Annotated in this window: 51 protein-coding genes (1 of these 51 running past the window's edge); 38 read left to right on the forward strand and 13 right to left on the reverse strand. The window is 42.1% G+C overall.

The window, feature by feature from the left end; genetic code table 11:
• Positions 1-50 precede the first annotated feature (50 nt).
• Both ACFSTG_RS14240 and ACFSTG_RS14245 read right to left on the reverse strand, forming a co-directional pair.
• The gene (locus tag ACFSTG_RS14240) at positions 51-1,223 is read right to left on the reverse strand and encodes a GlmU family protein (protein WP_380754507.1); all 1,173 of its coding nucleotides are present in this window, start codon (positions 1,221-1,223) and stop codon (positions 51-53) included.
• 137 nt (positions 1,224-1,360) lie between these two features.
• Positions 1,361-1,612 carry a type B 50S ribosomal protein L31 gene (locus ACFSTG_RS14245; RefSeq protein ID WP_380754511.1) on the reverse strand — a complete coding sequence of 84 codons (252 nt, stop codon included), beginning with the start codon at positions 1,610-1,612 and terminating at the stop codon, positions 1,361-1,363.
• A gap of 170 nt (positions 1,613-1,782) precedes the next feature.
• Between ACFSTG_RS14245 and ACFSTG_RS14250 the strand changes: the two genes are divergently transcribed.
• From ACFSTG_RS14250 to ACFSTG_RS14280, 7 genes are all read left to right on the forward strand, one after another.
• The gene (locus ACFSTG_RS14250) at positions 1,783-2,316 is read left to right on the forward strand and encodes a DUF4199 domain-containing protein (protein ID WP_380754515.1); all 534 of its coding nucleotides are present in this window, start codon (positions 1,783-1,785) and stop codon (positions 2,314-2,316) included.
• A gap of 3 nt (positions 2,317-2,319) precedes the next feature.
• Entirely contained in the window at positions 2,320-3,279 is a 960-nt protein-coding gene (locus ACFSTG_RS14255) for a glycosyltransferase family 2 protein (protein ID WP_380754520.1), read from the forward strand.
• Positions 3,280-3,332: 53 nt separating this feature from the next.
• The gene (locus tag ACFSTG_RS14260; protein ID WP_380754527.1) at positions 3,333-5,063 is read left to right on the forward strand and encodes a phospho-sugar mutase; all 1,731 of its coding nucleotides are present in this window, start codon (positions 3,333-3,335) and stop codon (positions 5,061-5,063) included.
• Between the two features lie 11 nt (positions 5,064-5,074).
• Positions 5,075-6,898: an ABC transporter ATP-binding protein gene (locus ACFSTG_RS14265; protein ID WP_380754552.1), complete on the forward strand. Its 1,824-nt coding sequence runs from the start codon at positions 5,075-5,077 to the stop codon at positions 6,896-6,898.
• Positions 6,899-7,207: 309 nt separating this feature from the next.
• The gene (locus ACFSTG_RS14270) at positions 7,208-7,753 is read left to right on the forward strand and encodes an RNA polymerase sigma factor (protein ID WP_380754554.1); all 546 of its coding nucleotides are present in this window, start codon (positions 7,208-7,210) and stop codon (positions 7,751-7,753) included.
• A gap of 32 nt (positions 7,754-7,785) precedes the next feature.
• The gene (locus tag ACFSTG_RS14275; RefSeq protein ID WP_380754557.1) at positions 7,786-8,316 is read left to right on the forward strand and encodes a hypothetical protein; all 531 of its coding nucleotides are present in this window, start codon (positions 7,786-7,788) and stop codon (positions 8,314-8,316) included.
• A gap of 1 nt (position 8,317) precedes the next feature.
• Positions 8,318-8,758, forward strand: a complete 441-nt coding sequence (locus tag ACFSTG_RS14280) for a hypothetical protein (RefSeq protein ID WP_380754559.1) — start codon at positions 8,318-8,320, stop codon at positions 8,756-8,758.
• A 65-nt stretch (positions 8,759-8,823) separates the two neighbouring features.
• Here the strand turns inward: ACFSTG_RS14280 and ACFSTG_RS14285 are convergent, their stop codons facing one another.
• Positions 8,824-9,495, reverse strand: coding sequence for a sialidase family protein (locus ACFSTG_RS14285; protein WP_380754562.1), 672 nt, complete (start codon positions 9,493-9,495; stop codon positions 8,824-8,826).
• A complete protein-coding gene (locus ACFSTG_RS14290) occupies positions 9,458-9,862 on the reverse strand; it encodes a hypothetical protein (RefSeq protein ID WP_380754564.1) in 405 nt (134 codons plus the stop codon). Before ACFSTG_RS14290 ends, ACFSTG_RS14285 begins: the two co-directional genes overlap by 38 nt.
• Before the next feature lie 74 nt (positions 9,863-9,936).
• On the opposite strand from ACFSTG_RS14290, the gene ACFSTG_RS14295 reads away from it, so the two are divergent.
• The 3 genes from ACFSTG_RS14295 to purL all read left to right on the forward strand — a co-directional run bounded on the left by ACFSTG_RS14295 (position 9,937) and on the right by purL (position 16,885).
• A complete protein-coding gene (locus tag ACFSTG_RS14295) occupies positions 9,937-11,148 on the forward strand; it encodes an RsmB/NOP family class I SAM-dependent RNA methyltransferase (RefSeq protein WP_380754567.1) in 1,212 nt (403 codons plus the stop codon).
• Positions 11,149-11,234: 86 nt separating this feature from the next.
• The gene (locus tag ACFSTG_RS14300) at positions 11,235-13,085 is read left to right on the forward strand and encodes an endonuclease (RefSeq protein WP_380754569.1); all 1,851 of its coding nucleotides are present in this window, start codon (positions 11,235-11,237) and stop codon (positions 13,083-13,085) included.
• Positions 13,086-13,219: 134 nt separating this feature from the next.
• On the forward strand, positions 13,220-16,885 hold the full coding sequence (purL, locus tag ACFSTG_RS14305; RefSeq protein ID WP_380754572.1) for a phosphoribosylformylglycinamidine synthase: 3,666 nt from the start codon (positions 13,220-13,222) through the stop codon (positions 16,883-16,885).
• Between the two features lie 60 nt (positions 16,886-16,945).
• On the opposite strand, the gene ACFSTG_RS14310 is transcribed toward purL, so the two are convergent.
• Complete coding sequence (locus ACFSTG_RS14310; protein ID WP_380754574.1) at positions 16,946-18,532, reverse strand: hypothetical protein; 1,587 nt, start codon at positions 18,530-18,532, stop codon at positions 16,946-16,948.
• A 402-nt stretch (positions 18,533-18,934) separates the two neighbouring features.
• Between ACFSTG_RS14310 and ACFSTG_RS14315 the strand changes: the two genes are divergently transcribed.
• The 4 genes from ACFSTG_RS14315 (at position 18,935) to ACFSTG_RS14330 (ending at position 23,817) form a co-directional block, all read left to right on the forward strand.
• Positions 18,935-20,710, forward strand: a complete 1,776-nt coding sequence (locus ACFSTG_RS14315) for an AMP-dependent synthetase/ligase (protein ID WP_380754577.1) — start codon at positions 18,935-18,937, stop codon at positions 20,708-20,710.
• 124 nt (positions 20,711-20,834) lie between these two features.
• Positions 20,835-21,917: an SGNH/GDSL hydrolase family protein gene (locus tag ACFSTG_RS14320; protein ID WP_380754580.1), complete on the forward strand. Its 1,083-nt coding sequence runs from the start codon at positions 20,835-20,837 to the stop codon at positions 21,915-21,917.
• Between the two features lie 3 nt (positions 21,918-21,920).
• Positions 21,921-22,916 carry an L-glyceraldehyde 3-phosphate reductase gene (gene mgrA, locus ACFSTG_RS14325; protein ID WP_380754583.1) on the forward strand — a complete coding sequence of 332 codons (996 nt, stop codon included), beginning with the start codon at positions 21,921-21,923 and terminating at the stop codon, positions 22,914-22,916.
• 4 nt (positions 22,917-22,920) lie between these two features.
• On the forward strand, positions 22,921-23,817 hold the full coding sequence (locus ACFSTG_RS14330; RefSeq protein WP_380754586.1) for an SMP-30/gluconolactonase/LRE family protein: 897 nt from the start codon (positions 22,921-22,923) through the stop codon (positions 23,815-23,817).
• A gap of 8 nt (positions 23,818-23,825) precedes the next feature.
• Here the strand turns inward: ACFSTG_RS14330 and ACFSTG_RS14335 are convergent, their stop codons facing one another.
• Positions 23,826-24,797 (reverse strand): type I phosphomannose isomerase catalytic subunit, encoded by a 972-nt coding sequence (locus tag ACFSTG_RS14335; protein ID WP_380754589.1) that lies wholly within the window; start codon positions 24,795-24,797, stop codon positions 23,826-23,828.
• A 157-nt stretch (positions 24,798-24,954) separates the two neighbouring features.
• Here ACFSTG_RS14335 and ACFSTG_RS14340 point away from each other — a divergent pair, with 157 nt between their 5' ends.
• The 6 genes from ACFSTG_RS14340 to ACFSTG_RS14365 all read left to right on the forward strand — a co-directional run bounded on the left by ACFSTG_RS14340 (position 24,955) and on the right by ACFSTG_RS14365 (position 32,314).
• Positions 24,955-25,707 carry a carboxypeptidase-like regulatory domain-containing protein gene (locus ACFSTG_RS14340; protein WP_380754592.1) on the forward strand — a complete coding sequence of 251 codons (753 nt, stop codon included), beginning with the start codon at positions 24,955-24,957 and terminating at the stop codon, positions 25,705-25,707.
• 158 nt (positions 25,708-25,865) lie between these two features.
• Positions 25,866-26,303 carry a MarR family winged helix-turn-helix transcriptional regulator gene (locus tag ACFSTG_RS14345; RefSeq protein ID WP_380754595.1) on the forward strand — a complete coding sequence of 146 codons (438 nt, stop codon included), beginning with the start codon at positions 25,866-25,868 and terminating at the stop codon, positions 26,301-26,303.
• 45 nt (positions 26,304-26,348) lie between these two features.
• The gene (locus ACFSTG_RS14350) at positions 26,349-28,754 is read left to right on the forward strand and encodes a 3-hydroxyacyl-CoA dehydrogenase/enoyl-CoA hydratase family protein (protein WP_380754598.1); all 2,406 of its coding nucleotides are present in this window, start codon (positions 26,349-26,351) and stop codon (positions 28,752-28,754) included.
• Positions 28,755-28,819: 65 nt separating this feature from the next.
• A complete protein-coding gene (locus ACFSTG_RS14355) occupies positions 28,820-29,173 on the forward strand; it encodes a four helix bundle protein (RefSeq protein WP_380754601.1) in 354 nt (117 codons plus the stop codon).
• Between the two features lie 41 nt (positions 29,174-29,214).
• Complete coding sequence (locus ACFSTG_RS14360; protein ID WP_380754604.1) at positions 29,215-30,405, forward strand: acetyl-CoA C-acyltransferase; 1,191 nt, start codon at positions 29,215-29,217, stop codon at positions 30,403-30,405.
• Positions 30,406-30,499: 94 nt separating this feature from the next.
• A complete protein-coding gene (locus tag ACFSTG_RS14365; RefSeq protein ID WP_380754607.1) occupies positions 30,500-32,314 on the forward strand; it encodes an acyl-CoA dehydrogenase family protein in 1,815 nt (604 codons plus the stop codon).
• Positions 32,315-32,393: 79 nt separating this feature from the next.
• Here ACFSTG_RS14365 and ACFSTG_RS14370 read toward each other — a convergent pair whose 3' ends face one another.
• On the reverse strand, positions 32,394-34,217 hold the full coding sequence (locus ACFSTG_RS14370; RefSeq protein ID WP_380754610.1) for a glycoside hydrolase family 15 protein: 1,824 nt from the start codon (positions 34,215-34,217) through the stop codon (positions 32,394-32,396).
• 94 nt (positions 34,218-34,311) lie between these two features.
• Between ACFSTG_RS14370 and ACFSTG_RS14375 the strand changes: the two genes are divergently transcribed.
• The 3 genes from ACFSTG_RS14375 to ACFSTG_RS14385 all read left to right on the forward strand — a co-directional run bounded on the left by ACFSTG_RS14375 (position 34,312) and on the right by ACFSTG_RS14385 (position 38,409).
• A complete protein-coding gene (locus tag ACFSTG_RS14375) occupies positions 34,312-36,525 on the forward strand; it encodes a bifunctional alpha,alpha-trehalose-phosphate synthase (UDP-forming)/trehalose-phosphatase (RefSeq protein ID WP_380754613.1) in 2,214 nt (737 codons plus the stop codon).
• A 144-nt stretch (positions 36,526-36,669) separates the two neighbouring features.
• Positions 36,670-36,936, forward strand: a complete 267-nt coding sequence (locus ACFSTG_RS14380) for a YtxH domain-containing protein (RefSeq protein ID WP_380754616.1) — start codon at positions 36,670-36,672, stop codon at positions 36,934-36,936.
• 111 nt (positions 36,937-37,047) lie between these two features.
• Positions 37,048-38,409 carry a M28 family peptidase gene (locus tag ACFSTG_RS14385; protein WP_380754621.1) on the forward strand — a complete coding sequence of 454 codons (1,362 nt, stop codon included), beginning with the start codon at positions 37,048-37,050 and terminating at the stop codon, positions 38,407-38,409.
• A gap of 27 nt (positions 38,410-38,436) precedes the next feature.
• Here ACFSTG_RS14385 and ACFSTG_RS14390 read toward each other — a convergent pair whose 3' ends face one another.
• Positions 38,437-39,402, reverse strand: a complete 966-nt coding sequence (locus tag ACFSTG_RS14390) for an App1 family protein (protein WP_380754626.1) — start codon at positions 39,400-39,402, stop codon at positions 38,437-38,439.
• Between the two features lie 64 nt (positions 39,403-39,466).
• On the opposite strand from ACFSTG_RS14390, the gene ACFSTG_RS14395 reads away from it, so the two are divergent.
• The 6 genes from ACFSTG_RS14395 to ACFSTG_RS14420 all read left to right on the forward strand — a co-directional run bounded on the left by ACFSTG_RS14395 (position 39,467) and on the right by ACFSTG_RS14420 (position 44,752).
• Positions 39,467-40,360, forward strand: coding sequence for a diacylglycerol/lipid kinase family protein (locus tag ACFSTG_RS14395; protein WP_380754632.1), 894 nt, complete (start codon positions 39,467-39,469; stop codon positions 40,358-40,360).
• A gap of 148 nt (positions 40,361-40,508) precedes the next feature.
• Positions 40,509-41,162, forward strand: a complete 654-nt coding sequence (locus tag ACFSTG_RS14400; protein ID WP_380754638.1) for a hypothetical protein — start codon at positions 40,509-40,511, stop codon at positions 41,160-41,162.
• A 16-nt stretch (positions 41,163-41,178) separates the two neighbouring features.
• Complete coding sequence (locus ACFSTG_RS14405) at positions 41,179-41,865, forward strand: photosystem reaction center subunit H (protein WP_380754644.1); 687 nt, start codon at positions 41,179-41,181, stop codon at positions 41,863-41,865.
• A gap of 74 nt (positions 41,866-41,939) precedes the next feature.
• Positions 41,940-43,154, forward strand: a complete 1,215-nt coding sequence (locus tag ACFSTG_RS14410) for a bifunctional alpha/beta hydrolase/OsmC family protein (RefSeq protein WP_380754648.1) — start codon at positions 41,940-41,942, stop codon at positions 43,152-43,154.
• 93 nt (positions 43,155-43,247) lie between these two features.
• Positions 43,248-43,847 carry a superoxide dismutase family protein gene (locus tag ACFSTG_RS14415; protein WP_380754653.1) on the forward strand — a complete coding sequence of 200 codons (600 nt, stop codon included), beginning with the start codon at positions 43,248-43,250 and terminating at the stop codon, positions 43,845-43,847.
• 140 nt (positions 43,848-43,987) lie between these two features.
• Positions 43,988-44,752, forward strand: coding sequence for a carbonic anhydrase family protein (locus tag ACFSTG_RS14420; RefSeq protein ID WP_380754656.1), 765 nt, complete (start codon positions 43,988-43,990; stop codon positions 44,750-44,752).
• Between the two features lie 59 nt (positions 44,753-44,811).
• Here ACFSTG_RS14420 and ACFSTG_RS14425 read toward each other — a convergent pair whose 3' ends face one another.
• Positions 44,812-46,122, reverse strand: a complete 1,311-nt coding sequence (locus ACFSTG_RS14425) for an NAD(P)/FAD-dependent oxidoreductase (RefSeq protein ID WP_380754659.1) — start codon at positions 46,120-46,122, stop codon at positions 44,812-44,814.
• Between the two features lie 119 nt (positions 46,123-46,241).
• On the opposite strand from ACFSTG_RS14425, the gene ACFSTG_RS14430 reads away from it, so the two are divergent.
• Entirely contained in the window at positions 46,242-46,736 is a 495-nt protein-coding gene (locus tag ACFSTG_RS14430; protein ID WP_380754662.1) for an RNA polymerase sigma factor, read from the forward strand.
• 5 nt (positions 46,737-46,741) lie between these two features.
• Positions 46,742-47,380: a hypothetical protein gene (locus ACFSTG_RS14435; RefSeq protein WP_380754665.1), complete on the forward strand. Its 639-nt coding sequence runs from the start codon at positions 46,742-46,744 to the stop codon at positions 47,378-47,380.
• Positions 47,381-47,460: 80 nt separating this feature from the next.
• Here the strand turns inward: ACFSTG_RS14435 and ACFSTG_RS14440 are convergent, their stop codons facing one another.
• The gene (locus ACFSTG_RS14440) at positions 47,461-48,276 is read right to left on the reverse strand and encodes a lysophospholipid acyltransferase family protein (protein ID WP_380754668.1); all 816 of its coding nucleotides are present in this window, start codon (positions 48,274-48,276) and stop codon (positions 47,461-47,463) included.
• A gap of 46 nt (positions 48,277-48,322) precedes the next feature.
• Positions 48,323-48,877 carry an NUDIX hydrolase gene (locus tag ACFSTG_RS14445; protein WP_380754671.1) on the reverse strand — a complete coding sequence of 185 codons (555 nt, stop codon included), beginning with the start codon at positions 48,875-48,877 and terminating at the stop codon, positions 48,323-48,325.
• An 85-nt stretch (positions 48,878-48,962) separates the two neighbouring features.
• Here ACFSTG_RS14445 and ACFSTG_RS14450 point away from each other — a divergent pair, with 85 nt between their 5' ends.
• On the forward strand, positions 48,963-49,694 hold the full coding sequence (locus ACFSTG_RS14450) for a peptidylprolyl isomerase (protein ID WP_380754674.1): 732 nt from the start codon (positions 48,963-48,965) through the stop codon (positions 49,692-49,694).
• On the opposite strand, the gene ACFSTG_RS14455 is transcribed toward ACFSTG_RS14450, so the two are convergent.
• The gene (locus ACFSTG_RS14455; protein ID WP_380754677.1) at positions 49,691-50,404 is read right to left on the reverse strand and encodes an RDD family protein; all 714 of its coding nucleotides are present in this window, start codon (positions 50,402-50,404) and stop codon (positions 49,691-49,693) included. The genes ACFSTG_RS14450 and ACFSTG_RS14455 overlap by 4 nt on opposite strands.
• A gap of 34 nt (positions 50,405-50,438) precedes the next feature.
• Here ACFSTG_RS14455 and ACFSTG_RS14460 point away from each other — a divergent pair, with 34 nt between their 5' ends.
• The 6 genes from ACFSTG_RS14460 to ACFSTG_RS14485 are packed head-to-tail and all read left to right on the forward strand — an operon-like array spanning position 50,439 to position 56,563.
• The gene (locus tag ACFSTG_RS14460) at positions 50,439-51,431 is read left to right on the forward strand and encodes a stage II sporulation protein M (RefSeq protein ID WP_380754753.1); all 993 of its coding nucleotides are present in this window, start codon (positions 50,439-50,441) and stop codon (positions 51,429-51,431) included.
• Positions 51,394-52,278, forward strand: coding sequence for a hypothetical protein (locus ACFSTG_RS14465; RefSeq protein WP_380754680.1), 885 nt, complete (start codon positions 51,394-51,396; stop codon positions 52,276-52,278). The genes ACFSTG_RS14460 and ACFSTG_RS14465 overlap by 38 nt, the downstream gene beginning before the upstream one ends.
• A 20-nt stretch (positions 52,279-52,298) precedes the next feature.
• The gene (locus tag ACFSTG_RS14470) at positions 52,299-53,048 is read left to right on the forward strand and encodes a hypothetical protein (protein ID WP_380754683.1); all 750 of its coding nucleotides are present in this window, start codon (positions 52,299-52,301) and stop codon (positions 53,046-53,048) included.
• Entirely contained in the window at positions 53,032-54,243 is a 1,212-nt protein-coding gene (locus ACFSTG_RS14475) for a DUF4350 domain-containing protein (RefSeq protein ID WP_380754686.1), read from the forward strand. Before ACFSTG_RS14470 ends, ACFSTG_RS14475 begins: the two co-directional genes overlap by 17 nt.
• Positions 54,233-55,231 (forward strand): AAA family ATPase, encoded by a 999-nt coding sequence (locus ACFSTG_RS14480; protein ID WP_380754689.1) that lies wholly within the window; start codon positions 54,233-54,235, stop codon positions 55,229-55,231. The genes ACFSTG_RS14475 and ACFSTG_RS14480 overlap by 11 nt, the downstream gene beginning before the upstream one ends.
• Before the next feature lie 3 nt (positions 55,232-55,234).
• Entirely contained in the window at positions 55,235-56,563 is a 1,329-nt protein-coding gene (locus ACFSTG_RS14485) for a DUF58 domain-containing protein (RefSeq protein WP_380754692.1), read from the forward strand.
• A 31-nt stretch (positions 56,564-56,594) separates the two neighbouring features.
• On the opposite strand, the gene ACFSTG_RS14490 is transcribed toward ACFSTG_RS14485, so the two are convergent.
• A protein-coding gene (locus ACFSTG_RS14490; RefSeq protein WP_380754695.1) for a cryptochrome/photolyase family protein crosses the window boundary here: on the reverse strand, positions 56,595-57,671 show its 3' portion. Its footprint extends 234 nt past the window's final position; the window shows 1,077 of its 1,311 coding nt (coding positions 235-1,311); the start codon falls outside the window, past its right edge; it ends in the stop codon at positions 56,595-56,597.

Below are 57,671 nucleotides of genomic sequence, written 5' to 3' on the forward strand. Positions count from 1 at the left end.
ACCAAATTCCAATATGATCCGAAGTTAGAAGTGAAACTCTGAACATTAAATTATTCTCTTCGCCACTGTTTCGTCTCTTCAAAAACATGTTCAAGAATGGCTTTGTCTTCTTCGGAAAATTCAATGTCCCTTCGTGCCATTACTTTTTCGGCAACTTCGAAAGCTTTGGCAGTCTTGTAAGTTACAGTACCTCCACTTCCGCCCCAGCTGAAGCTCGGGATGAAATTCCGCGGAAATCCGGCTCCAAAAATGTTGGCGCTCACTCCCACCACTGTTCCGGTGTTGAACATGGTATTAATTCCGCATTTACTGTGATCGCCCATCATCAATCCGCAAAACTGCAATCCTGTAGGTGCGAATCTTTCCGAAGCATAATCCCATAACCTCACCTCTGCATAATTATTTTTTAAATTCGAAGTATTGGTATCGGCTCCCAGGTTACACCACTCGCCCAGAACAGAATTACCCAGGAAACCGTCATGACCCTTATTGGAGTACCCAAAAATCACAGAATTATTGACCTCTCCCCCAACCTTACTATGTGGCCCCACAGTTGTAGGCCCATAAATCTTGGAGCCCAGTTTCAGGGTAGCGTGGTCACACAGTGCAAAAGGCCCTCTAACGATGCTACCTTCCATAACCTCAGCCTCTGCACCAATATAGATTGGACCTTCTGAAGCGTTTAAAATGGCACATTCCACCTTCGCGCCCTCTTCCAGAAAAACATTCTCAGGGACGATCACCTGATTAGTATTGGAAATAGGTTGACTTTTACGGTCCTGAGTTAAAAGCTCAAAATCTAACGCAATGGCCTCGCCGTTATTTTTGAAGATATCCCAGGTATGCTCAACCCTCAGGGATCTTCCCTCCATTTCAATGGTGGTGCATTTATCAAATTCAACGTCCTGGTCCTCCAGGGCGAAAAATGCTACTACATCCTCCTCATGAAAAATAGCCTCTCCCGGCTGCAGGTTGTGGACTTGTTCCACAAGTTCGGGTGTGGGAAGAAAAGAAGCGTTGATCATCACGTTCTCATCCATCTCAACCATGGGCCACTTATTAGAGAGGTGATCTTCTGTAATAGTAGAGGTGGTAGTACTAAGGAATTTCTCCCACTTTTCTCTAATGGTGAGAATACCTATCCTGATATCGGCAACCGGCCGGGTGAAGGTGAACGGAAGCAATTGAGTTCTAACTGCCCCATCAAAGAGAATATAATTCATGTCTTGATCTTTTAATGTAAAGGTAAAAGTAAACTTTAGATTAGGAAAGAAGGTAAAAACCTTTATAAGAGCTCTTTGAAATCGTTCAACAAAAAAAGCCTCCGTCAGGAGGCTTTATAATATCTTAATACAGGAAATTACTTTTTGAATTTCGCGTATTTGTTCTTGAACTTATCGATACGACCGGCAGTATCCAGTAATTTGGCTTTCCCGGTGTAGAATGGGTGAGAAGTTCTGGAGATCTCCATCTTCACTAAAGGATATTCCTTCCCATCAACCTCAATAGTTTCTTTTGTGTTCGCGGTAGATTTCGTTAAAAAAACCTCGTCATTTGACATGTCTTTAAACGCTACCAATCTATAATTTTCCGGATGGATTCCCTGCTTCATCTCTTTATTCTTTAAAATCTTGTAATTTTTTCGAGGTGCAAATTTAAATAATTTTTACAAAACACCAACTATAGAACCATATTTTTCCCGCAATTTAATCTTTTATTTTTCTCTGTAACGTTTTGTTATATTTGTTTACTCATTGGTTAACTAACCAATGTTATTCAATAATGGAAAAATCTACAAAATCTACCGGAATCACCTATGGTATTTACCTGGGTGTGTTTTTGATCCTGATGACCGCTCTGGCCTATGCCTTTGATCTTTCCCTGTTCACCAAATGGTGGTATGGGATCATTAGTTTTGCTTTACTCATCACCATAGCTGTGATTGGGGTTAAAAAAGCCAAAACTGTTCATGCCGGCAGCCACTTTTCTTTCAAAAATGCCTTTACCGCGTATTTTTTAATCGTACTGATTGGAACCTTGATCGCTACCCTGTTTAGTATCCTGCTATTTTCGGTGATCGATACTGAGGCGGCTACCACGGTTACAGAACTTACTATGGAAACCTCAAGAGCAATGATGGAAAAATTTGGCGCACCTGAGGCCAGTATAAATGAAGCCCTTGCCGAGATGCAAACCAATAATCAATTCTCTGTGATGAACCAATTGAAACGATTTGTTTTCAGCCTTGGTTTCTACCTGGTAGTAGGATTGATCATAGCCCTTATTTTCAGGGAAAAAGATCCCAACAAAATTTAATTAATGCAGATATCTATCGTCATCCCTCTTTTAAACGAAGAAGAATCTCTTACAGAACTATATAATTGGATCGTATCTGTGATGCGGTCCAATTCTTTTTCTTATGAGATCATTTTTATAGATGACGGCAGTACAGACAATTCTTGGAAGATCATCAAACAACTTTATGCAGAAGACCCCGCAGTCAAAGGGGTGAAATTCAACCGAAACTACGGAAAATCCCAGGCCTTGCACGTGGGCTTTGATAAGGCTGAAGGCGATGTGGTCATCACAATGGATGCCGACCTGCAGGATAACCCTGAAGAGATCCCGGAACTCTATTCCCTGATCATTAAAGATAATTACGACCTTATTTCGGGTTGGAAAAAAAAGAGGTACGATTCTCTCATTTCCAAGAACCTTCCCTCAAAACTGTTCAATGCGGTGGCACGGAAAACCTCCGGACTAAAGCTTCATGATTTCAACTGCGGACTCAAAGCGTACCGAAAAACAGTGGTCAAGAACATTGATGTTTACGGGGAAATGCACAGATATATCCCGGTTCTGGCCAAAAATGCCGGTTATTCCAAAATCAATGAGAAGGTGGTGAAACACCAGGCGCGTAAATATGGCCGTACAAAATTTGGGGCAGAACGCTTTATCAACGGCTTTCTCGACCTCATTACAATCTGGTTCCTCTCTAAATTCGGAAAAAGGCCCATGCACCTCTTTGGAGCCCTGGGTATCCTCATGTTCTTTTTCGGGTTTTTATCTGCTGTCTGGATAGGTGCTTCAAAACTTTACAAACTCTACCACGGCTTGCCCAACATCCTGGTAACAGATAATCCGTGGTTCTACATTTCGCTCACTACCATGGTCCTTGGGTCCCTGCTCTTCCTGGCAGGTTTCCTCGGGGAACTTATTTTAAGGAGCAGCCGCGAAAAAGAACGCTACCGCATCAGCGAAACAACCGGCCAGATTTAATTTCCTTTCCCACTTAAATCCTTATTTTTGTGGCTGACAAAAATTTAACCGCCATGAGTTATACCGATATAAAAGCTAAAGCAGAATCCTGGCTGCAACCAGTCTTTGATGAACAAACCCGAAAGGAAGTGCAGGATTTACTTCAGAATAATCCCGATGAGTTAAAAGAAAGTTTCTACAAAGACCTGGAGTTTGGTACCGGCGGGATGCGTGGCATCATGGGAGTGGGCACCAACAGGATCAACAAATACACCCTTGGTAAGAATACCCAGGGAATTTCAGATTACCTCAAAAAGCAATTTCCTGAAGAAGATCTCAGGGTGGTTATAGCCTATGATTGTCGTCACAATAGTAAAGAACTGGCCCAGGTAGTGGCAGATGTGTTTTCTGCCAATGGTATTAAAGTTTTCCTTTTCTCAGACCTTAGACCAACCCCTGAATTGTCTTTTTCAGTAAAACATCTTGATTGTCACTGCGGAATTGTATTAACTGCAAGTCACAACCCTCCCGAATATAACGGGTATAAAGTCTATTGGCAGGACGGAGGTCAACTGGTACCTCCACAGGATACTGAGATCATAGAAACTATCACCGCCCTTGGATATGATGAAATTAAATTTGAACCTAAAAAAGAACTTATTGAACTTATTGGTTCCGAAGTGGATGAGGTCTTTACAAAAGCATCAATAGAGAACGGAAGTTTTAACACTCCGGCTTCGGCTAAAGAAGATCTTGGAATAGTTTTCACCTCGCTCCACGGAACTTCCATTACCTTGATTCCCCGTGTGCTGGAACAGGCAGGTTACTCAAATCTAAAGATCGTTGAGGAGCAAAGAGAACCTAACGGCGATTTCCCGACAGTGGACTCCCCCAACCCCGAAGAGCCTGAAGCTTTACAAATGGCCCTTGAACTGGCAGAAACAGAAAAAGCAGACATTGTAATAGGAACAGACCCTGACGGCGACCGCTTAGGAGTTGCAATTAGGGATCTTACAGGTAATATGGTCCTTCTAAACGGAAACCAGACCATGTTGATCATGACCTGGTTCCTGTTGGAACAATGGGAAGAACAAGGAAAGATCAAAGGAAAAGAATTTGTGGGTTCTACCATTGTATCCACTCCCATGTTGAGAGTTATGACAGAAAGTTATGGCGTGGAATATAAAGAAGGTCTTACCGGTTTCAAATGGATCGCCAAAATGATCAAAGATCATCCAAATCTTCAATTCATTGGAGGCGGAGAAGAAAGCTTTGGCTACATGGTGGGGGATTTTGTAAGGGATAAAGATGCTGTCACCGCCACTTTACTGGTTTGTGAGATCGCTGCACAAATGAAAGCCAACGGCAGTTCCTTATACCAGAAACTTCTGGAGCTATACCAAACCCATGGATTTTACAAGGAGGAGTTGATCTCCTTAGTAAAGAAAGGAATTGACGGGGCAGAACAGATCAAACAGATCATGATAGACCTTAGAGAAAATCCTTTATCTGAGATCGCAGGGGAAAAAGTGGTTCTCGTGGAAGATTATGAAAGTTCAAAAGCCTTTGAATATGGACTTACTGAAACAAAAATGAAGGCTCTGGAAGTTCCTCGGTCTAACGTACTCATTTATTATACTGAAAATGGCACTAAGGTTGCGGCCCGCCCAAGTGGAACCGAGCCCAAGATCAAATTCTATATTAGTGTGAATGCTCCTTTAGACAAGGTGGAAAATTACCTGCAGGTTGAAAAAGAACTTTCAGAGAAGATCACCTTGATAAGATCTGAGCTTAAACTGGCGTAAGCCACATCTGAATGAATTATTTTAAGAAGATCCTTCGTTTTGCGATCCCTTATAAAAGGTTTGCTGTACTTAACATCATTTGCAATGTTTTTTACGCCCTTTTTAGCACCCTTTCTTTCCTGGCACTCATACCGGTGATACAGATCCTGTTTGATAAGACTAAGAGAGTGGCCGTTGCACCACGATGGGAAGGAATGGGAAGCATTAAAGACTATGCGGTAGACAGCTTTAATTATCAGGTCACTCAAAGGGTCAATGAAGATGAGGTGACGGCCCTGCTATTTGTTTGCGGGGTGGTGGTGGTCCTGTTCTTCTTAAAAAATCTTTTTGGTTACCTGGCTGCTTTTTTTATCACCTTTCTGCGGAACGGGGTTCTGAGAGATGTACGAGATGCCATTTATGACAAGATCCTGGTGTTGCCTGTTTCGTATTTTTCTGAAAAACGAAAAGGAGATACTATTTCCCGCATCACGGCCGATGTGAACGAGGTACAAACCTCCTTTCTTTCGATCCTCGAATTGATCGTGAGGGAACCGCTAACGATTATCTTTACCATCACTGCAATGTTATTGATGAGCCCTACCCTCACCTTATTCGTGTTTGTTTTTCTTCCCATTTCAGGATTTATCATTTCCCTCATTGGAAAGAAATTGAAAAGTCAGTCAAACCTGGCCCAGGAGGAGAATGGTCATTTTCTTTCGCTGGTGGAGGAAACCCTCTCCAGTCTAAAAATCGTGAAAGGGTTTAACGCCGAAGATAAATTCCGCAATAAATTCAGAAATTCCACACACCGACTTAAGAAGATCCTTGACAGCCTTATAAACCGGCAGAACCTGGCCTCCCCTACCAGCGAATTTCTGGGGATCTTTGTGATCGTGATCATTTTATGGTATGGTGGGAACATGGTTTTGGTGGATGGAACATTGGACGGCGCTACCTTTATTGCCTTCATGGGGCTGGCGTATAACATCCTAACGCCCGCTAAGCAAATAAGCAAAGCTACCTACAGTGTCAAAAAGGGGGATGCAGCGGCAGAAAGGATCTTCGAGGTACTCGAAACTGAGACAAATATTATCGATGCTCCCGATGCTGTGGTGAAAGAATCTTTCGAAGGGTCAGTGGAGATAGAGAATATCTCTTTTAGGTATGAAGAAGAACATGTCCTTAAAAACTTCAGTATAAAGGTCCCTAAAGGAACCACTGTAGCCCTGGTGGGCCAGTCGGGAAGTGGAAAATCTACCATTGCCAACCTGGTCACCCGCTTCTATGATGTCAATGAAGGATCAATAAAGATCGACGGGATTGACATCAGGAAGATCAGTAAAAAGTCCCTGCGCAGTTTAATGGGACTGGTAACCCAGGATTCCATTCTTTTTAATGATACAGTTAGAAATAATGTGGGACTTGGAAAAGACAACGCTTCAGATGAAGAGATCATTGAGGCCCTTAAGATCGCCAATGCCTGGGAATTCGTCAAAGACCTGCCACAAGGTCTCGAAACTAATATTGGAGACAGTGGTGGAAAACTCAGCGGCGGACAAAAGCAGCGCCTTTCCATCGCCAGGGCTGTCCTTAAGAACCCACCCATCATGATCCTGGATGAAGCAACCTCAGCTCTTGACACCGAAAGTGAGAGGCTGGTACAAAAGGCCCTGGAGAACATGATGAGAAAACGAACTTCAATTGTTATTGCCCACCGGTTGTCTACCATACAAAACGCCGACAATATTGTGGTGATGCAAAAAGGTGAGATAGTGGAACAGGGTAAACACGAGGAATTGCTGGCCAAAAGATCTGTTTACCACAAACTGGTAGAGATGCAGTCTTTTGACTAACGGACTACAAACAAAACCTTAATTAGCAGATCAGAAAAAGGTAAAAAAGAAAAAAATGGATGAAGTAGGTCCATCCATTTTTCCTATCCATCCTCGTTCTGGGACAAACGAAAAGGATTTCCAACATTTGGAGCAAAAAAGATATCTTCTTTACAAAGTGAATATACTACAAAAAATAACACAAAAAAATTTTTTGTGTATTTTATCCTGCAATTGTGTATTTCATCGATGGTTTAAGCTTTATTCGACACCGTCGTTAATTCTGAATTTCCTCTTATCTTTACCTCCGGCAAATGAAAACCAATCCCTTTGAACCTTTCTGAAGAACAGCTTTTAAGTGAACTAAAGGATCCTGAAACACGTAACCGGGCTTTTAGGGAACTACTGGTTCAATACCAGGAACGGTTATACTGGCAAATAAGGAACATCGTGAAGAACCATGAAGATGCAGATGATGTGCTCCAGAACACCTTCATCAAAATCTTCAGGAATATTGAGAAGTTCAAAGGGGAAAGCCAGTTATTTTCCTGGATGTACCGTATCGCTACCAATGAATCGATCACCTTTTTAAATAAACGCGCAAAGAACTTACAGATCACCTCAGAAGAGCTTCAGCAACAGATCATCGGGAATCTGGAGACTGATGTTTATTTTGAAGGAGACCATATTCAGCTTAAGTTACAAAAAGCCATTGCAAAGCTGCCCGAAAAACAGCAGCAGGTGTTCAATATGAAATACTTTCAGGAACTTAAGTATCGGGAAATTTCTGAAATATTAGGCACCTCAGAAGGGGCCTTAAAGGCGTCCTATCACATTGCGACCAAAAAAATAGAGGAATATTTGAAGGGAAGTTAAACCTTTAATAGAAAGAAGAGTCAAATAACCAAATGAACAAGAAAGAGTTACCATACAAAAACACTTCAGGATTCAGGATCCCAAAAGATTATTTTGAGGATTTTGAGGCCAGGATGATGCATAAGGTTAACTCTTCTGAAAGTGAGTTCAATCTAAAACAAGGATCCAATCCTTTTAAGGTTCCTTCTTCTTACTTTCAGGAATTTGAAGAGCGAATGCTCCTCAGGATCGACCCGGTAAAAAGGACCTCCAAAGTTATCTCCCTGTTTAGATCAAAAACCCTGACTTATGTTGCAGGAATAGCAGCTGTGCTGGCAATTATTTTTATCTCCACCATTTTAACGACCTCAGAAAATGTAAGTTTTGGGGATCTTGATATGGTAGCCGTTGAAAATTACCTTTTAGAAACCCTGGACATGGCAGATCCCGAGGAAATTCCTATGATAAATGAAAAAGTATTCAGTTTTGCCACCTCTAATGACCCTAATCTTGACAGAGAAGCCCTATACGAATATTTAAACGACAATGTTGAAGACCCATCTCTCCTACTTAATGACAATTAAAATGAAAAAAATTCTTTTATTCTCCTTTTTAATGTGCTTCCCTCTTATCATGACTGCACAGGAGAACGATGAACACCGGGAGCGAATCAGAGCTCTCAAGACTGCTTATATCACTGAGGGATTAAACCTCACCCCCAGGGAAGCTCAGCAATTTTGGCCCATCTATAATGATTTTACCGAGAAACGCAGAGAGCTTTATAAAAGGGAGCGTAAGGAAATAAAAGACCTGGAATGCATGACCGAAGAGGCAGCTAACAGCAAATTAAACGAATATGTGGAAATTGAACGTGAAGATTTCCTTTTGAAAAAACAATATTTCAATGATCTTCGGAAGATCTTTTCTGCTAAAAAGATAATGCAGCTTAAAAAGGTGGAAGATGAGTTCAACGAAAAGATGATGCGGGAATACCGCGCCCGAAGGGCAGCAGAAAACAACAAATAAATAATTTTAATTTTGGTTGGTTAGTTGAGTGGTCCGGAGTTCAATAATACTTCGGATCACTTTTTTTATCTAAATTTCAGTTTCGCCAGTCTGTTCTTTCCCGCAGCATAGGCTGTGGAATCATTTAGAAATCTTATCGTGTAAAAACCTTCTTCGGAAAGATTCTTCCAGGTATTACCTTCATCAGACGAATATGATATTCCGGTAAATCCAATTGCTACCAATTCTTTGGCATCACTTCCAGGCACATATCTCACACTGCTCTTATAACCAGGATCTTTCCCCTCACCAACAAGTTTCCAGGTCTTTCCACCATCTGAAGTCACTGCTTTATTGGCCTCGTTCCCTTCAGGTCTGGTGTAATCCCCGCCTATCATGAAACCGTTTTGCCCGTCGTAAAAATCTACCGAGTAAGCACCCGTTGTACTTTCCCCTTGTACGATAGGGGTATCAAAGACTTCCCAGGTTTTCCCTTTATCGGGACTAAAGAATACCCGAGATCTTATCCCGCCCGAAATGATCCAGGCCTTGTCCCCTTTTACGGCTATGTTGGAGTTACTGGCAGCGAAAGCCGCCTCACCTTCTGTTACTTCAGGTAGTTGGTCACAGGAAAGCTTATTCCAGGTATTCCCACCGTCTCGGGTAATGATCACAGAAAGACAATTCTCCACAGGATCGCCCATTGCGATACCTTCCTCATCATTCCAGAAGGTCATAGAGTCGTAGAAAATTCTCATGTGTTTCAGAATAGACCAGTTCCATTTGTCCGTCTTCACCGGTCTTATAAAGCAAAGCGGGGTTTGCGACACTCAGCATGAAAAAATCATTTGCAGTACTTGCCACAGCTCTGAATTCAGGATATATTGAATCATGCTGTTGCCGGTTTAGCCTCACCCCGTTCTCTGCGGAATTATAGATACCGTAAACGCCATTGGCCCCTGCAAAGGCAAGATCCTGCCCCATAATTTCGATGGCCCTTATGTTAAGGGAATCTTCCAGAAGGATCTCCACATCAACACTCTTATAAGGAAGTCTGTCCTGCTTTTTTTCGGTTGAATTACATGCAGTTAAACCTATAAAAAGTAAAAATAATAATCGTTTCATAACCTGAATTTGCCCGTAAAGATAGATTTTTCCGTAGTTTAAAAACCGTACCTTTGCAGCTTTAAAATATTTTTATGCGCTTATACAGAAATCTGGTCTTTGCTACCGTTGATGCCCTTGGAGAAATTTTTAATGAAGGAGCCTACGCCGATAAGGTGATCGCTAAAACCCTCAAACGCGACAAACGTTGGGGAGCAAGAGACCGGAGTTTTATTGCTGAAACTACTTACGACATTGTACGCTGGAAACGCCTTTATTCAGAAATTGCTGAAGTAAAGGCTCCCTATTCACGAGAAAACCTTTTCAGGTTATTTGCCGTTTGGGCAACCCTGAGAGGAATTGAAATTCCTGACTGGAAACAAATAGAACCTGTTCCTACCCGCCGCATCAAAGGAAAATTTGATGAGTTGAGCAAAATCAGAAAGTACAGGGAATCTGTGCCAGACTGGCTGGATGAGCTGGGAGTAAAGGAACTGGGAGAAGAGGTATGGGAGAAAGAACTTCACGCGCTCAATCAACAGGCCCCGGTCATTCTCAGAACAAATACTTTAAAAACTTCCAAAGAAAAGCTCCAGCAGGAGCTTCAAAAAGAAGGAATTGAAACCGAATTTTTGAAAGATTACCCCGATGCCCTGCAATTGAAGGAGCGGGCGAATGTATTTAGAACAGAAGCCTTCAAAAACGGCTTTTTTGAAGTCCAGGATGCCTCCTCTCAAATGGTTGCAGAATTCCTTGAGGTAGAACCGGGAATGCGCGTGGTAGATACCTGTGCAGGCGCCGGCGGAAAATCCCTGCACCTTGCTGCTTTAATGGAAAATAAAGGGCAATTGATCGCTACAGATATCTATGACAATAAATTAAAGGAACTTAAACGCCGTGCACGACGGGCCGGGGCTCACAATATTGAACCGCGGGTTATAGATTCCTCAAAAGTGGTTAAAAAGCTCTATGGAAGTGCAGACCGGGTTCTTATTGACGCACCTTGTAGCGGCCTTGGAGTCCTAAGCCGTAATCCTGACGCAAAATGGAAACTTCAACCAGAATTCCTGGAAACAATTAAACAAACCCAGGAGGAGATTCTTAAGCAGTATTCTAAAATTGTAAAAGAGGGCGGCAAAATGGTCTACGCTACCTGTTCCATTCTGCCATCAGAAAATGAAGAACAGGTCAGGAAGTTCCTGGATTCAGAGGAAGGAAAAAGCTTCAGCATGAAGAAAGAGCAGAAGATCCTTTCCAGCGAAACCGGTTTTGACGGATTTTATATGGCACTGTTGGAGAAAAATTAATTCCGAAGCAAATCTCCACTTGTTTTTGAATTATCTTTTAGTTTTGCAGTTAATAATTAGATTCTAAATAATTTTAAACCCTTAAAATGAAAAAAGCATTCTATTTACCCTTTTTGACGATTTTATTCCTGGCAGGATGTAGTTCTGATGATGGCGGCGGGGATCCCGTAAAACCAGACCCAGATCCGGAACCACCAATTGTGGAAAGTTATTATGAAATTCCTGCAGCTCTTGAAGACTATTATGCAGACGTTGATTTTAATCTTGAAGAGGATAAACTTCACGAAGAACTTGCAGTCCATACTATTGAAAAACACACGGATATTTTAGGTTACGGAAGCAGGCACCAATACCTCTACAATGCAGATGCAGACTTTAATAATTCAGGGAATGTTGTGCTTATCTACACAGGAGAAAGCAGGGACAAAAGAGAATACCAGTCTGGCAGCAACTCCTACAGCCCGCAAACATTTAATACCGAACACGTTTACCCGCAATCTATGCTGGAAGGTGACGCTATTGCCGATCTTCACATCCTTAGGGTTGTTGATATCGAAGTAAACGAGTTAAGAATGAATTACCCGTATACAGACGGTGAAGGGCAGTATAAACTGGTTCAGGATAATTCATTTTATCCGGGAGACGAATGGCGTGGTGATGTTGCCCGTATGGTCATGTACATGAACTTGCGTTATGATGAACCTTTTGAGCCTGTAGGTGGTCTTGAACTTTTCCTGGAATGGAATGTTGAGGACCCTGTGTCTGCTTTTGAAATGCAGCGTAATGAGGTGATCGAAGATGCCCAGGGTAACAGGAATCCGTTCATTGACAATCCGCACCTGGCCACCAGGATCTGGGGAGGTGAAGAAGCTGACAATCGTTGGGATGGAGAGGCAGAAGAAGCAGACGAAGAAGCTCCTTCTATTCCACAGAACGTGACGGTAGATGAAGTTTCATTTGAGACCGTTGACCTTACCTGGGAAGCTTCAAGTGATAATGTTGGCGTAGCGAAATATAATGTAATGGTAGATGGAGATTTCTACACCAGTGTAACCTCAACCTCACTAACTGTTGAAGGTCTTGAACCCGGCGTGACTTATGAATTTACGGTTTCAGCTGCAGATTCAGCCGGAAATACATCAGATGCCAGCGATGTTGTTGAGGGAACTACCACGGCAGATGACGAAGCGCCCTCTGTTCCGCAGAACCTTAGTGTTTCTGCAGTATCGGTAACCTCTGTCACTCTTACCTGGGACGCGTCTACAGACAATGCCGCAGTAGCAGGTTATGACATTTATATTAACGGGGAGTTCTATCAAACCGTTTCCACCACCGAATATACTTTGGCCGGGCTTGATGCTTTGACCACGTATTCATTCGCGGTGAAGGCAAGGGATATCTATGGAAACACTTCAGAATTGAGTGCTTCAACAGACGCCACGACCAAAGAAGAAACTGACGAAAATGCAGTAGCTGCAGATATCCTCATTTCAGAATATACCGAAGGGGAATGGGGTTTCAACAAAGCACTTGAAATTGGCAACCCTACAGCAGAAGCAGTAGACCTTTCAACCTATACTTTAATGAAGATCACAAACGAAAAAGAAGACTGGGAAAATGAATTCCAGCTGGAAGGCACCCTTGCAGCAGGTGAGGTACTTGTGATCGTCAACGATGGGGCTGAATATCCCGGACTTTTAGACGCTGCCGATGTATTGACAGATCACCAGATCGTTAACTTTAACGGGAATGATCCTGTTGGACTTTTTAAAGACGGCGTATTGATCGATATGATTGGATTCAAAGGAGGGGAGGTTTTTGCAGCAGATGTAAACCTTCGAAGAAAATCGAGTATTACAAAACCAAACACCACCTTCACTATTGATGAGTGGGAAACATATGACGACGAGGAAACAGAAGGCTATGGAAGCCTTTAACACCTAAAAATCCTCACTCCAGAGAAGCCATCGGTATATCAAATTTCCGGTGGCTTTTTTATTTTTTGGAAGCATTCAAATGTTTTAAAAAATGTAAATTTGCTTCCTTACAACAACACACTAAACCTCACAGAATGATCCTGTTCTTCGGAAACAAACCCAATAAGGTATATGCGGTTGATACGCATAAGGACCTTTCGGCTGAAAACATAGTCAAATTAAACTGGCTTTTTGGAAATGCACAATATTTAGAAAAATCTGCCATGGCAGATTTTTTTGTTGGGCCTCGTGCGGCCATGGTCACCCCATGGAGTACCAATGCGGTTGAGATAACCCAAAATATGGGAATTGACGGGATTCGTCGTATTGAGGAGTTCATTGAGGTAGATTCACGTTATTCAGACTATGACCCCATGCTCTCCCAGAAGTACGACGGACTGGATCAAAAGATCTTCACCATTGACATTGAGCCTGAAGCTGTGATGTATGTGGATGACATTGCTGCATATAATGAGAAAGAAGGACTTGCCTTGAATTCAGAAGAAATAGAATATCTTGAAAAACTGGCAGAGAGAATTGGCAGAAAACTTACAGATTCTGAGGTTTTCGGATTTTCCCAGGTCAACTCAGAGCACTGCCGCCATAAGATCTTTAACGGCACCTTTGTGATCGATGGGAAAGAAAAACCTTCTTCCCTTTTTAAACTTATCAGGAAAACTTCGGAAGAAAATCCTAACGAGATCGTATCTGCCTATAAAGATAATGTGGCCTTCATAAAAGGTCCCCGGGTAGAGCAGTTTGCCCCGAAGACTGCAGATAAACCCGACTATTACAGAAAAGTTGATTTTGACTCGGTCATTTCCCTGAAAGCCGAAACCCACAATTTCCCAACGACCGTAGAACCATTTAACGGTGCTGCTACCGGAAGCGGAGGAGAGATAAGGGACAGGCTGGCCGGTGGAAAAGGTTCCTTACCGCTTGCAGGTACGGCCGTTTACATGACCTCTTACTCCCGTCTCGAAGAAAACCGGAACTGGGAAAACGCTTTTTCAGAAAGGCCATGGCTATACCAAACGCCCATGGACATCTTGATCAAGGCTTCCAACGGAGCCTCAGATTTCGGGAACAAGTTTGGACAGCCGCTAATAGCCGGTTCTGTCCTCACTTTTGAACACCAGGAAAACAGTCGGGGACTGGGATATGACAAAGTGATCATGATGGCAGGAGGAATTGGCTATGGCAAAGCCGACCAGGCCATAAAAGGTCACCCGAAAAAAGGGGACCAGATCGTGGTTCTGGGTGGTGAGAATTACCGCATAGGAATGGGCGGAGCTGCCGTTTCTTCAGCAGACACAGGAGAATTCAGCAGTGGAATAGAACTTAATGCCATACAACGTTCCAACCCCGAAATGCAAAAACGTGCCGCGAATACCATTCGCGCCATGGTGGAAGCAGATGAAAATCCAATAGTCTCTATTCACGATCACGGGGCAGGCGGACATTTGAATTGCCTTAGCGAACTGGTTGAAGAAACCGGAGGAAACATTGACCTGGATAAATTACCGGTGGGAGATCCTACCCTATCAGCAAAAGAGATCATTGGAAATGAGTCTCAGGAAAGAATGGGACTTATCATTTCTGAAAAGGATCTGGGGCAAATGCAAAAGATCGCCGAAAGGGAACGTACTCCTCTTTATGCCGTGGGACAGGTTACTGAAGATCATCAATTCACATTTGAGAGTAAAAAGACCGGTATTAAACCTATGGACCTGGCGTTGGCTGATATGTTTGGCAGTTCTCCAAAGATGATAATGAAGGACAAAACTGTAGACCGGAAATATTCAGAAATAGAATATTACATCGAGAACCTTCATAAGTACCTCGACCAGGTGCTGCAACTGGAAGCGGTAGGTTCCAAAGACTGGCTAACAAACAAAGTGGACCGCTGTGTGACCGGAAAGGTGGCTAAACAACAAACTGCAGGTCCCCTGCAATTGCCATTGAACAACTGCGGCGTAATGGCTCTTGATTATAAAGGAAAAGAAGGGGTGGCGACCTCAATTGGTCACTCCCCTGTTTCTGCCCTAATCGATCCCGTAGCGGGATCAAGGAATTCAATTGCCGAAGCACTCACCAATATTGTATGGGCCCCTCTCGAAAAGGGGTTGAAATCTGTTTCCTTATCTGCGAACTGGATGTGGCCCTGTAACAATGAGGGTGAAGACGCAAGATTATATGAAGCCGTGCAGGGGGTGTCAGATTTTGCCATTTCCCTGGGAATAAATGTCCCTACCGGAAAAGATTCTTTATCCATGAAGCAGCGTTATGAAGACGGCAACGTGCTGGCGCCGGGTACGGTGATCATTTCGGCAGCAGGACACTGTGAGGATATCAAAAAAGTGGTTGAACCTGTGTTGCATAAAGAAGGGGGTGATATCTATTATCTTAACTTTTCCCAGGATAGTTTTAAACTGGGAGGTTCTTCCTTCGCTCAGATCCTGAACAAGGTGGGAACCCAGGCACCCACCGTTACAGATGATAAAAAGTTCTCCACGGCATTTAATGCTATCCAGGACCTTATAAGAAAAGACCTTATCCTTGCGGGGCACGATGTGGCTTCGGGCGGTTTGATCACTACCCTTCTGGAAATGTGTTTTGCAGATATAGATCTTGCCGCAAACCTTGATCTTTCAGAACTTGGGGAAGAAGACAATGTAAAATTGCTATTTGCAGAAAACTGCGGAATTGTATTTCAGGCAAAGGATTCTTCGGTAGAAGAAATTTTAAAAGAGCAGCAGGTTGAATTCTTTAAGATAGGAAGAGCTTCCGAAGGAAAGATCCTGAAAATAAAGAATGGAGGGCAAACGCTGCAGTTCAATATTCCGCAACTGCGTGATACCTGGTCCCGTACCTCTTTCCTGCTTGATCAAAGACAAAGCGGGGCAGACAATGCAGCCGAACGTTATAAGAACTATGCGAACCAGCCTCTTCATTTCAGGTTCCCTGAGAATTTCAGTGGAAAATTCCCCGAAGTCGATGCGGCGAAACCTCGCATAAAGGCCGCAATCATCAGGGAAAAAGGATCAAATTCTGAACGGGAAATGGCATATGCCATGGATCTCGCAGGTTTTGACGTGAAAGATGTGCACATGACCGACCTTATTTCAGGTCGGGAAACCCTGGAAGATATAAGATTTATTGCTGCCGTGGGAGGATTCTCTAATTCAGATGTATTGGGAAGTGCCAAAGGCTGGGCAGGAGCCTTCCTCTATAACAAGAAAGCAAAGAACGCTCTTGATAATTTCTTCGCAAGAGAGGACACCATTTCCCTTGGAGTTTGCAATGGATGTCAACTATTTATGGAACTTGGGTTATTACATCCCAATCATGAGCAGAAACCAAAAATGCTGCACAATGAATCCCATAAATTCGAATGTACCTTCACTTCTATGGAAATCGCCGAGAACAATTCGGTGATGATGCATTCCCTTTCAGGTACCCGATTAGGGATCTGGGCGGCCCATGGGGAAGGAAAATTCAGTTTTCCTTATGAGTTAGAACGCTACAACATCATAGGGAAATATGGTTATGAAACCTATCCTTCTAACCCCAATGGCTCTCATTATAATGCAGCGATGATAGTAAGTGATGACGGCAGGCACCTGGCTATGATGCCGCACCTTGAGCGCTCCACTTTCCCATGGAACTGGGCAAGTTATCCAAAGAACAGAAAAGACGAAGTTTCACCATGGATAGAAGCCCTGGTAAATGCCAGAAAATGGCTGGAAAAGCACCAATAGAAACTGAAATAAAAAAGCTCCCGACCTTTAACATCGGGAGCTTTTGCTTATTTAGGTTCATTATTCCATTGCTATTGCCGTTAGGACTACGACTTCAACAAGTTCACCGTCTTCATACGCTTCTTCCATGATCAAACCGGTTCCCGGCGCATAATATTTTAGTTCATAAACATTGGGTTCAAAGGGATTCACGTCTCTTGTCACCAAAACGTTTTCAAATGTTCCCATATCGATGATCACTGTTTCGTCTAAAGCCACGACCTCGGCAAAATCTTCAGCTTCACCCTCGTAATATTCCTGATAATAGAACTGTCCTAAAGAAGGATCTCCGGGTAACCAATAGCCGGGAAGAGCACCATCTATTCCCGCCTCCCAGGAACCTTCAGTATCTAAAAAGTTTCCCATTTCATCATAATTCTTAGAAAGTTCCCCCATATACCATAGGTTTCCGGAATCATCCTGGGCAATCCAGTCATCTGTATCCTCAACAATGACTCCATCGACCCTCACTACATCTCGTTGGATCACTGTGGTTATCCCCATGACTTCTTTGGTCTCGGTTCTTCGCTCAATCATTATTTGCTCTACCGCTTCAGAACCCATCACACCATCTTCAACTTCAAAGACCTCATACTCATAGAATGCGTATGCAGATGGACCATAATAAGGATTGGTAATGTTTGTAGGGTTAGAGAAATTAGCGGGATCAAAATTTGGAAGTTCTGGCAATTCGCTCTCTTCACAACCAAATCTGAAATGGTGATAATCCACATCAGTATCACCGTCAAAATTTTGCATTACATCTTCCCTACTCAGGCTTCCTGAGAAGCTCATTTCCGGAGCATCATATACTCCTTCCCAGTCAAGTAAAGTGATAGTGTAATCCAGATATTCTTCATCGTCATCATATTCGGAGTAATCAGGGAGATGCAAGCATAATGGTTCAGCGTACCAGTCTCCATCTCCATTGGTTCCTGTAACATTGGTCGCCCCGGAAACAACCGGCTCTCCATCAATAGTAATATCAACTGAATAACGTGCAGGATAATGACGTCCATCTTCTCCACAGTAATTTGCAAAGAAGCAGTATTCAAAAGTCTCTGTCGTATCAAATTCAAAAAAGACGTAACCGTACTCGTTTACATCCCGATCATCATAACATAAAACCTCAACATCAACATATTTTTTCACCCCTGCACCCAGGCTGATATCGTATGGCAGGACTTTGTCAACAAATTCGGAAAGAATGCTTCCCTCCATTGGCGCAAGCCAGATAAGGTCTCCTGCGGCGTTGTAGACTGAAAAATACTCAAGGGAATAATTGCCGGGAACAAGTTCAAGTTCCTGGGTAAATAATTGCCCAATCACAAGGTCTACCCTAAAGGGGTCGCCGGCAGAACCAACTATTTCGAGTTCACCCTGCATAAGGATGATCTCAACATAGGCAGGGGAATCATCTGAACAAACCGGAATATCAGCAATTGATTGCCTATTAGTTGATTTGCTGGCCAGATCTTCTACTATGGCGCTAAAGGATATGGTAGCCTTATCAGTTTCAGAGTCAATTTTATTCTCTTCTTTACTACAGGAAGAAAATATAAGTGTTAGAATTGTCAATCCCATTAGATACACTTTCATTTTTTTCATAACTGGATGGTTTTAATTAATATTTATTGAATGGTTGATTACGTACACAAAAACTCCTTAGACAGAAAGAATTCCTGACTTTAGGAGTGCATATAAAAAGTGGAGGTTAGGTCGGTGATTTTTTGGACAACCCAATATAGGTCTTCCTGATAGAAATTTATATGGGTGAAAACCCTTGATTTTCAACAATATATACCCATATTTCTTTCATGTTTTATTAATCCTGCGGCTTAATAAAATTTTTTTAAACTTAAAAACTGCAATACTTAATCATGAGGAATTATTAGAAGAAAAGAATGGTATTAATAAATAAATAAGTAAAATTTTATTATTTTAAAAAATTCAATTTGAAATCGCTGTTCCTTTTCCTATTTTGCAGGGTTGATTTTAACAATATAGTAAATGACCGAAATTAAAAGACTATTCGATTTTCCATACTTCCAGCTTGAAAATGCCCCACTGGAAAAATCTTTGGTGACAAAACGCAATGGGAAATGGGAAGCCCTTTCTTCTCAGGAATATATTGACAAGGCAAATGCGGTTAGCCGGGGCCTTCTCAGACTGGGAATACAGCCCAATGACAAGGTAGCGGTAATATCTACTACCAACAGAACAGAATGGAACGTACTTGATATTGGCCTTTTACAAACGGGAGCACAAAATGTTCCCATCTATCCTACAGTATCTGAAGAAGATTATGAGTATGTGATCAACCACAGTGAATCTATTTACTGTTTTGTCTCAGATGCAGAGATTCTTGAGAAACTTAATAAAATTAAAGGCAATACCTCCTTAAAAGGAGTGTATTCTTTTGATGAGATCCCGGGATGTGATAATTGGAGTGAGATCCTGAAAATGGGAGAAGATAAGTCTAACCAGGATGAAGTAGAGGCTCGTAAAAAGGCAGTAGGAGAAGATGACCTGGCAACCCTTATTTACACTTCGGGTACTACCGGAAGGCCTAAAGGCGTAATGCTCTCCCATAAAAATATTGTTAGTGACGTATTGCTGAGCTCAGAACGTGTTCCTTTTGACTTCGGAACTTATGTTGCACTTAGCTTCCTGCCGGTTTGCCATATCTTCGAAAGGATGATTCTGTACCTTTATCAGTACTACAGTGTATCTATTCATTTTGCTGAATCCATTGAAAAGATTAGTGATAACCTGAAAGAAGTTAAACCCCATGTGATCTCTGCAGTTCCCCGTCTTCTGGAAAAGGTATATGACAAGATCATTGCAAAAGGATCTACCGTGGGCGGCATCAAACAAAAACTATTCTTCTGGGCAGTTGAACTTGGATTGGAGTATGAACCTTACGGTGCGAATGGTTGGTGGTATGAGACTAAACTTAACATTGCCAGAAAACTGATCTTTTCAAAATGGAAAGAAGGCCTTGGAGGAAATATCGAATTGATCGTTTCGGGAAGTGCTGCGCTGCAGCCCAGGCTTGCAAGGGTATTCGCGGCAGCAGGAATTCCCGTGATGGAAGGATACGGACTTACGGAAACTTCCCCGGTGATCTCGGTTAACGACCAGAGAAATCATGGCTTTAGGATTGGGACCGTAGGTAGGGTCCTTAAAGATGTTGAAGTCAAGATCGCTGAAGACGGAGAGATCCTCACCAAAGGACCTAACGTAATGAAAGGCTATTTCAAGGACCCGGAAAAGACCGCTGAAGTCATTAATGGCGATGGTTATTTCCATACAGGAGATATTGGGGAACTAGACAAGGATGGCTTCCTGAAGATCACTGATCGTAAAAAAGAGATGTTCAAAACATCGGGAGGAAAATATGTTGCGCCTCAGGTCATTGAAAATCAAATGAAACAGTCTCGTTTCATTGATGAGATCATGGTAATTGGGGAAGGAGAGAAAATGCCTGCTGCTTTTATTCAACCTAATTTTGAATTCCTTAGGGAATGGGCACACCGCAAGCATATTGAGGTTGGTGACACCAATGATGCGTTGATCAATAATACAGAAGTCATCAACAGGATCCAGGAAGAAGTGGATTTTTACAACCAAAAATTCGGGAGCTGGGAGAAGATAAAGCGATTTGAGCTTACCCCCGACGTATGGAGTATCGAAGGAGATCACCTCACCCCAACAATGAAACTTAAAAGAAGGAACATCATCAAACTCTATCAAAACCTGTACGATGAGATCTATGAAAGATAGTTGAGAAAAGAATTCAATAAATGTCCGGTCAGGTTCCGGACATTTATCTTTTTAAAAATACCGTCATCAGTAAAAAAGGATTTGCAGGAAAACCGTAAATTAGGCTTATTCAAATCATGAATAAATGCGCCTCATATTTTTCTCCCTGTTTTCAGTTCTTTTCTTTAGCTGCCAGTCAGAACAACAACCTCAGAATCAATATTTCGAAGCAAAGCATAAGAGTTTCACCTACTCAGGGCGAACCTTGAACACGGCTGAGGGTGTGGAACTTATCACCTCTGCGGCTTCAGTCAAAGCGAATGTTTCCGGAGACACAGTGACTGTTTTTCTTAAAAGTAAGGACGAACAACATCATTATGTAGCGGTAGAATTGAATCAGGAATACAAGGGACGGTTCAGGGTCACAAAAGACACCCTGAAATTTGCCCTGCCACAGCCTGACACTCTCAATACCATAGCCATTTTCAAAGAAACGGAAGCTGCTAACGGACCACTCATTTTCAATGGAATGAGAGCTCAGAAGATCGAGAAGACCAGGGAAGAAAAGCGGGCAAAAATTGAATTTATTGGAGATTCAATTACCTGTGGAATGGGCGTCGATACCAGCCAGATAAATTGTGAGGAAGGCGAATGGTTTGACCAGCACAGTGCTTATATGTCCTATGGAACCAGGGTTGCCAGAGACCTGGACGTAGATTTTGAATTGAACTGTGTCTCGGGCATTGGTGTTTATAGAAATTGGAATAATGAAGATCAATCTGCAATGCCCAAGGTCTATCCTTATCTATACCTCAATGATGGACAAGGGAAGAGAGCCGAATTAAAAAAAGAAGATGCCCCTGACCTCGTTAGTATCGCCCTGGGAACCAATGATTTTTTTAAAGGAGATGAAGAAAGTGAACGTCAAAGCTTCGAGGCGGAAAAATTCAAAAAAAATTATATAGAATTTATAGAAACTATTTTCAAGACCTATCCCGATACAAAAATTGCCCTTCTATCCAGCCCAATGACCGGGAAGGAAGAAGGAAAGGAATTGACCAAAATTCTAAATGAGATCAAAGCAGAATTCGCAGATCAACCTGTTGAAGTTTTTGAATTTCAAAAAATGAACCTAAAAGGTTGCTCCGGCCATCCAGGTATAAAGGACCATCAAATAATGGCCAAACAACTTCTGCCTTTTTACCGCGAACTCCTCAATCTAAATTAAACTATGGAAACCTATACAGCGGCCGAAAACCGTTATGAAAAAATGAAATATCGCCGCTGCGGAAAAAGCGGAATTTTACTACCACTTTTATCGTTGGGGTTATGGCACAATTTCGGAGATACTGCCGACTTTTCAATCGCCCGGAAGATATTGCGCAAAGCATTTGACGGCGGAATAACCCATTTTGACCTTGCAAACAATTATGGTCCCCCCTATGGTTCTGCAGAACGTAATTTCGGCAAAATCTTTAAGGAAGACTTTAAAGATTACCGGGATGAACTTTTGATCTCCACAAAAGCTGGTTGGGATATGTGGCCGGGACCTTATGGAAATTTCGGTTCCCGAAAATACCTTATCGCTAGCCTGGACCAATCTCTGCAAAGAATGGGCCTGGATTATGTAGATATCTTTTACCATCACCGCCCAGATCCTGATACTCCATTGGAGGAAACCATGGGGGCACTTGACCAGATCGTGAGACAGGGAAAAGCCCTCTACGTGGGAATATCCCAGTATTCAGCAGAAGAAACGGCTAAAGCAGCCGGGATCTTAAAGGATCTTAAAACCCCATTTTTGATCCATCAACCCCGTTACAACATGCTTGACCGTTGGGTGGAAGACGGACTTCTTGATACTCTTGAAAAAGAAGGTCTGGGTAGTATTGCTTTTTCGCCCCTGGAGCAGGGAATACTTACAGGAAAATATCTAAACGGGATCCCTTCCAATTCCCGGGCTGCCATTGAAGGTGGCTATCTGGACAGGAACAAGATCACTCCCCACCTCGTGGAAAAGGTCAAAGCCCTGGATGAAGTTGCAAAGAGCCGAAACCAGACGCTGGCACAAATGGCAATAGCCTGGTTACTTAAGGATAAGCGAATTACTACAGTACTTATAGGGGTAAGCTCCGATTCACAGTTGCAGGAAAATATCGATTCTTTGGAAAATTTGGAGTTCAGTAAAAAACAACTGAACCAGATAGAAACCATTTTGAAAAACTAAGAAAATGAAATCTCTCCATAAGGTCGCTATATTACTAATCTCTGCAATGTTCACCAATTCCTGTAACTCAAAGGAAGAATTAATTGCCGAAGGTGCAAACCTCACTTTGGTAGCCGATGGTTTTAAATTTACGGAAGGTCCTGCCGCCGACGCAGAAGGTAATATCTACTTCACAGATCAACCAAATAACCGTATCATGAAATGGAATGTAGAAGATAAAGAGCTCTCAGTTTTCATGGAAGATGCAGGCCGCGCCAACGGACTCTTTTTTGACAAGAAAGGGAATCTCTTTGCCTGTGCAGATGCGAATTCGCAATTATGGAAGATTGACGAGGATAAAAATGTTAGCGTTGTCGTGGGAGAGTTTGAAGGAAAAAGAATGAATGGTCCTAACGACCTTTGGATCGCTCAAAACGGCGGAATTTATTTTACAGATCCCTATTATCAACGTCCTTATTGGGAGCACAGTAAGCAGCCTATTGAAAAAGAGCGGGTCTATTACTTATCTCCCGGGGAAAATGTGCCTGCCATAGCTGCGGAAGATCTTGTAAAACCAAACGGGATCATAGGTACTGCTGATGGGAAAATTCTATATGTCGCCGACATAGGTGACAATAAAACCTGGTCTTATACCATCGCCGAAGCCGGTAACCTTCATAACAAATCCCTGTTGACCGAACTGGGATCTGACGGGATGACCATAGACGAAAGAGGGAATATCTACTTAACAGGAAATGGAGTGACAGTTTTCGACCATACGGGAAAACAGTTACTGCACATTCCCGTGGAAAAGGAATGGACGGCAAATGTCACTTTTGGAGGAAAAGAGAATAAAACCTTATTCATCACTGCCATGGATGCCCTATACAGCCTTGAAATGAATGTGAAAGGACAGTATTAGAAGGACAGTTAACTCACATAGATTTCCAGCAGGTCTGCCGCCTCAGAAGAGATATTGACTTTCTTATTTTCAGCAGGGATAAGGAGGGTTTGTCCCATTGCAATACTTTCTGAATTCCCGTTTACAGATACCTCTGCCAAGCCCTTTACGCACATATAGATCACAAAAGAATCCAGGGAAGTATTATCCCGGGTTATAGTGCCCGCAACTGGAAGAAAGTTGGTGGTGAAATATTTACACTCCAATATCCTGGAGGCCTGGTTTAAATTCCGGGCAAAATCCAGTTTGAAATCGCTCTTTTGGTCAAATTTTATGGCATCAAGCGCCAGTTCTGTGTGCAGTTCCCGCGGAATTCCTTTTTCATCAACCCGGTCCCAGTCGTAGATTCGGTAGGTAACATCGGAAGTCTGTTGCACTTCGGCCAGTAAAACTCCGCCGCCAATAGCGTGCACCCTTCCGGGTTCTATGAAGAACGCGTCGCCTTCCTTTACTTCTTCAAAGTGGAGCAATTTTGTAATAGTTCCACTTTCCAGGTGCTCCAGGTATTCCTTTTTGGAAATCTTTCTACTGAAACCAATATTGATCCTGGCTCCTTCATCTGCCCGGAGGATATACCACATCTCAGTTTTTCCAGAGGAGTTATGCCGATTTCGGGCGATCTTGTCATCAGGGTGTAATTGAACAGAAAGATCGGTTTTCGCATCAATGAACTTGATGAGTAAGGGAAATTCAGAATCAAATTTTTGGTAAACCTTCTCCCCTACCAATTTGTCTTTGTATTTCAGCAAAAGGCCTTTTAAAGAACTTCCTTTTAAAAGCCCGTTTTCTACAACTGAGATATTATTTTCTACACCCGAGATCTCCCAGCTTTCACCTATGTTCTCATTTTCAGAGTTTTTGTGAAGCACCTTCCGTAATTTATTTCCTCCCCAGATCTTTTCTTTGAGGATTGGTTCAAAACGTAAAGGATAATTGAGCATTTTAAATTTTATTAGCGGTCAAAGATAAGAAATGTGTTTGGGTTTATTTTCTTCTCAGGCATGGATTAAGTTCAGGAAAAATAAAGGCTGAGGTCTCAAAAATATCATTTTGTCGCCTATAAATAAAAATATTATTTTAACCTCTCTAAATGCACTCATGAAATATCTTCTGTTTATCCTTTGTTCCTTATTTCTCCAGAACCTTCAGGCACAGGAACGCCTTCAGATGGAAGGAATGGTAAAAGCAAATAATTCACCTCTTGAAAATGTACATGTAAAGAATGTCTCCACTGGAAAGTTTTCTGTTTCAAACCATTCAGGTCAGTTCATATTGAAATTAAAGGCCGGAGATACTTTGGTACTGTCTCACGTAGGCATGAATGACTTGATTAATTTTGTCGGAAAAAGGGATTTACAAGGTCCACTGATCTTTAATATGACCGAAAACACAAGTGAATTGCGGGAAGTAGTTGTAAATGAAACTTCAGAGATCAATGCGGTGTCGTTGGGCATCATTCCGAAGAAAATTGAGAAACTTTCCGTGAATGAAAGGAGGCTGAAAACGGCAGGGGATTTCAAACCAATTCACTTATTAGGACTTTTGGTAGGTTCACTCAAAATCGATCCAATTCTTAATGCCATAAATGGGAGGACGAAAAGATTGAAGAGAAACATCACTTTTGAGCAAAAGGAAAAACATATTTCTTTTCTTGAAAACCATTACTACATTTATATGCAGAAGAAAATGCATTTAACCGAACACGAAATAAGATTATTAATAAACCGTGTTATTGAAGAGGATCATCTTGGCGCTGTTATCGAAACCAATAATTCTTCACAAATAGAATTCTTCCTCGAAGATCAATGGATCAAGTTCAAGGATGATTTGGAATCTTCAGAAAATCTTTAAACAGAATAACCTTTAATCATAAAAATGCTGTTAAACTCCTCTCTTGTGAGGGGTTTTTTTATGAAAATCAAATAAATTTAAAAGGCTTCTGTCAAAGTTAAAAGAATTTCTATATTTGCTATGCGTGCATAATAAAATTTTCTTAACTTTGAGTTCCTATGAAAGAAAAAACCATTGACTATGTGCTTCGGGCCACCTGGATTTCAATCGCCAAAATGTACAATGAAGAGGCCAGTAAAGAAGGAAGTACAATGGCTACGGGTTTTGCTCTGTTGAGCATTGATCCGGAGAATGGCACCCCCTCCACCTCTCTTGGACCAAAAATGGGAATGGAAGCAACCAGTCTGTCCCGGACTTTAAAAACGATGGAAGAAAAAGGCCTTATCACCAGGAAAAAAAGTCCAACTGATGGTAGAAGTGTCCTTATCTATCTTACCGAATTTGGAAAGGAAATGAGAGATTACTCCAAAAAAGTAGTTCTCACTTTTGACGAGGCAGTAAAAAAAGAAATCCCTGAGGAGGACCTTCAAAAATTCCTTGAAGTAGCTTACAAGATAATGGACCTCATCGCTTCCAAAAAGATATATAAAGAATAGAAAGGAAGGAGGATTTCCTTCTCTCATCAAAATAAGATCAATAATATGAAACGAAGAATCAATAAAGTTGCAATAATCGGTTCCGGAATCATGGGAAGCGGTATTGCATGCCATTTTGCTAATATTGGAGTAGAGGTTTTACTCCTGGACATAGTGCCCAGAGAGTTGACCGAAAAGGAAAAGAAACAGGGCCTTAGCCTGCAGGATGACCAGGTAAGGAATCGTATTGTGAATACTGCCCTTCAGGATGCCTTAAAATCAAAACCTTCTCCCATATATCATAAAGATTTCGCGAAACGTATTACAACGGGAAATCTCGAAGATGATATTTCTAAAGTTTCAGAAGTTGACTGGATCATGGAAGTCGTTGTGGAACGACTGGATATCAAAAAACAGGTTTTTGACAACCTTGAAAAATACCGGAAAGAGGGAACCCTTATCACCTCCAATACTTCGGGTATCCCAATCCAGCAGATGAGTGAAGGTCGCAGTGAAGATTTTCAGAAGCATTTCTGCGGAACGCATTTTTTCAATCCTCCGCGATATTTGAGATTATTTGAGATCATTCCGGGACCAAAAACTTCTGAAGAGGTACTGGAATTTTTGAATGAATACGGGGAGAAATTCCTCGGAAAGAAATCTGTTGTTGCAAAAGACACTCCTGCTTTTATTGGAAACCGAATAGGGACTTTCAGTATTATGAGTCTTTTCCATATGGTTAAAGAACTAGACCTTACCATTGAAGAAGTAGATAAACTTACAGGACCTGTAATAGGAAGGCAGAAATCTGCCACTTTCAGAACCGTGGACCTGGTAGGTCTCGACACCCTCAACCACGTGGCCGAGGGCCTTCATAAAGGAGTTCCCAAGGATGAAGAACACGATTTGTTCGCAATGCCCGATTATATTGGGACAATGATAGAAAATGAATGGTTTGGCAGCAAAAGCGGACAAGGGTTTTATAAGAAAATAAAGAAAGATGACGGCTCCAGTGAGATTCAATCCCTCGACTTGCAAACCCTGGAGTACCGCCCTCAGAAAAAAGCAAATTTCGCTACTCTTGAACAAACCAAAACCGTAGATAAGGTGGAGGATCGTTTCAAGATCCTTGTGAACGGAACAGACAAGGCCGGAGAATTCTACAGAAAGAACTTTGCTGCCATTTTCGCATATTCCTCCAACCGTATACCGGAGATCACCGAAGAACTTTATAAGATCGATGATGCCATGAAAGCCGGCTACGGCTGGGAACATGGTCCTTTCCAGATATGGGATGCCATAGGTGTTGAAAAAGGGATAGAGATCATGAAAGCTGAAGGTAAAGAGCCTGCAGCCTGGGTAAAAGAGATGCTGGAGAAAGGCAATAAAAGTTTCTACACCGTCAAGGACGGCAACACGTGGTATTACGACATTCCTGCAAAAGAATACAAGAAGATCCCAGGGCAGGATGCTTTCATTATCCTCGACAACATCAGGGAATCTAAGAAAGTATTCAGTAACAGTGGAGTTGTGGTAGAAGATCTTGGCGACGGAATTCTGAATGTAGAGTTCCGCAGTAAAATGAACTCAATAGGAGGTGATGTCCTTGATGGACTCAACAAGGCAATCGACCTTGCTGAAAAAGAATACCAGGGACTGGTAGTTGCCAACACCGGAAAAAATTTCTCTGTGGGAGCCAATATTGGGATGATCTTTATGATGGCGGTTGAGCAGGAATATGACGAGCTGAACATGGCTGTAAAATATTTCCAGGACACCATGATGAGAATGCGCTATTCCTCTATTCCAACAGTCGCTGCGCCACACGCAATGACCTTAGGTGGTGGTTGTGAACTTTCCCTGCACGCAGATAAAGTTGTAGCTGCAGCCGAAACTTACATAGGACTGGTAGAGTTTGGAGTTGGGGTAATCCCCGGCGGAGGAGGTTCTAAAGAGATGACCGTCCGGGCATCTGATACATTCCAAAAAGATGATGTGGAGTTAAACCGTCTCCGCGAACATTTCCTCACCATTGGTATGGCGAAAGTTTCCACCTCAGCTTATGAGGCCTATGACCTAAACATTCTTCAAAAAGGAAAAGACATCGTGGTAGTAAATCCTGACCGTCAGCTGGCAATTGCCAAGCAACACGCGCTGCTCATGGCAGAAAATGGATATACCAAACCAATTATGAGAACCGATATAAAAGTACTGGGGAAACAAGCTCTGGGTGCTTTCTATGTAGGAACAGACCAAATGTTCGCCGGAAAATACATCAGTGAACACGACAAGAAGATCGCCAACAAACTAGCCTACGTAATGGCGGGAGGAGATCTGTCTGAAAACTCTTACGTGAGCGAACAATACCTCCTTGATTTAGAAAGGGAAGCATTTTTATCTCTTACAGGAGAAAAAAAGACACTGGAGAGATTGCAGCATATGTTGCAGAAGGGTAAACCATTGAGAAATTAGAATTGAGTAGTGAGTAGTGAGTATTGAGTATTGAGTATTGAGAAATAGTTTAAAACATTAGAGCGATGCATAAATTGGATGATCTGAAGATCTGGAATAAAGCAATGGATATTGCCGAGAAGACCTATTTACTATCTGCGCAATTTCCTTCCGAGGAAAGATTTGGCTTGACAAGTCAAATAAGACGCAGTGCAATTTCTGTTCCTTCCAATATTGCTGAAGGGGCAGGAAGATCTACAAATGGAGAATTCAGGAACTTTTTAAGCATCGCGAGTGGATCATCATATGAATTATTGACTCAGCTCATCCTCTCCCACAGGCTCAATCTAATTTCAGAAGAAAATGTACATCCTGTTATTTCAGAAGTAATAGAGGTGCAGAAAATGAATTATGCATTAATAAAATCGTTAGGAAAGTGAGTATTTCTCAATACTCAATACTAACATCTAAATACTAAAAGATGAAAACAGCTTACATCGTAAAAGGATACCGAACTGCAGTGGGAAAAGCGCCGCGGGGAGTATTCAGATTTAAAAGGCCAGATGAATTAGCGGCAGAAACCATCCAGTTTATGATGGATAAGCTGCCCGAATTTGATAAAAAACGAATTGATGACGTGATCGTGGGAAACGCGATGCCTGAAGCCGAGCAAGGGCTTAACGTGGGGCGTTTTATTTCCCTAATGGGTCTTAAAACCGAGGATGTTCCAGGAATGACCGTGAACCGCTACTGCGCATCAGGGTTAGAGACTATAGCCATCGCAACTTCCAAGATCCAAAGCGGTATGGCCAATTGTATTATCGCCGGAGGTGCAGAAAGTATGAGCTATATCCCTATGGGAGGTTATAAACCGGTACCCGATTATAAACTGGCAAAAGCCGGAAAAGAAGATTATTACTGGGGAATGGGATTAACTGCGGAAGCAGTGGCCAAAAAATACAATGTTTCCCGGGAAGACCAGGATGAATTTTCCTTTAACTCTCATCAGAAAGCATTAAAAGCTCAAAAAGAGGATCGTTTTCAGGATCAGATCGTGCCCATCACGGTAGATCAAACGTATGTTGATGAGAACGGCAAAAAACAGACAAAATCCTATACCGTCAATAAAGATGAAGGTCCGCGGGCAGATACCTCAAAAGAAGTATTGGCAAAACTGCGACCCGTATTTGCAGAAGGCGGAAGCGTAACAGCCGGAAATTCTTCACAGATGAGTGACGGAGCCGCTTTTGTGATGGTAATGAGCGAGGAAATGGTAAAAGAACTAAACCTGGAGCCCATCGCCAGACTGGTGAGTTATTCGGCAGTTGGAGTTGAGCCAAGGATCATGGGTATCGGACCGGTATATGCAATTCCGAAAGCCGTTAAACAGGCTGGGATCTCAATTAAAGATCTGGAGCTTATAGAACTCAATGAAGCGTTCGCTTCACAATCACTAGCGGTAATTCGGGAATTAGGTCTTGATATGGACCGGATGAATCCAAACGGCGGGGCAATTTCGATGGGACATCCACTGGGTTGTACCGGTGGGAAACTGACTGTTCAGTTACTGGATGAAATGAGAAAACGAAACCTGCAGAACAAATACGGTATGGTCACCATGTGCGTAGGAACAGGACAGGGAGCTGCGGGAGTTTTTGAATTTCTCTCTTAAGAGATTTGAGATTTGAGATAATAAAAAAGAATAAAAATCATGAGCTTGAGAAGATTCTAAAATCTAATATCTCAAGTCTAATATCTATATAACGATGAGCACACAAACAGATAGCAGCAAAAAAGACCTCCTTCGCGGGGGGCAATTCCTTGTTAAGGAAACAAAGGCAGAAGATGTCTTTACTCCCGAAGATTTTACGGAAGAGCAGAAAATGATGCGTGATTCGGTTAAGGAATTTGTAGATCGTGAGATCTGGCCTAAAAAAGAAGAGTTCGAAAAGAAAAATTACCAGCTAACCGAAGACCTGATGAAAAAGGCGGGTGAAATGGGCTTTTTGGGAGTTTCTGTTCCTGAGGAATATGAAGGTATGGGAATGGGATTTGTTACTACCATGTTGGTGGTTGATTACATTTCGGGGGCAACAGGATCTTTTTCCACCGCTTTTGGTGCCCACTCAGGTATCGGTACTTTACCAATAACCCTTTACGGAACCGAGGAACAGAAGAAAAAATATGTTCCCAAGCTGGCCACAGGAGAATGGTTTGGATCTTATGCCCTTACTGAACCGGGCGCCGGTAGTGATGCTAATTCAGGAAAGACCAAAGCCGTACTTTCTGAAGATGGCAAGTACTACAGCATCACCGGACAAAAAATGTGGATCTCCAACGCCGGTTTCTGTGACCTGATGATCGTCTTCGCCAGGATAGAAGATGACAAGAACATTACTGGTTTCATCGTGGAAAATGATCCCGATAACGGAATTTCTATGGGAGAAGAGGAAAAGAAACTTGGTATCCACTCCTCCTCTACCCGACAGGTATTTTTCAATGAAACAAAGGTTCCTGTGGAAAATATGCTTTCTGAAAGAGGAAACGGATTCAAGATCGCGATGAACGCCCTTAATGTGGGTCGCATCAAACTTGCCGGTGCCTGTCTGGATGCACAACGCAGGGTGATCACTTCTTCAGTGAATTACGCTAACGAAAGGGTGCAGTTTAAAACCCCGATCGCACAATTTGGAGCAATAAAATCAAAAATAGCCGAGATGGCTACTTCAGCTTACGTAGGGGAATCAGCTTCTTACCGTGCGGCTAAAGATATCGAAGACCGTATAAGCATTCGCCAGGAAGAAGGTGCTTCACACCAGGAAGCCGAGTTGAAAGGTGTTGAAGAATATGCAATAGAATGTTCGATCTTAAAAGTAGCCGCTTCTGAAGATCTTCAGAACTGTACAGATGAAGGGATCCAGATCTATGGAGGAATGGGATTCTCTGCAGATGCTCCTATGGAATCTGCGTGGAGGGATGCCCGCATCACCCGCATCTATGAAGGGACCAACGAGATCAACAGAATGCTTTGTGTGGGAATGTTGATCAAAAAAGCAATGAAAGGACACGTCGACCTTCTTGGACCGGCGACCAAAGTTGGAGAAGAACTTACCGGGATCCCCTCTTTTGATAAACCCGATTATTCTGAGCTTTTTGCTGAAGAAAAAGAGATCCTTGCTAACCTGAAAAAGGTATTCCTGATGGTTGCCGGTAGCGCCGTACAAAAATTTGGACCTCAACTGGAAGATCACCAACAGTTGTTACTGGCCTCTGCTGATATTCTTATTGAGATCTACATGGCAGAGTCAACTCTTCTAAGAACAGAAAAGAATGCCAAAAGATTTGGTGAAGAAGCTCAAAAACACCAGATAGCCATGTCTAAACTTTACCTGTACCATGCTGTTGATCTCATAAATACCAGCGCTAAAGAAGGAATTGTTTCTTTTGCTGAAGGTGACGAACAAAGGATGATGCTCATGGGATTAAAAAGGTTCACTAAATACCAGAATCAACCCAATGTCGTGGAATTGAGAAATACCATTGCAGAGAAAGTGATCAGTGAAAACCGTTACTGTTTCTAAAGTTTATTAATGTGCATTCGATTATATCTACCGGGCCACCTTAAAAGGTGGCCTTTTTTTGAAAGGAACTTAACACCTACTAGAGAAAGTCATCTTGCTGAAGCATTGCCTGCAGGCGTTCTTCAGAAGAGAGACCCTGGGAAAAATTCATTGCGGTTTCAATAAGTGCAAGATGGGAATAGGCCTGCGGAAAATTCCCCAGCAGCCTTTTGGTTTCAAAATCTATGTCTTCACTGAAGAGACCCAGGTGATTGCTGTAAGAAAGCAGTTCATCAAATCTTTTCAGGGCCCTGTCCTTTTCTCCGATTTTATACAGGCTGTTGATCAACCAGAAGGTACAAATGGTAAAAGAAGAGGACGGAATACCAAAATCATCTTTGTTCTTGTACCTGAACATTAGGCCGTTATAACATAATTCCTTTTCGGTCGCCTTTACAGTGCTGATGTAACGTGGATCTTTTGCCCTTATAAAACCATAAGTTTCCATGAGCAAAGTAGAAGCATCGAGATCACTCACGCCATAAGATTGGGTGTAGGCCTGTTTTTCCTCATTCCATGCATTTTCATAGATATCATCATAGATTTCCTTCCGCAGTGTCTTCCACTTATCGGCATTGATTCCGTGGCGCAGGATCTCCCCAATTTTTATCGCCCTGTCAACCGCAACCCAGCAAAGAAGTTTGGAAAAAGTAAAATGGCGCTCTTCTGTCCTGAACTCCCAAATTCCCTTATCTGGTTGTTTCCAATGCTCTTCGACGATACGTACAATTCCACGTACTATGGTCCACAGCTCCTCACTGTTTTCCAGGGTGGTTTCAAATTGCAGGAATTGCTGGTAGATCACCTCCATCAGGATTCCGTAAATATCGTTTTGTTTTTGAATGTACGCGGCATTACCAACCCGGACCGGTTTGGAACCTTCATACCCGTCGAGATGTGTGAGGATATGTTCTGTTAGTTCCTTCTCCCCGTTTATTCCATACATGATCTGCATTTTCTCATCCTTGTCAGGGATGATATTAATGATAAATTCCAGGAATTTATGAGCAGATTTCATATGGCCTAAGCCGGCCATTACCTTTATTACCATAGAAGCATCCCTGATCCAGCAAAACCGATAATCCCAGTTACGAACCTCCCCAATGGTTTCGGGTAAGGAGGTGGTGGCTGCAGCAAGCACGGCACCCGTCTGTTCAAAGGTAAGAGCTTTCAGCACCAAAGCACTGCGAACTATTTCTTCGTTAAAATGTGGGTATTTTGTAGTAGTCTCGCTCCAGTTCATCCAATAGGTCTTGGTCCGCTGAAATTTGAGATAAGCCCTCTCAAGACTTTGGTCTGTAAGTTTTTCGTGGTACCCCATCAGGAAATATGCATTTCCGGTAAGGCTGATCTCTTCTTTGTGCAGTACCTGGTCCAGGTCTAAACTGGTGTACAGGTAAAGGGAATCATATTTTCCTTTTTTTGTGAAACTCTTTAAGTAGTATCTGTGATTTTCAGTAAAGGTCTCTTCCTTGGCATAGTCCAGTTTAGGATTATAATTCACCCTAATTTTAGGATTTCCCTTAAGCAGGTAAATAAACCTTATGACATCTGGTGGAGCGTAATATCCTCCATTGCCATTTTCTTTGGGATACCTCGGCATAAAATCTATGACCTGAAACGCCGCATCTTCACTTGCAAAGGTGGTACAAAGAATATTAGTCTTCCACAGGTATTTTTGAGAGGTCTTATAACTCTCATCTACTTCAAAGGAGAACCCACCTCCCTTTTTATTATCCAGTAATTTGGCGAATACAGAAGCCGAATTAAAATTAGGCAGGCAACACCAGTCAAGAGAACCCTCTTTTGATACCAAAGCAGCACTTTTGCAATTTCCAATTATCCCGTAATCAAGTGAATTCATATAGTCTTAAAGTTCTTTTAAAATGGTGGTCTCCCCGTTTAAAATTTCGGAAATTTAAGGAAAATGAATTAGAAAAAAGTCCTTAAAAAACATTATGGGGAAGACAATAATTATTTCCAACAGACTACCCTTACAAATAAATATTTCTGAAAATGATCTTGAAGTTACCCCAAGTGTCGGGGGCCTGGCAACAGGTTTGAAATCCTTCCATCAGGAGGGTGATAGCATCTGGATTGGCTGGACGGGACTTTCTGCGGAAGAGATCCCTGACGATATGAAGGAGAGCGTACAGGAGGAGGCCCGGAAACAGGCCTGTATTGCTGTTACACTTACTTCCGAAGAAATCGAAAAATTCTACTACGGTTTCAGTAACAGGACCATCTGGCCTCTGTTCCATTACTTCATGGAATACACTGAATTCGATCCCGAACATTGGGAAGCTTATAAACAGGTGAACCAGAAATATGCCGATGCAGTTCTGGAACACCTGGGGGAAGATGACACCGTATGGGTCCATGATTACCAGCTTCTTTTGCTCCCCGATATGATCAGGAAAAAAAATCCGACAGTTACCATAGGTTTTTTCAATCATATCCCATTTCCATCCTACGAAGTATTCAGGACCTTACCGTGGCGGGAAGAGATATTACAAGGTATGCTTGGCGCAGATCTTATAGGGTTCCATACCTATGATTACGAGAGACACTTTTTACGTTCCGTGAACCGTATCCTTAGATACGATATTAATTTCAATGCAGTGAACTTGAGTGACAGGATCGTAAAGGTGGATTCCTTTCCCATGGGCATTGATTACAACAAATTCAGGGATGCAGCCATTAAACACAAGAAGCAGCCCCGCAGTGAGAATACAGATATTCAGAAAAAACTTGACTACCATAAATATGTAACCCGTGATACCCAGTTGATCCTTTCAATAGACCGGCTGGATTATACCAAGGGAATTGCCAACAGGATAAGGGCGTTTGGATATTTTCTTGAAAAATATCCGGAGTACCAGGAAAAAGTAAGGTTGATCATGCTCGCGGTCCCTTCCCGAACCAACGTGCCGCAGTACCAGTTATTAAAGAAAGAGATAGATGAATTGGTGGGACGCATTAACGGCCAGTTCGCCACGGTCAACTGGACACCTATCTGGTATTTTTACCGCTCCATGCCGTTCGAAAATCTAATAGATCTCTACTCTGCCAGTGATGTTGCATTGATCACTCCCATAAGGGATGGAATGAACCTGGTCGCGAAAGAATATGTAGCAACCCGCACAGATAATACCGGAGTTTTGATCTTAAGTGAAATGGCCGGTGCGGCTCATGAACTGAATGAGGCTCTGATCATTAATCCGAATAATTTCGAGCAGATCGTTGACAGTATTAAGCTGGCTCTCCAAATGCCAAAAGAGGAGCAGGTCAAAAGGAATAAGGTACTCCAAAGAAGATTAAAACGGTATAGTGTTGAAAAATGGGCCCAGGATTTTATGCAAAATCTCAGGGAAACCGTCAATACCCGAAATGAGTTCAAAACTATCGAGATCACACGTAATATCAAGAAAGACCTTTTTGAAAAGTATAGTTCTGCCCAGAGACGGGTGCTTTTCCTCGACTACGATGGTACGCTGGTCAATTTCGTGGATCAGCCTGAAAGCGCAAGCCCCGATGAAGACCTTTTCAGGTTAATTAGAAAACTTGGGGAACAGGAAAACACACGGGTGATCCTCATTAGCGGAAGAGATAAGGAAACTCTTCAAAACTGGTGGAAAAATTCTCCGGTGGAAATCATTGGGGAACACGGAGTGTGGGTAAGAACTGCAGAACAGGAATGGGAATTAACCGAAAACCTTGACTGTAGCTGGATGGAAACTATTAGGCCCGTACTGGAAACCTTCGTTGACCGAACTCCCGGAACTTTCATCGAGGAAAAAAACTATTCCCTGGCCTGGCATTACCGAAAAACCAACCCCGAATTGGGAGATGTGAGGGCAAATGAGCTTTCTATCGTACTCAGGGACCTTATCTCTAATCATGGTTTAAGCGTACTGCAGGGAAACAAGGTGTTGGAGATCAAGAACAGCGGGGTTAATAAGGGAAAGGCAGCAAATAAACTCCTTGATGAAAAATACGATTTCATATTTGCAATAGGAGACGACTGGACAGATGAATACCTTTTTACAGAACTCCCTGAACAGGCAACTACGGTAAAAGTGGGAATGAACAAGACCAAAGCCAAATATTATATGAACAGTGTGGCAGAGGTGAGGGAATTGCTCTCACAGTTCCTGAGTCTTACCCACTGAAATTAGTGGCATCTTTGTTAAAAATCAGCCAATTTCAAGGAAACTTTAAATCAACCTTAACTTGGGTAGCCCATGGCAAGAGCCAAAAAGGCGGTATATTAGATTTACCATATTAAATGATCAAATAACCTAAAAAACAAAAAAATGAAAGCAGGAAAAATCTTATTAGGAATACTTTCAGGGGCCGCTGCCGGTGCCGCAGTAGGAATATTATTCGCACCTAAAAAAGGGACTGATACCCGCAGAAGGATCGCTGATAAAAGCAATGAGTATATGTATGATACTAAAAGCAAATTCAATGATCTTGCCGATAACCTTTCTCACCGTTATGACTCTGTGAAAACTAAGGTAAGAGGCAAATCCAAAAAAATGCAAGCCCGTATGGACGGTGACGATAAGATCATTTACTAAAATCTTTTGCTTTCGCATAAATACAAGAAAAAGCTACCTTTCCGGTAGCTTTTTTTAGTTTTAATTTTTTTCTACTTTGGGAGTCGATTTAATCTCATCCATTTTACTACTATGTACAAACCACTTTTCTTTATTCTCTTTTTCGCCGGAACCTTATTCAATTTTGCCCAGGAACAGGCTCCACCACAGACAGATCTCAGGATTTATGATATAATTGATGCCGTTTCTGCGGACCGCATAGAAACCGACATCAGGAAGCTTGCGGGCTTTGGCACCAGGAATACTTTTAGCGATACCGTATCTGAAACCCGTGGAATTGGAGCTGCCAGAAGGTTTATAAAAAATGAATTTGATAATATCTCACAGCAATGCAACAATTGCCTGGAAGTCTTTTATCAAAAGGATTTTGTCACTAAAGAAGGTAACGCAAGGGTCCCCAAAGATGCATGGGTGGTAAACGTTGTTGCGGTGCAAAGAGGAAAAAAATATCCTAACCGATATATTATAATGAGCGGGGACATTGATTCCCGGGCCGGTGATACGATGGATTTCACTACAGATGCTCCAGGAGCCAATGATAATGCAAGTGGAATGGCAGGTGCTATGGAGGCCGCTCGAGTGTTGTCAAAATATGAATTTGACAGCAGTATTGTTTACCTGGGCCTTTCAGGAGAAGAACAAGGTCTTTTTGGCGGTCAGGGATTTGCAAAAATGGCCAAAGAAGAAGGATGGGATATCATAGGCGTTTTCAATAATGATATGATAGGAAATATAAAAGGAGTAGACGGGGTGATCGATAATCGCAGCTTCAGGATCTTTTCTGAACCTGTTCCTCCTACAGAGACAGAACAAGAACGTAACAGGAGAAGGTTTTACGGGGGTGAAGTTGACGGGATTTCCAGACAACTGGCCCGCTATGTTCATAAAACAACAGAAGCCTATATGCCCGAGATGAACCCTATGATGATCTACCGCCTGGACCGTTTTGGTCGGGGTGGCCACCACCGGCCTTTTAATGATCTCGGATTTCCCGGAATCAGGATCATGGAAGCTCATGAAAACTACGATCAACAACACCAGGATATTCGTACTGAAGATGGGATAGATTACGGCGATGTGGTGGAGCATGTAAATTTCGAGTATGCCAAAAAACTCACAGCGGTTAATGCCATTAATATGGCAAAACTCGCCTGGGCACCACCTGCTCCAACAGAGGTTGCCATTGGAGGGATCGTGGAACCTTCTGCTAAACTGAAATGGGAAAAACCTGAAGACAGTGATGCGGCAGGTTATAAGATCTACTGGAGGGAAACCACTGCTCCACAATGGCAATATTCCCGTTATGTAGGAGACGTCGACCATTTCACGTTGGAAGGTATTGTAATAGATAACTATTTCTTTGGGGTAGCAGCAGTTGGAAAAGATGGAAATGAAAGTGTAGTGGTCTTTCCTTCGAATGTTTTCAGGGATTAATTTAAAATGAAAATAAACAAATGGGGATCAAACGATCCCTATTTTTTTTGAATGAGAAATAGCTTCCCCACTATTGGAGAAATAGCAGGTTTCAACTCCCATCTCCTCCAGGTTCTTAAGTACTTCCTTCACCTTTGATTTCCTTCGCCTTGTGGTTTGCCTTATGTAAACAGCCTTTACGTTCACAGGGAAAACTTTGCATATGCGCTCATACAGATACGGGTCCTGCTGAGAATCATCTCCCATAAGCACATATTTCAGTTGAGGATAAAAGGAAATGATATCCTTGATCTTAATGAATTTATGATCGTGTCCTCCCCGACCGGTAAACAAAAAATCGGCCAGGCCTGTTTTAATCTTTTTCAATTTTATAACGGCCTTGGGCAACTCGTGCATGCGGGCAAACTGTAAAATGAACTGGTATAGGTTCCACTCACTGCTTGAAACATAAAAGAAGGAGTTGAATTTACCTTCTTCCTCCTGCCCCGCACGGCTCAAAGCCTGATAATGTGGAACAACGTCCCCAAATACTTCCCTGGAATTGATGTTCCTGGTAAGGATCACATATAATTTTTTAAAAATATTATGGGTGTGGGAGATAAGAAAGGTATCATCAATATCTGAAATGATTCCAAGTTTGCTTTTAAAGGGTTTCAGGAGTTCTCCCCTGGCCACTATGCCCTTTCCATAAATTTGGCAAGTGACGGTATATTGGTGCCAACCACTATCAAGGTATTCGTTATAAGGAATGGAAAACCGGAAATAACCGTCATTCAGAGTTCTGGTTTTTATTTCCAGGTCTTTAAAATGTAAGGTTATTTCAGCATTTTTGATGGGGTTGATCGTAAACATCTTGATAACAGATTTTGCGTGATGGTAACCGCGCCTGTCAATCTCATATTTATCGGGCGCCCAGGAACCAAAAACATGTCCAAACACTATCAATTCCTGGTCATTCACGTAACCCCTGTACAACTTTAGGTCTAACCTCATCTTTGCAATTAATTAACTGAGTTTATTTCCAAATTACTTATTTTTAAACATAAGCTAAAGAATAATGGTAAAAAATCAAAGGGTGCTGCTTGTAGTCAACCCTATTTCAGGAGGTAGAGATAAAACCCCAATTATAGAACATATTGAAAAGACCCTGGAAGAAAGGTCTGCAGACGCCAAAGTTTTTCTTACCTGTGGAAAGGATGATAAACAAAAGCTTACAGGAGTTATTGAAGAGTATCAACCCAACCGGGTCCTGGTGGTAGGAGGAGATGGCACCATTAAACTCCTGGCAGAGATCCTTCAGGATGAAACGATCCCCATAGGGCTTTATCCTGCAGGATCTGCAAACGGACTGGCAGCAAACCTTGATCTTCCCACAGAGCTGGAGGAGCTTTCAGAAATAGCCCTGGGAGATCATTTTTTGAGACTCGATACCATCTCCATTAATAACGAACTCTGTGTCCACATTAGTGACATTGGATTAAACGCGGCTCTTATTAAGAATTATCATGAAGGTAACATCAGGGGAAAACTGGGTTATATCATTCAATCTATTCCAACACTTATAGAGAGTGATTTCCCTTTTCAATTCAGGATCGAAAAAGAAGGCAAGGTTATGCACCGTAATGCTGTTCTATTAGCAATTGCCAACGCACGAAAATATGGGACAGGATCAACTATCAACCCAAAAGGAAGATATGATGACGGGCTGTTTGAGATCCTGGTGTTTAAGGAATTCAACATTCCCGAGATCCTTAAGACCTTCAGGGAAAAAGTTGAACTAAGCCCCGATTTTGTGGAGATCTTCTCTGCTTCCGAAGTACACATCGAATGCCCGCGAAATGTTCCCTTTCAAATTGACGGAGAATACAGAGGCGAAATTAAAAAGGTACATGCGGTAATATCCCCGGTTAAGATCAAAATTGCCGTTCCCGAAAAAAAGGCCACCTATTAGGTTAAACTTCTAATATAACCTCAATACACCCCTCCTTTTAATGCTTAATTAACAATACTTTAGGGTAGACTTAATTAAAAAGGCTGGTGAAAACTGTAATTTAGGGAGACATATAATCTAACTAAATACTAATCAAAAAATTTGAATTATGGCAGAAATAAAGATTGAGAAAAAGAAACCCATTTGGCCCTGGATCATCCTGGTTCTTGTCATTCTGGCGATCCTGTACTTTTTAGTATTCGCTAACGATGATGACAATGTTGACGATATGGATGACATGGATACAGAACAGGTTGAAGAAGGAACTGTATGGGATGATGAAGACACCACATCCTGGGATAACGAAACAGATACCGACTCCTGGGAAACAGATACCTTATCTGCAACCGGCCAAGGTGTGGCTGGATATCTTACTTATATATCTAACCAAAACAGAATGGGGGTTGACCATCAATACACCAATAATGCTCTAATAGAGCTTATGAATGCTGTACAGGCAAAGGCCGATGAGATCAATTATGATATTACTGCCGACATGGAACCCATAAAGCAGGATGCACAAAAGATACAGAATGATCCAACTGCCACCAACCATGCCAACACTATTAAGAGTGCAGGGACCAAACTTGCCAATGTTCTTCAAAAGATACAAAAGCAACAATATCCTAATGCTGCACAGGATGTGGAAGAAATGAAAACTGCAGCCAATAATATTGACGGTTCTGTACTAACCCTGCAGCAAAAGGACCAGATCAATAAGTTCTTTAATGAAGCAGCAGATGTTTTAAGAAAAATGAGCTAATCCTAAAAACAAAATTATGAAAGAGAAGAAAAAGCATTTATATTATCTCAACGAATTATCTGATTATAAAGTTGATAGTGATGACCCGGATGTAAGGGGTTGGAAAGTCAAAGATGTAGATAACCGTACCATTGGTCACGTTGATAATTTACTGGTAAGTCCTGAGCGAAAAAGAGTGGTTTATCTTGATGTTGAAGTAGAAAAATCTATTATTGACGCGAATCATGACCCCTATGGAAAGCCGGCTTCAGGAGACATCCATGAATTCATCAATAAAGAAGGGGAGAACCATCTCATTATCCCCATTGGACTTGCCCGGTTAAACCTGGACGATAAATATGTTTATACAGACCGTATCAATCACCAGACGTTTGCTGAAACCAAAAGAATGGAAAAAGGTTATAATATAGACAGGGATTACGAAGTGGTCGTCCTGGAATCCTATAACAGGGATATTGATGAAGATCGCAAAAGAGACCGCGGAACCCGGGAACTTGAAGATGTTGATAACCCTAAACGTATGATCGACGAAGATGAGAGACGTCGGGGTCTTAACGTCCGTGATGAAGACGAAATTGAATCGGTTCGTGGTGAAGACAGAGGAACTTATGATGAACGAAGAGACCGTGGAAGAATCCCCGATGATGATTCCTTCTATGATCGTGGTGAATTTGATCGTGACAAATACCGCAGCAACAGGTAAGGTCTTCATGAAAAAGAAAAATGAAAGGGAAACCCGTGGGTTTCCCTTTTTTACACTTAAAAAATCCATTTAATATGAATTATTCAAAAGTTTCCTTTTCAAATCGCGATGGGGATAAACTTTCAGGTCACCTGGAATTACCCCTTAATCAGGAGCCTCACACTTTCGTGTTGTTCGCCCATTGTTTCACCTGCAATAAGAACTTCTTTGCGGTAAGAAACATAGCCCAGGCCTTATCGGCCAGTGGTTTTGGGGTTTTAAGGTTCGACTTCACAGGTCTGGGTGAAAGTGAAGGGGATTTTGCAGACACCAATTTTTCAGGGAATGTGGAAGACCTAATAGCAGCTGCACAATTTCTCGAAAAGGAACATAAAGCTCCTGCACTTTTAATTGGTCATTCCCTGGGAGGTGCAGCAGTAATTTTTGCTGCCGGCCAGCTGCCATCGGTGAAAGCGATTGCAACGATTGGTGCACCGTCTACTACAAGCCATGTTACCCACATCCTTAAGTCTGAGATTTCAGAAATTAAAGAAAAGGGGTTTGCCACAGTTAATGTAGGAGGAAGGGACTTTACGATCAAAGAGCAATTTCTGAACGACCTGCAAAATAAGGATCTGAAACAACTCGTACAGGAGGTTAAAAAAGCGCTCCTAATTCTTCATTCCCCCCAAGATGCGGTGGTTGAGATAAATAATGCTGAAGAGTTATATGTAGCCGCAAGACATCCAAAAAGCTTCGTCTCATTAGATGGGGCAGATCATTTACTTACTAACATCGAAGATTCAACCTACGCCGGAAAGGTGATCGCAGCCTGGGCCTCAAAATTCCTTGAAATTCCTGTTAGAGAAGACCTGGATACAGAACATCAGGTAGTAGGTAACCTGGGAGAAATTGGTTTTACTACACAGTTAAGAGCGGGAAGGCATTATTTTGTCTCTGATGAACCTGAAAGTGTAGGAGGTAATAATTTTGGGCCAACTCCTTATGATTTCCTTTCCGCAGCTCTTGCGGCCTGTACTTCCATGACCATACAAATGTACGTGCGACGTAAAAAATGGCCTCTCAAAAATGTGGAAACCCACGTCACCCACAGTAAAACCCATGCTGAAGACTGTGAAAAATGTGAAAGAAACACCTCAAAGATCGACACTTTTGAAAGAGAAATTATCCTGGATGGAAATCTTGATGACCAGCAACAACAAAAAGTCCTGGAAATTGCAGATAAATGTCCTGTTCACAGAACACTACATAACAAAATAGAAATCCACACCAGGCTAACTAAAACATAGTTTCCAATGGATTTGTTAAGCAAAACTTAATTTCTTGGCTACCCTCCCCATTCTGGCTAATTTAGACCTCTATAACTAATTAACATATTTACTATGAAACGCATTACATTATCTTTAATATTCTCTGCCGCCGTGTTCTTTACAGGCTGTAAAAATGAAAAATCTACGGCTGATGACCGGGTAGAAGAGCAAACTGAAATTACTCAGGAAACAACTGAGCAAGAGGGGGATACCACCCAAATGAAAGAAATCACTGTAACAATGGAACCTAAGAGTGACAGCCAACTCGCCGGAACTGTGACCTTTACCCAGGAAAAGGGACAAGTTACCATGACTGCTGAATTTACCGGACTAAAAGAAGGCATGCATGCCATCCATTTACATGAAAAAGCAGATTGTTCTGCTGCTGACGGAACTTCTGCAGGAGGTCACTGGAACCCAACTTTTGAGGATCATGGGGAATGGGGTAGTGAAAAAGGTTACCACCGTGGTGATATTGGGAATTTTGATGTTAACGCCGAAGGAAAGGGAAGTATCACTTTCACTACTGATAAATGGTGTATTGGCTGTGAAGACGACACCATGAACATAATTGATAAATCTGTTATCGTTCATGACGGGGTTGATGATTTCATCTCTCAACCGTCAGGAAATGCAGGGACAAGAATTGGCTGTGGTGTGATCAAAGAGTAATCTATCCAGCATATTAACAAAAAAGCGGCCCTAGGCCGCTTTTTTTATTGCAGGTTTAAATCTTTTTACACGAACCTTAACATCGTAAGGGACTTAAAACGTTTATATTATTTCTAATCATAACACTAAAAAATAAGAAAATGAAAAATTTGAATTATTGGAGTCTAATTTTGGTCATTTCTTTTTTAATGGGAGCTTGTGGTGAAGCTGAAGAAAGAAATGAGACAAATGAAAGGGTAGAAGAAAGAGAAATGGCACAACAGACCGATCAACGGGATGCCGATATATCTTTGACAGAAGAAAGACGAAATGCCCTGACTCCAGATGATGTGGTTAAAGAATTCCAGCAGGGTAACCAGAACTTCATTAAAGACAGTCTCACTCCAAGGAATCGTCAAAGAAGAATACAGGAAACCGGTTCCGCGCAATATCCAAAAGGAATGATTTTATCATGTATTGACAGCAGGGTACCTGTGGAAGAAATATTTGATCAGGGACTTGGTGACATTTTCGTGGGAAGAATAGCAGGAAATTTCGCAGATGAAGAAATGCTGGGTAGTATGGAGTTCGCAACTAAAGTGGCTGGATCAAAAGTTATTGTGGTATTGGGTCATGAAAACTGCGGTGCGGTTAAATCTGCTATTGACGAAGTTGAATTGGGTAACATCACTGCCATGCTCAAACATATCAAGCCGGCAGTTAAAATGACCGATAATTATCCTGAAGAGCAGAGAAGCATTAAAAATGTTGAATATGTGAACGAGGTGGTAAAAAATAATGTTATTTACACCGTTGACGAAATCAGGAAAAACAGTTCCATCATTGCTGAAATGGAGGAAAATGGGGAAATTAAGATCCTTGGGGCTGTTTATGATGTAAATACGGGTACGGTAGAATTCCTTTAAAGAATCGTAATTCAGAAAAATTCAAACCTGCTTGAAATTGAAATTTTGAGCAGGTTTTTTTAGACCTTTTTTTGATCCACTTCAAGGTTCTTCCTATTGCTTTTGAAAGGCCGTATAATTAGTCTGGAAGCCTTATCATAATTCACGTAATTGTAGACCCAGTTAAAGAAGGTCACCAGCCGGTTTCGGAATCCTACCAGAAAATAAAGATGTATAAACATCCATATGAACCAGGCGAAAAACCCACCAAATCTAAGTTTCCCAAGGTCTACTACTGCCTTGTTACGTCCTACAGTCGCCATGGTTCCTTTGTCGTAGTATTCAAACGGTACCAGAGGCTCTTTTCTTAAAAGTCGCTTCAGGTTCTTCGCTAGATGCTTCCCTTGTTGTATGGCTGGTTGTGCCACCATGGGATGGCCCTTAGGATATTTATCACTTCTCATTAAAGCAATATCTCCTATTGCAAAGATATTTTCATATCCTAGTACCTGGTTAAAGACATTTACTTCATAACGTCCCGCCCTTTCTACCAGGGCAGAAGCATCAAGTCCTTCGACCGGTGCTCCCGCTACCCCTGCAGCCCATATGAAAGTAGCAGTATCAAAGTTCAGCCCCTCCTTATTAGTAATTACAGTTTTCCCATCATATCCTTGTACCATAGTATTCAGGTGGATCTCTACTCCCAGTTCTTTTAAAAATCTGGCAGCTTCACGGGATGCTTTTTCACTCATAGGTGGGAGTACGCGGTCAAGTCCTTCGATCAAGTGTATCTTAATTTCGGCCGAATCAAGATCCCTGAAATCTCTGGAAACAATATGGTTCCTCACCTCTGCTATGGCTCCGCAGAGCTCTACGCCTGTTGGCCCCGCTCCTGCCACTACGAAGGTGAGAAGGGACCGTCTTTTTTCCGGATCTTCAGTTATTACCGCCTGCTCCAGGTTTTCCAGGATAAGACTGCGAATGTTGAGAGCCTGTGGAATTGTTTTCATCCACATAGCATGTTCCTCAATACTTTCATTTCCGAAGAAATTGGTTTTGCTTCCTGTAGCGATCACCAGATAATCATAGGCAAGGGTCCCGATTGAAGACTCTACCCGGTTCTCTTCGGGAACTATTTTCTGAACCTCAGTCAACCTGAAATATCCTTCCTTGCTGTGTCTGGTAATCTTTCTTAAGGGATATGCAATGGAGTCAGGTTCGAGACCTGATGTGGATACCTGATACAGTAAAGGCTGAAAAGTATGGTAATTATGGCGGTCCAGCAGTATTACCTGAAGTTTTTCCTTAAGTAAATGTTTAGCTAATGAAATACCACCAAAACCACCACCAATGATCACCACCCGGGGATTTTTAGAATCAGGAATATTCATAAAATTGCGTGCTTTCCTCAAAGTTATAGTTTTCACCTCAAATAGGCGAAAAATAAAAAACTTTTAGTCTTTTGTAACTTGCTGACGAAAAGGACTACTTATAGGAGCTAACCATCATTGTGAAAGAAAAACTCGAACATGAATTTGTGACCAACCTGGAAAAGAACCAGAACATTGTGCATAAGATATGCCGTATGTACACAAATGACCAGGATTCACATAATGATCTTTTCCAGGAAATAACCATCCAATTGTGGAAGGCATTTCCAAAATTCAGGGGGGATTCCAAATTCAGTACCTGGATGTACAGGGTAGCCCTTAATACCGCGATCACTTTATACCGCAAATCAAAAAAGGACATCAGGACCCAGGACTTTGATGATGTAAGTTTCAGGATCAAAGCTCATGAATATGATGACCAGACAGAGCAACAGCTTAATTTGATGTACAAGGCTGTGCGGGAATTGAATGACATCGACAAAGCACTGGTCTTTTTGTACCTGGAAGACCAGTCTTATAAAGAAATATCTGATACGCTGGGGATCACAGAAGTGAATGCCCGTGTTAAGATGAACAGGATCAAAAAAGCCCTGCGAAATATTTTAAATCCGTAATAAGGATGGATGAACTTGATTTATTAAAACAAAACTGGAAAAAGCAGGAAGAGGACCTTCCACGGCTTACCTACGAGCAGATCTATAAAATGCTTTGGAAAAAATCTTCCTCGATCGTGAAGTGGATATTCGTCATTAGTATTGTAGAACTACTGCTTTCGACTCTACTAAGTATAGGACTGGCAGACAAAGATTACTGGGCCGAAATGGACCAGCTTCAGCTAAAAGGATTTACCATTGGTCTTTACGTGGTGAGCTATATGGTAACCTTCTACTTCATTTACCGGTTTTACCGGAATTACAAAAAAATATCGACTACAGATGATGCTGTAACCCTTATGGAAAACATTTTAAGAACACGAAGAACGGTGAAGACCTATATCGCATTCGTCCTTATTTCATCAGGACTTTCGGCCATTATAGTTGCTTTCTTCAGCATAAGGAATCACCAGCTGGTTACTCAGGTTGAGGAAACTTCCAAATATTCCTTTGAAATGTTGGACTGGATGAAATTTATTCTTGCAGGAGTGCTGGTTCTCGCTGTTTTCCTGTGTGCTCTATGGCTTTTTTATAAATTGATCTACGGTATCCTGCTAAGAAGACTGAAACTGAATTACCGGGAACTTAAGAAACTAGAAGTATAAATTTATTTACAAATTACCCTTTTTGTTAGATATCACTGCGTGAGTGTGCAGATTTTGGACTAATCCGTCTAAGATACAGATTATACCTCCCCTTCCAGGTCCCATTTCCGGGTGCGGTTCAATTCTTCCATAGCCTCCAGCTCTTCCTGCGGAATGACCTTAAGGAAAGAAGGGTGCTGTTCAATGGCATATTCCAGCTTTTCCACAATATCTTCAACAGAATCATTTTCATAATCAAAAACCAAAGGCTCTTTGATCTGGAAGGACTGAAGAATTCCCCTTTTTTTGATCCTGAGTCCTTTTTTATCAAAAGACCTTCGGAAACCATCAATAACTATTGGGATCACCACCGGCTTGTACTGTTTGATAATATGTGCAGTACCTTTCCTTATGGGTTTGAAAGGTTTAGTGGTTCCCTGGGGAAAAGTGATCACCCAGCCATCTTTTAAAGCGATCCCTATGTTGGTGGTATCATTTAAATTAACCTCCCGATGTACCTCCTTACCTTTTTCTCTCCATGTTCTTTCAACAGAAACTGCCCCGGCATAGGCCATGAGACGCGTCAAAAATCCGGCTTTCATGGTTTCTTTGGCAGCAACATAATACATGTTAAGTTTAGGTTGCCACAGGTATCCCACGTTCTTAATATTGTCCACCCTTCCGCTTAGAGCTGCATTGAACACATGGAACATGGCTGTGACATCGGCAAAATAGGTTTGGTGATTGGAAACGAATAGAACGTTGTTGTCTGGCAGGTTTTTGATGATCTCAGAGCCTTCTATCTTGAGTTCATTGAACCCTCTATACCGCCGGTGCGATAACACTCCAAAAAGCCTGATCAACCATTTCTTGAAAAAAAGATAATGTCCAAAAGGATTCTTTTTCAATAACCCCATACAACCCTTACATTTTAAAAGACTAACAAAGATACTATTTCTGCAGTTACAACGCCTTTTGAAGTATTTCTTTCATTTCGTTTAGCATCATGGCGGTAGCCCCCCATACAATGTGCCCATTCAGAAGAAATGCAGGCACTTCAATATTAGTGGCATAGGAAGTGCTCAAGGTTTGCTTCGTAAGGCAGGAATCACTCATAAAATCATCTATATCTATTTCCAGTACGGCTTCCACCTCTTCTTCCTGCGGAATTAATAGCGGGGTACGATGCATGAGCCCCAGGAATGGTTGCACCCAGAAATTACTGGGGGGAATGTATAACCGGGTCAATTCCCGAAGCACCGTAACCTCCTGCCTTGGGATCCCAACTTCTTCTTCTGTTTCCCTAAGGGCAGTATGCATCAGGTTCAGGTCCTCGTCTTCCACCCTTCCGCCCGGAAAGCCTATCTGATTTGAATGAACCCCTTTGTAGGTTTTCCGAAGGATAAGCACAAATTTGGTCTCTTGTTGTTCCCCTGGATAAAAAACCGCCATTACCGCAGCCTGTTTCGGCCTTTGCTGTTCTATATTCAGATTTTCCAGCTCCTGAAGTCGGAGCATGGGGGCCAATTTAAAGTGGGCCTCCTCTCCCGGAAGCTGAATTTTTCTTAATTTCGGACTTTTATATAGAAAATTATCAAAATCCATGACGCGTCATTTAATCGTGCTTTTATCGGTTCTTTTCCTTCTAACAGCCTGTGAAGATAAGCAATCTTCCAGAAAAAAATCTTCCACTCCAACCCCTGAAGTAACGGAAAAAAACGATACCGTAAAAGAGAATTCCGAGGAAGATAGAAAAGAGGAGGAAGTCCCTGAAAAACCTGAAGGACCTCTCATTGTCCAGGAAGAATTCATTCCTTTTATGATGCAATATGGCAAAGATAACCCCGAAGATAGAATCAGGATAAAAACACGTTTTGGAAACATAGACGTTCAATTGTATCATGACACTCCGCTGCACCGGGCCAATTTTATCTTTCTGGTCAAACAGAATTATTTTGATAAGAATTTTTTTCACAGGGTAGCAGATGGTTTTGTGGTACAGGGAGGCAATTCAGATCTTCCCGACACCAATATCAAGCGACACTACATAGGGGATTACCTGATACCCAGCGAATTTGATGCAGGCCATAAACATGTTCGGGGAGCATTTTCAGCCGCCAAGTATGCAGAGCAGAATGTGAGTAAAGCTTCTTCTCCCTACGAGTTCTTTATTGTACAGAGCGAAAGGGGGGCTCACCACCTCGATAATGATCATACCGTCTTTGGAAGGGTGATAAGAGGGATGGATGTGGTAGATGAAATTTCAAAAGTAGAAACAGACGAAAGCGAGTGGCCCAGGCAGAATATTTATCTCAATGTCGAGATATTGGACTAATGCCTGGTGTAGTAAGTGTAATCGTTAAGAACATTCTTTATAAACTCGGTCGGTTTCTCTTCAGGAGTCACACCCAGTATGTCTGACAACTTCAGGGACAAAGATCTGATCACTTTGTAATTTGAGGTGCGCAGGGCATCCTGGTACAGGTTTTTGATCTCCTGCACATCTTTATCGGAAAGCAAAGAAACCTGTGGATAGACCGGACTATAATCATCAGGAAGCTCCATAAGCAAAGTGCCTTCAATTCCCACTCTCTCCTTTTCGGAAATAACAGTTGTTCCTGCAGCAAGGTCTCCCAGGCGTTGCCCTTTACCATTAATGATGATAGTAACTACAGCTACGCTACCACTGGTGATGGTAATATCTACAATACGCAGCAGCCATCTCACAAGGTAATTCGAAAGAGCGGGTTTGGTGCCATCAAGTTTTACTACCCTAAGATCAAGGGCAGCTTTACCGGGGCTACGCCCGTCCCAGAAAACCTCCCATAAAAGAAAATAGAGCATCAACGGTAAACCAATGATCAGGGAATAGACCCATTCTTCACCTCCCGAAAAATCAAGTGCGGTCATTATAAAAATAATGAGGATCAAATATGAAAGCATAATAAGGGCATCGATAAGGTAAGCCAGAATTCGCTCTCCCACCCCCGCAACATTCTGGGTAATGCTGATATTTTGAGCGGTTTCTATTTGAAAATTATCCATTTAATACGTTTCTTTGATACAAAGTAAAAGAGAAATGCGCGAGGCTGCTTTCGTCAGGCAAAATAAGGATAAATGGACAAGTTTTGAAAGAGCCCTGCAAAATAATGTCAGAACCCCTCCAGATGAACTTTCGGCATTATACCTGGAAGTAACAGATGATCTGAGCTATGCCCAGACCTTTTATCCTCAAAGCAACACTTTAATCTACCTTAACACACTGGCTTCTAAAGCCCACCAAAGAATTTATAAGACCAAAAGGGAAAGCCCAAACAGGATTATAACCTTTTTCACTCATGAATTTCCAAGGGAGTTCTATTCATACCAGAAACAACTGCTCCTGGCCTTCATAATCTTTATGGTCTTTGCTGCGGCCGGAAGTTTTTCCGCAGCAACAGACGGTTCTTTTGTACGGGCGGTAATGGGTGATGCCTATGTGAATATGACCCTCGAAAATATTGAAAATCAAGATCCTATGGCTGTCTATAAACAAATGGGTGAAATGGACATGTTCCTTGGTATAACCATCAATAACATCAGGGTAGCCCTAATGGCTTTCGTTTTTGGAATATTCTATGGAGCCGGCACTGTGTTCATTATCATGCAGAACGCAGTAATGCTGGGATCTTTCCAGTACTTTTTTTATGACCAGGGGATACTATGGGAATCGGTAAGAACGATTTGGATCCATGGGGCGATCGAGATCTCTGTGATCATAGTGGCAGCATGCGCAGGACTGGTAGTTGGTAAAGGCCTTCTCTTTCCGGGAACTTATACCAGGCTCACTTCATTCGTTAGAGGCATAAAGGCCGGCTTAAAGATCGTTATCAGCACAGTACCCTTTTTTATAGTTGCCGGTTTTCTTGAAGGTTTTGTAACCAGGCGCACAGGGATGCCCGATTGGCTTGCAATAACGATCATCAGCCTCTCCTTTGGCATTATCCTGTTCTATTACGTGTATTATCCAATTTATCTTAACCACCAAAATTCTAATGACCAAAAATCCAATAATATTCCAGAGGCAGCGTGATCTGGGAGAGATCATTACTGATACTTTCAAATTTATCAGGGAAAATTTCAGGATCCTTGGCAAATTGATCTTCAGGATCACTGCTCCCGTTTTTATCATTCTGCTGTTCGCTATTGCGTACTATTCTTATCTTGGGCTCGATTCATTTAACAATCCTTTCTTTGGTATTAGCACCGGGGTTAACCTGGACATGTATTTTATCTCCATTTTCATCCTGGTCACCTCCTTACTTGCGTTTTATATTTTACTCTATTCCACAATTTTACATCTTATTGGATCCTACATCAGGAATGAAGGAAGAATTAATGAAAATGAAGTTTACAGCGGAGTAAAAAGCGATTTCGGGAGTATGCTTGGGCTTTTTCTGTTAATTGGATTGATGACGGGAGCCGGCCTGTTGCTATGCATTCTTCCTGGAGTATATTTATGGGTACCACTATCCCTTACTCCGGCGATCCTGGTGATGGGAAAAGGAGATTCTGTCATTGATACCATCAGTAATTCTTTTACTCTCGTCAAGGACAACTGGTGGGTCACATTTTGGTCACTTTTCGTGATCACTCTTCTGGTCTACATTATTGGACTTGTTTTCCAGCTGCCGCTTATATTTTACGTATTTATTAAAGCTCTCATGGGCTCTCAGGAAGTAAGCGTGGCAGATCCTGCATCATTCGTAGATTGGGTATATATTGTTTTTAATGTGATCGCTTCCCTGGCTCAGTATCTTCTAACAAGTATCCTGGTCGTTGCCTCTGCTTTTATTTATTTTGATCTGGATGAAAAGAAGTATTCCACAGGATCCTTCAAGACCATATCGAACCTGGGTGCTTCAGAAAAAGATCAATGAGGGGGCTAAATCTCATAATATTGCTCATTTTAATTACCGTTGGCGCGACCGGCTTCTCCCAGGACACTATTGGCCCGGTGAAAGATGAGTTAAGGGTGGTGAAGAAAGAATTGGCCACCCCCGTTCCTCTTGAATTTGACCGGGAAAAAATGAGTTCCCTTAAGAAAAACCCTCAATTCAATTATTCTGAAAAGCTGGAGGATGAGAGCTGGGGGACCACTTTTAAGAGATATCTTAAAATGCACTGGCAAAATTTTCTCAACTGGTTGCTGGGGGATAAAACCGTGCCTGCTGTGGTTGCTTTTTTAATACAGAGTTTACCTTACCTGTTAATTCTTTTCCTGATAGGGATCAGCGCCTATCTCTTTTCCAAATTCAACCCGTTTTCCCCTCCGGGCCAATCCGCAAAACCAGGTGTTATCCTGGAGGACGAAGAGCAGATCATCAGGACTGCGAACATCAGGGACCTTATTAATAAGGCAATAGAAAAGGAAAATTACCGGCTGGCGGTACGTTACCACTTTTTATATATTCTTCAACAATTAAGTGAAAAGGAGATCGTGGCCTATGACCCCTCCAAAACAGATGAAGATTATCTTTCAGAGATCTCTTCGGAAGGTCTTAAGGTTCAGTACCGCAAAGTAAACCGTATCTATGATTTTATTTGGTACGGGGATTTTATGGCCGGTAAAGAAGAATATCAAAAAATCCAACAGGAATTTCGCAGAACCGAAGTTCTTATAATCCCGGGGAATGAGCAAAACTTATAAAATATTGTTAGGACTGATGGTCTTTCTGCTTGTGTTGCTCACCTGGCTGGAGGCAAGTGAACCCGATGAATTAAACTGGAGCCCCAGTTATTCGGCAGAAGACAAGATCCCTTTAGGTTCTTACGTTCTTTACGAAAACCTGAAGGAACAAGATCTTTCGGTTAAGGGGGTCGATTTTCCTCCTTTTGATTTCCTGAAGGATTCCCTTCAAAACGGCACTTACTTTTTCCTCAATAATGAGATCAATATTCATGACAGTGAACTTAAGAGACTGCTATCATGGGTTGAACGGGGCAATACAGCTTTTTTGAGTGCCGAAAGGTTCAGCCCCAACCTACTGGACACTCTAAAGATCAAGGTGGGTCTTGCTACTCCCAAAGGAGGATTTTCATCCAAACCCCGGCTAAATCTTACAGATTTAAATTTAAAAAAGGAGCAGGCTTTTCTTTATAACAAGGAAACGTATCATTTTGTTATTAAGGAGTATGATACTTTGAATCAAATGGTGTTGGGAGTTTCGGGGTTGGAGGCAGATTCACTGGAGATAAAGGATCCAGCTATCAATTTTGTCATGGATTCAATTGGAAAGGGTGCTATCTTTCTTCACACCACGCCGCAGGCTTTCAGTAATTATTTTTTGCTCTATGAAGAAAATGTCGCTTATGCAGAAAGGGCACTGGGATATCTCCCAAAAGGAAAAGACCTTTTTTGGGATCAGTACTATAAGGCAGGAAAAGCTTACAATACTTCCCCTCTTTTTGTCCTTCTGAGGTTTAAACAACTTAAATGGGCCTATTATTTTATGTTCATTGGGGGAATATTGTTTATCATATTCGCAGGAAAACGAAAACAACGTAGCATTCCGGTGGTAAACCCACTGCAAAACCAGTCTTACCACTTCACTCGTACTGTTGCAGGACTCTACCTTAAGACCGGTGAATATAAAACGATAACCTCCAAACAAATTATTTTATTTTTAGATTATATTCGAACGAAGTACAGGATTCCTACAGATCAGGTCAATGAAGAATTTTACCGGCAACTGGCCGGGCTAAGTAATAACTCTGTGAAAGAGGTAAAAGAATTGTGGAGATTAATGGCAACAATTGAAGAAAAAGAGCAGGTATCCAAAGAGGAACTGCTAAAGTTAAATAAAGCCATTAAGGCTTTCAAAAAAGATGAAAATGGAAAATAAAGAAGTGGGTAACGAAGAGATAAGGTTTGAGAACCGGATCCCTTTGGAGGAACTGAAACTGGCAGTTGAAAACCTGAAATCACAGCTTTCCAAAATAATTATAGGTCAGGAAGATTTTATTGAATTGCTTATCGTGAGCCTGTTGGCAGATGGGCATGTTTTGATAGAAGGTGTACCCGGAGTCGCGAAGACTATAACGGCTAAATTATTCGCGCGTACTCTGGAAACGGATTTTAGTCGCATTCAGTTTACACCAGATCTTATGCCTAGTGATGTTTTGGGAACCTCTGTGCTGAATCCAAAAACTTCAGACTTTGAATTTAAACCCGGACCCGTCTTTTCCAACATTATCTTAATTGACGAGATCAACCGTGCACCTGCAAAAACCCAGGCAGCCTTATTTGAGGTCATGGAAGAGCGGCAGATCACCATTGACGGGAAGAAGCACACCATGAAACCGCCCTTTATGGTTATTGCAACTCAAAACCCTATCGAGCAGGAAGGAACCTATGCCTTACCCGAGGCCCAGCTGGATCGTTTCCTGTTCAAGATCAAGGTGGGATATCCCAGCCTGGAGGAAGAAGTAAAGATCCTGCAGACCCATCATGACCGGGCCGGTAGTGACCCCCTTGAAATCATTGAAACTGTTCTTGACCCGGAAAAACTTCAGAAGTTAAGGGTTCAGATTAAAGGCATTCGCGTTGAAGAAAAGTTACTACAGTATATCGCACAGCTGGTGATCAACACCCGAAATCATCCACATCTTTATTTAGGTGGCTCCCCCCGTGCATCTATTGCCATCATGAATGCATCAAAAGCACTTGCTGCTATCCATGGCCGGGATTTTGTTATTCCCGAGGATATCAGAAAAACGCTGGCCCCGGTGCTTGGTCACCGTATAATTCTGTCTCCTGAAAAGGAAATGGAGGGAATGACTCCCGAAAAGGTAATTGACCTGATCGCCCATTCCATAGAAATTCCCAGGTAACCTTTGAAAGTTTTCAAGTCATTATACCTGCACCAAAGATTTTTCATTGCCGTTTTCCTTCTGGCAGCAGCCTTCCTTTTTTCCTACTGGATGGAGTGGCTTTATCCAGTGGTCTGGATCCTGGCACTGCTGTTGTTTTTATTGTTATTGTTCGATATAATCGCCCTCTTTAAAAAACCCTTGATTATCGCAGAACGAATTCTTCCGGAGAAATTTTCCAACAGTGACGAAAATCCGGTGAAGGTCATCATACATAATAAATTTCCCTTCGCTGTTTTACTGGAAGTGATAGATGAGATCCCTGTGCAGTTCCAAAAAAGGGATTTTTCAAAAAAGTTAAAAGTGGGGCCAGGAAGAAGCATAAGCTTCGATTACTCTTTAAAGCCGGTGGAGCGTGGCGAATATTATTTTGGAAAACTCAACGTTTACAGCTCTACTTCCCTGGGTCTTGCCAGGAAAAGGGACAGCTTTAAAAGAGACCAGATGGTCAAGGTATACCCTTCATTTATACAAATGAAACAACTCGATTTTATGGCCATTGACCGGAAAATTGCTCAACCGGGACTCAAAAAGATCAGGAAGATTGGGCATACCATGGAGTTTGAGCAGATAAGGGATTACGTGAAGGGGGATGATATTAGAAGTATTAACTGGAAGGCTACTGCAAAACAAGGGGGACTTATGGTCAATCAATACCAGGATGAACGCTCCCAGCCGGTTTATTCTGTCATTGACACAGGAAGGGCAATGAAAATGCCTTTTAACAACCTCAAACTGCTGGATTATGCAGTTAACAGCTCCCTGGCCTTTTCCAATATTGTATTAAAAAGGAAAGACAAAGCCGGCCTGGTTACTTTTTCTAATAAGGTGGAGAATGTCTTACAGGCCAGTTCCAAAAAGACACATCTAAACCTGATCCTGGAAACCCTTTATAATATCAACACCGGATTTCTTGATTCTGATTTTGCCTTGCTCTACACCCACATAAACCGGATGTTAAAACAGCGAAGCCTTGTAATTCTCTATACCAACTTTGAACATTTGGGTTCGCTGCACCGGCAATTACCTTACCTCCTGGCACTGGCTAAAAAACACCTTTTGGTGGTGGTCTTTTTCGAGAATACAGAATTGGAGGAGCTGGTTAATATGGAAGCAGATACTATCCCTGAGATCTTTGATCAAACCATTGCCGGGCAATTTTCTTATGATAAAAGACTTATGGAAAGGGAACTCAGGAGGCATGGGATCCAAACTATCCTCACCCGTCCGGGGGATCTAAGCATCAACACCATCAATAAATACCTGGAGATCAAAAAAAGAGGTTTGCTGTAATCTTTGTGGTGGGGCACACTTCATCACCGGTTCATTTGTTAAGAGCTTGTTTGTAGGTTTGTAAAGCCCTTTGCCGCGCAAAAGAATGATCTACTACCGGAGGACAATTTCGTGTATCGAAATCGGGTAACCAGGTCTTGACATATTTTAGTTCGGGATCGAATTTCTCTAACTGCAAATGCGGATTAAAGATCCTGAAATAAGGTGCAGAATCACACCCCGTGCCTGCTGCCCACTGCCAGTTGCCGTTATTTGAAGCCAGTTCATAATCCAGCAATTTTTCGGCGAAATATGCTTCACCCCAGCGCCAGTCTATCAGCAGATGTTTGGTTAGGAATCCGGCGACTATCATGCGTACACGGTTGTGCATCCACCCCGTCTCGTTCAGTTGTTTCATCCCGGCGTCAACCAGGAGATATCCTGTTTCTCCTTTGCACCACAGGTCAAATTCCTTTTCATTGTTTCGCCATTGGATGCGGTCATATTTTCTTCGGAAATTATGGTGCGTTACCTCCGGAAAATGGTACAGGATCATCATGAAGAATTCCCGCCAGATAAGTTCATTCAGAAAAGTTTCATTAAGTTTTAAAGCGGTTTTGACCACTTGTCTTATGCTTATTGTTCCAAATCGTAAATGTACACCCAGCCGGCTGGTGCCTTCAAGAGCCGGAAGATCCCGGGTTTGGTCATAGTTTTTGATCAATTCTTCAGAAAGTTCTGTTTCCGGTATTTTTACTCCCGAAGCTTCGAAACCTATTTCTGAAAGGGAAAGCAACTCTTTTGGGGGCATCTTCAAAAAATTGTTCAAAAAGTCTTCCGAAGGCAATTCCGGAAGGGAATCGTTAAAGAGTTTTTCTTTCCAAACCCGCGAATAAGGGGTAAATACTGTATAAGGAGTGGCATCAGGTTTCATGACTTCTTTCTTTTCATAAATAACCTGGTCCTTAAAAGTGAAGAAATTTATTCCCTTTTCTTTCAGCAAAGATTTAATATGTTCGTCCCTCTCTGAAGCATAAGGTTCATAATCGTGATTGGCATAAACCTGCTGCACCTCATATTTCATAAGCAGGCCCCGAAGGGCTTTTTCAGGTGTGGAATGTAAGACCAC

This window comes from Salinimicrobium flavum, from assembly GCF_042684505.1.
GTDB classification, from domain to species: Bacteria; Bacteroidota; Bacteroidia; order Flavobacteriales; family Flavobacteriaceae; genus Salinimicrobium; species Salinimicrobium flavum.

Bases quoted from the DNA above. Each gene is read 5' to 3' on its own strand.
- ACFSTG_RS14415 (WP_380754653.1), top strand. From the start codon at position 43,248: ATGAAACGCATTACATTATCTTTAATATTCTCTGCCGCCGTGTTCTTT.
- ACFSTG_RS14360 (WP_380754604.1), top strand. From the start codon at position 29,215: ATGAAAACAGCTTACATCGTAAAAGGATACCGAACTGCAGTGGGAAAA.
- ACFSTG_RS14405 (WP_380754644.1), top strand. From the start codon at position 41,179: ATGAAAGAGAAGAAAAAGCATTTATATTATCTCAACGAATTATCTGAT.
- mgrA (WP_380754583.1), top strand. From the start codon at position 21,921: ATGGAAACCTATACAGCGGCCGAAAACCGTTATGAAAAAATGAAATAT.
- ACFSTG_RS14440 (WP_380754668.1), bottom strand. From the start codon at position 48,276: ATGGGGTTATTGAAAAAGAATCCTTTTGGACATTATCTTTTTTTCAAG.
- ACFSTG_RS14260 (WP_380754527.1), top strand. From the start codon at position 3,333: ATGAGTTATACCGATATAAAAGCTAAAGCAGAATCCTGGCTGCAACCA.
- ACFSTG_RS14375 (WP_380754613.1), top strand. From the start codon at position 34,312: ATGGGGAAGACAATAATTATTTCCAACAGACTACCCTTACAAATAAAT.
- ACFSTG_RS14395 (WP_380754632.1), top strand. From the start codon at position 39,467: ATGGTAAAAAATCAAAGGGTGCTGCTTGTAGTCAACCCTATTTCAGGA.
- ACFSTG_RS14435 (WP_380754665.1), top strand. From the start codon at position 46,742: ATGGATGAACTTGATTTATTAAAACAAAACTGGAAAAAGCAGGAAGAG.
- ACFSTG_RS14450 (WP_380754674.1), top strand. From the start codon at position 48,963: ATGACGCGTCATTTAATCGTGCTTTTATCGGTTCTTTTCCTTCTAACA.
- ACFSTG_RS14300 (WP_380754569.1), top strand. From the start codon at position 11,235: ATGAAAAAAGCATTCTATTTACCCTTTTTGACGATTTTATTCCTGGCA.
- ACFSTG_RS14320 (WP_380754580.1), top strand. From the start codon at position 20,835: ATGCGCCTCATATTTTTCTCCCTGTTTTCAGTTCTTTTCTTTAGCTGC.
- ACFSTG_RS14340 (WP_380754592.1), top strand. From the start codon at position 24,955: ATGAAATATCTTCTGTTTATCCTTTGTTCCTTATTTCTCCAGAACCTT.
- ACFSTG_RS14365 (WP_380754607.1), top strand. From the start codon at position 30,500: ATGAGCACACAAACAGATAGCAGCAAAAAAGACCTCCTTCGCGGGGGG.
- ACFSTG_RS14250 (WP_380754515.1), top strand. From the start codon at position 1,783: ATGGAAAAATCTACAAAATCTACCGGAATCACCTATGGTATTTACCTG.
- ACFSTG_RS14290 (WP_380754564.1), bottom strand. From the start codon at position 9,862: ATGAAACGATTATTATTTTTACTTTTTATAGGTTTAACTGCATGTAAT.
- ACFSTG_RS14275 (WP_380754557.1), top strand. From the start codon at position 7,786: ATGAACAAGAAAGAGTTACCATACAAAAACACTTCAGGATTCAGGATC.
- ACFSTG_RS14245 (WP_380754511.1), bottom strand. From the start codon at position 1,612: ATGAAGCAGGGAATCCATCCGGAAAATTATAGATTGGTAGCGTTTAAA.
- ACFSTG_RS14380 (WP_380754616.1), top strand. From the start codon at position 36,670: ATGAAAGCAGGAAAAATCTTATTAGGAATACTTTCAGGGGCCGCTGCC.
- ACFSTG_RS14315 (WP_380754577.1), top strand. From the start codon at position 18,935: ATGACCGAAATTAAAAGACTATTCGATTTTCCATACTTCCAGCTTGAA.
- ACFSTG_RS14345 (WP_380754595.1), top strand. From the start codon at position 25,866: ATGAAAGAAAAAACCATTGACTATGTGCTTCGGGCCACCTGGATTTCA.
- ACFSTG_RS14475 (WP_380754686.1), top strand. From the start codon at position 53,032: ATGAGCAAAACTTATAAAATATTGTTAGGACTGATGGTCTTTCTGCTT.
- ACFSTG_RS14455 (WP_380754677.1), bottom strand. From the start codon at position 50,404: ATGGATAATTTTCAAATAGAAACCGCTCAAAATATCAGCATTACCCAG.
- ACFSTG_RS14370 (WP_380754610.1), bottom strand. From the start codon at position 34,217: ATGAATTCACTTGATTACGGGATAATTGGAAATTGCAAAAGTGCTGCT.
- purL (WP_380754572.1), top strand. From the start codon at position 13,220: ATGATCCTGTTCTTCGGAAACAAACCCAATAAGGTATATGCGGTTGAT.
- ACFSTG_RS14385 (WP_380754621.1), top strand. From the start codon at position 37,048: ATGTACAAACCACTTTTCTTTATTCTCTTTTTCGCCGGAACCTTATTC.
- ACFSTG_RS14400 (WP_380754638.1), top strand. From the start codon at position 40,509: ATGGCAGAAATAAAGATTGAGAAAAAGAAACCCATTTGGCCCTGGATC.
- ACFSTG_RS14420 (WP_380754656.1), top strand. From the start codon at position 43,988: ATGAAAAATTTGAATTATTGGAGTCTAATTTTGGTCATTTCTTTTTTA.
- ACFSTG_RS14410 (WP_380754648.1), top strand. From the start codon at position 41,940: ATGAATTATTCAAAAGTTTCCTTTTCAAATCGCGATGGGGATAAACTT.
- ACFSTG_RS14265 (WP_380754552.1), top strand. From the start codon at position 5,075: ATGAATTATTTTAAGAAGATCCTTCGTTTTGCGATCCCTTATAAAAGG.
- ACFSTG_RS14295 (WP_380754567.1), top strand. From the start codon at position 9,937: ATGCGCTTATACAGAAATCTGGTCTTTGCTACCGTTGATGCCCTTGGA.
- ACFSTG_RS14480 (WP_380754689.1), top strand. From the start codon at position 54,233: ATGGAAAATAAAGAAGTGGGTAACGAAGAGATAAGGTTTGAGAACCGG.
- ACFSTG_RS14335 (WP_380754589.1), bottom strand. From the start codon at position 24,797: ATGCTCAATTATCCTTTACGTTTTGAACCAATCCTCAAAGAAAAGATC.
- ACFSTG_RS14330 (WP_380754586.1), top strand. From the start codon at position 22,921: ATGAAATCTCTCCATAAGGTCGCTATATTACTAATCTCTGCAATGTTC.
- ACFSTG_RS14350 (WP_380754598.1), top strand. From the start codon at position 26,349: ATGAAACGAAGAATCAATAAAGTTGCAATAATCGGTTCCGGAATCATG.
- ACFSTG_RS14390 (WP_380754626.1), bottom strand. From the start codon at position 39,402: ATGAGGTTAGACCTAAAGTTGTACAGGGGTTACGTGAATGACCAGGAA.
- ACFSTG_RS14240 (WP_380754507.1), bottom strand. From the start codon at position 1,223: ATGAATTATATTCTCTTTGATGGGGCAGTTAGAACTCAATTGCTTCCG.
- ACFSTG_RS14465 (WP_380754680.1), top strand. From the start codon at position 51,394: ATGACCAAAAATCCAATAATATTCCAGAGGCAGCGTGATCTGGGAGAG.
- ACFSTG_RS14280 (WP_380754559.1), top strand. From the start codon at position 8,318: ATGAAAAAAATTCTTTTATTCTCCTTTTTAATGTGCTTCCCTCTTATC.
- ACFSTG_RS14445 (WP_380754671.1), bottom strand. From the start codon at position 48,877: ATGCTCCGACTTCAGGAGCTGGAAAATCTGAATATAGAACAGCAAAGG.
- ACFSTG_RS14285 (WP_380754562.1), bottom strand. From the start codon at position 9,495: ATGAGAATTTTCTACGACTCTATGACCTTCTGGAATGATGAGGAAGGT.
- ACFSTG_RS14425 (WP_380754659.1), bottom strand. From the start codon at position 46,122: ATGAATATTCCTGATTCTAAAAATCCCCGGGTGGTGATCATTGGTGGT.
- ACFSTG_RS14255 (WP_380754520.1), top strand. From the start codon at position 2,320: ATGCAGATATCTATCGTCATCCCTCTTTTAAACGAAGAAGAATCTCTT.
- ACFSTG_RS14355 (WP_380754601.1), top strand. From the start codon at position 28,820: ATGCATAAATTGGATGATCTGAAGATCTGGAATAAAGCAATGGATATT.
- ACFSTG_RS14310 (WP_380754574.1), bottom strand. From the start codon at position 18,532: ATGAAAAAAATGAAAGTGTATCTAATGGGATTGACAATTCTAACACTT.
- ACFSTG_RS14460 (WP_380754753.1), top strand. From the start codon at position 50,439: ATGCGCGAGGCTGCTTTCGTCAGGCAAAATAAGGATAAATGGACAAGT.